General features: G+C 66.4%; 54 protein-coding genes (2 of these 54 running past the window's edge). 20 read left to right on the top strand and 34 right to left on the bottom strand.

The features are described 5' to 3' along the window. From coaE to ACP7AI_RS10390, 7 genes are all read left to right on the top strand, one after another. Positions 1 to 39, top strand: partial view of a dephospho-CoA kinase gene (coaE, locus tag ACP7AI_RS10420; RefSeq protein ID WP_426167043.1) — the end only. Its footprint begins 546 nt before the window's first position; the window shows 39 of its 585 coding nt (coding positions 547–585); the start codon falls outside the window, past its left edge; its stop codon occupies positions 37 to 39. Between the two features lie 56 nt (positions 40 to 95). Next, positions 96 to 770, top strand: a complete 675-nt coding sequence (gene dnaQ / locus ACP7AI_RS10415) for a DNA polymerase III subunit epsilon (RefSeq protein ID WP_426168300.1) — start codon at positions 96 to 98, stop codon at positions 768 to 770. A gap of 124 nt (positions 771 to 894) precedes the next feature. Beyond that, the gene (hpf, locus tag ACP7AI_RS10410; protein ID WP_426167041.1) at positions 895 to 1,515 is read left to right on the top strand and encodes a ribosome hibernation-promoting factor, HPF/YfiA family; all 621 of its coding nucleotides are present in this window, start codon (positions 895 to 897) and stop codon (positions 1,513 to 1,515) included. Further along, positions 1,512 to 1,988, top strand: coding sequence for a PTS sugar transporter subunit IIA (locus ACP7AI_RS10405; protein WP_426167039.1), 477 nt, complete (start codon positions 1,512 to 1,514; stop codon positions 1,986 to 1,988). Before hpf ends, ACP7AI_RS10405 begins: the two co-directional genes overlap by 4 nt. Before the next feature lie 2 nt (positions 1,989 to 1,990). Continuing rightward, positions 1,991 to 2,314, top strand: coding sequence for a DUF1491 family protein (locus ACP7AI_RS10400; protein WP_426167037.1), 324 nt, complete (start codon positions 1,991 to 1,993; stop codon positions 2,312 to 2,314). Between the two features lie 187 nt (positions 2,315 to 2,501). Next, positions 2,502 to 3,179, top strand: coding sequence for a cell wall hydrolase (locus ACP7AI_RS10395; RefSeq protein ID WP_426167035.1), 678 nt, complete (start codon positions 2,502 to 2,504; stop codon positions 3,177 to 3,179). A 55-nt stretch (positions 3,180 to 3,234) separates the two neighbouring features. Continuing rightward, a complete protein-coding gene (locus tag ACP7AI_RS10390; protein ID WP_426167033.1) occupies positions 3,235 to 3,714 on the top strand; it encodes an MmcB family DNA repair protein in 480 nt (159 codons plus the stop codon). Positions 3,715 to 3,736: 22 nt separating this feature from the next. Here the strand turns inward: ACP7AI_RS10390 and ACP7AI_RS10385 are convergent, their stop codons facing one another. Genes ACP7AI_RS10385 through ACP7AI_RS10375 form a run of 3 tightly spaced genes read right to left on the bottom strand, consistent with a single transcriptional unit; the run spans position 3,737 to position 6,244 of the window. Then, the gene (locus tag ACP7AI_RS10385) at positions 3,737 to 4,294 is read right to left on the bottom strand and encodes an ActR/PrrA/RegA family redox response regulator transcription factor (protein ID WP_426167031.1); all 558 of its coding nucleotides are present in this window, start codon (positions 4,292 to 4,294) and stop codon (positions 3,737 to 3,739) included. Positions 4,295 to 4,298: 4 nt separating this feature from the next. Beyond that, positions 4,299 to 5,573: an ActS/PrrB/RegB family redox-sensitive histidine kinase gene (locus ACP7AI_RS10380; protein WP_426167029.1), complete on the bottom strand. Its 1,275-nt coding sequence runs from the start codon at positions 5,571 to 5,573 to the stop codon at positions 4,299 to 4,301. 59 nt (positions 5,574 to 5,632) lie between these two features. Beyond that, complete coding sequence (locus ACP7AI_RS10375; protein ID WP_426167027.1) at positions 5,633 to 6,244, bottom strand: ankyrin repeat domain-containing protein; 612 nt, start codon at positions 6,242 to 6,244, stop codon at positions 5,633 to 5,635. A gap of 66 nt (positions 6,245 to 6,310) precedes the next feature. On the opposite strand from ACP7AI_RS10375, the gene ACP7AI_RS10370 reads away from it, so the two are divergent. The 4 genes from ACP7AI_RS10370 to ACP7AI_RS10355 are packed head-to-tail and all read left to right on the top strand — an operon-like array spanning position 6,311 to position 9,003. Further along, complete coding sequence (locus ACP7AI_RS10370) at positions 6,311 to 6,910, top strand: SCO family protein (protein WP_426167025.1); 600 nt, start codon at positions 6,311 to 6,313, stop codon at positions 6,908 to 6,910. Then, positions 6,900 to 7,337 carry a YcgN family cysteine cluster protein gene (locus ACP7AI_RS10365; RefSeq protein WP_426167023.1) on the top strand — a complete coding sequence of 146 codons (438 nt, stop codon included), beginning with the start codon at positions 6,900 to 6,902 and terminating at the stop codon, positions 7,335 to 7,337. Before ACP7AI_RS10370 ends, ACP7AI_RS10365 begins: the two co-directional genes overlap by 11 nt. A gap of 59 nt (positions 7,338 to 7,396) precedes the next feature. Next, a complete protein-coding gene (locus ACP7AI_RS10360) occupies positions 7,397 to 8,068 on the top strand; it encodes a M48 family metallopeptidase (RefSeq protein ID WP_426167021.1) in 672 nt (223 codons plus the stop codon). Further along, entirely contained in the window at positions 8,065 to 9,003 is a 939-nt protein-coding gene (locus tag ACP7AI_RS10355) for a diacylglycerol/lipid kinase family protein (protein WP_426167019.1), read from the top strand. Before ACP7AI_RS10360 ends, ACP7AI_RS10355 begins: the two co-directional genes overlap by 4 nt. A gap of 9 nt (positions 9,004 to 9,012) precedes the next feature. Here ACP7AI_RS10355 and ACP7AI_RS10350 read toward each other — a convergent pair whose 3' ends face one another. Then, positions 9,013 to 9,492 carry a PAS domain-containing protein gene (locus ACP7AI_RS10350; RefSeq protein ID WP_426167017.1) on the bottom strand — a complete coding sequence of 160 codons (480 nt, stop codon included), beginning with the start codon at positions 9,490 to 9,492 and terminating at the stop codon, positions 9,013 to 9,015. Between the two features lie 432 nt (positions 9,493 to 9,924). Here ACP7AI_RS10350 and ACP7AI_RS10345 point away from each other — a divergent pair, with 432 nt between their 5' ends. After that, positions 9,925 to 11,259: an MFS transporter gene (locus tag ACP7AI_RS10345; RefSeq protein WP_426167015.1), complete on the top strand. Its 1,335-nt coding sequence runs from the start codon at positions 9,925 to 9,927 to the stop codon at positions 11,257 to 11,259. Here ACP7AI_RS10345 and ACP7AI_RS10340 read toward each other — a convergent pair. The 6 genes from ACP7AI_RS10340 to ACP7AI_RS10315 all read right to left on the bottom strand — a co-directional run bounded on the left by ACP7AI_RS10340 (position 11,247) and on the right by ACP7AI_RS10315 (position 17,978). After that, positions 11,247 to 12,284 carry a sulfate/molybdate ABC transporter ATP-binding protein gene (locus tag ACP7AI_RS10340; RefSeq protein WP_426167013.1) on the bottom strand — a complete coding sequence of 346 codons (1,038 nt, stop codon included), beginning with the start codon at positions 12,282 to 12,284 and terminating at the stop codon, positions 11,247 to 11,249. The genes ACP7AI_RS10345 and ACP7AI_RS10340 overlap by 13 nt on opposite strands. Then, positions 12,281 to 13,123, bottom strand: a complete 843-nt coding sequence (gene cysW / locus ACP7AI_RS10335; RefSeq protein ID WP_426167011.1) for a sulfate ABC transporter permease subunit CysW — start codon at positions 13,121 to 13,123, stop codon at positions 12,281 to 12,283. Before cysW ends, ACP7AI_RS10340 begins: the two co-directional genes overlap by 4 nt. Continuing rightward, the gene (cysT, locus tag ACP7AI_RS10330) at positions 13,120 to 14,019 is read right to left on the bottom strand and encodes a sulfate ABC transporter permease subunit CysT (RefSeq protein WP_426167009.1); all 900 of its coding nucleotides are present in this window, start codon (positions 14,017 to 14,019) and stop codon (positions 13,120 to 13,122) included. Before cysT ends, cysW begins: the two co-directional genes overlap by 4 nt. Then, positions 14,019 to 16,340, bottom strand: coding sequence for a TonB-dependent receptor (locus tag ACP7AI_RS10325; protein ID WP_426167007.1), 2,322 nt, complete (start codon positions 16,338 to 16,340; stop codon positions 14,019 to 14,021). The genes cysT and ACP7AI_RS10325 overlap by 1 nt, the downstream gene beginning before the upstream one ends. A gap of 77 nt (positions 16,341 to 16,417) precedes the next feature. Then, on the bottom strand, positions 16,418 to 17,416 hold the full coding sequence (locus ACP7AI_RS10320) for a sulfate ABC transporter substrate-binding protein (protein ID WP_426167005.1): 999 nt from the start codon (positions 17,414 to 17,416) through the stop codon (positions 16,418 to 16,420). Positions 17,417 to 17,552: 136 nt separating this feature from the next. Continuing rightward, positions 17,553 to 17,978 carry an RrF2 family transcriptional regulator gene (locus tag ACP7AI_RS10315; protein ID WP_426168297.1) on the bottom strand — a complete coding sequence of 142 codons (426 nt, stop codon included), beginning with the start codon at positions 17,976 to 17,978 and terminating at the stop codon, positions 17,553 to 17,555. 269 nt (positions 17,979 to 18,247) lie between these two features. Here ACP7AI_RS10315 and ACP7AI_RS10310 point away from each other — a divergent pair, with 269 nt between their 5' ends. Beyond that, positions 18,248 to 18,580, top strand: a complete 333-nt coding sequence (locus ACP7AI_RS10310) for a UrcA family protein (RefSeq protein ID WP_426167003.1) — start codon at positions 18,248 to 18,250, stop codon at positions 18,578 to 18,580. Between the two features lie 54 nt (positions 18,581 to 18,634). On the opposite strand, the gene gyrB is transcribed toward ACP7AI_RS10310, so the two are convergent. From gyrB to ACP7AI_RS10295, 3 genes are all read right to left on the bottom strand, one after another. Next, on the bottom strand, positions 18,635 to 21,049 hold the full coding sequence (gene gyrB, locus ACP7AI_RS10305) for a DNA topoisomerase (ATP-hydrolyzing) subunit B (protein ID WP_426167001.1): 2,415 nt from the start codon (positions 21,047 to 21,049) through the stop codon (positions 18,635 to 18,637). Between the two features lie 106 nt (positions 21,050 to 21,155). After that, positions 21,156 to 22,268 carry a cellulase family glycosylhydrolase gene (locus ACP7AI_RS10300; RefSeq protein ID WP_426166999.1) on the bottom strand — a complete coding sequence of 371 codons (1,113 nt, stop codon included), beginning with the start codon at positions 22,266 to 22,268 and terminating at the stop codon, positions 21,156 to 21,158. Between the two features lie 146 nt (positions 22,269 to 22,414). Then, positions 22,415 to 22,660 (bottom strand): hypothetical protein, encoded by a 246-nt coding sequence (locus ACP7AI_RS10295; RefSeq protein ID WP_426166997.1) that lies wholly within the window; start codon positions 22,658 to 22,660, stop codon positions 22,415 to 22,417. Positions 22,661 to 22,765: 105 nt separating this feature from the next. Here ACP7AI_RS10295 and ACP7AI_RS10290 point away from each other — a divergent pair, with 105 nt between their 5' ends. Then, positions 22,766 to 23,221 (top strand): hypothetical protein, encoded by a 456-nt coding sequence (locus ACP7AI_RS10290; protein ID WP_426166995.1) that lies wholly within the window; start codon positions 22,766 to 22,768, stop codon positions 23,219 to 23,221. Here the strand turns inward: ACP7AI_RS10290 and ACP7AI_RS10285 are convergent, their stop codons facing one another. The 3 genes from ACP7AI_RS10285 to ACP7AI_RS10275 all read right to left on the bottom strand — a co-directional run bounded on the left by ACP7AI_RS10285 (position 23,222) and on the right by ACP7AI_RS10275 (position 26,742). Next, positions 23,222 to 24,004, bottom strand: coding sequence for a ceramidase domain-containing protein (locus tag ACP7AI_RS10285; RefSeq protein ID WP_426166993.1), 783 nt, complete (start codon positions 24,002 to 24,004; stop codon positions 23,222 to 23,224). 32 nt (positions 24,005 to 24,036) lie between these two features. After that, the gene (gene recF / locus ACP7AI_RS10280; protein WP_426166992.1) at positions 24,037 to 25,119 is read right to left on the bottom strand and encodes a DNA replication/repair protein RecF; all 1,083 of its coding nucleotides are present in this window, start codon (positions 25,117 to 25,119) and stop codon (positions 24,037 to 24,039) included. A gap of 81 nt (positions 25,120 to 25,200) precedes the next feature. Continuing rightward, entirely contained in the window at positions 25,201 to 26,742 is a 1,542-nt protein-coding gene (locus ACP7AI_RS10275; protein WP_426166990.1) for a cryptochrome/photolyase family protein, read from the bottom strand. A 152-nt stretch (positions 26,743 to 26,894) separates the two neighbouring features. On the opposite strand from ACP7AI_RS10275, the gene ACP7AI_RS10270 reads away from it, so the two are divergent. After that, complete coding sequence (locus tag ACP7AI_RS10270) at positions 26,895 to 28,769, top strand: CHASE3 domain-containing protein (protein ID WP_426166988.1); 1,875 nt, start codon at positions 26,895 to 26,897, stop codon at positions 28,767 to 28,769. Positions 28,770 to 28,830: 61 nt separating this feature from the next. On the opposite strand, the gene ACP7AI_RS10265 is transcribed toward ACP7AI_RS10270, so the two are convergent. Beyond that, entirely contained in the window at positions 28,831 to 29,403 is a 573-nt protein-coding gene (locus tag ACP7AI_RS10265; RefSeq protein ID WP_426166987.1) for a hypothetical protein, read from the bottom strand. 252 nt (positions 29,404 to 29,655) lie between these two features. On the opposite strand from ACP7AI_RS10265, the gene ACP7AI_RS10260 reads away from it, so the two are divergent. Further along, entirely contained in the window at positions 29,656 to 29,886 is a 231-nt protein-coding gene (locus ACP7AI_RS10260) for a hypothetical protein (RefSeq protein ID WP_426166985.1), read from the top strand. Between the two features lie 8 nt (positions 29,887 to 29,894). After that, positions 29,895 to 31,712, top strand: coding sequence for an ATP-binding protein (locus tag ACP7AI_RS10255; protein ID WP_426166983.1), 1,818 nt, complete (start codon positions 29,895 to 29,897; stop codon positions 31,710 to 31,712). Between the two features lie 78 nt (positions 31,713 to 31,790). Here ACP7AI_RS10255 and ACP7AI_RS10250 read toward each other — a convergent pair whose 3' ends face one another. The 15 genes from ACP7AI_RS10250 to ACP7AI_RS10180 all read right to left on the bottom strand — a co-directional run bounded on the left by ACP7AI_RS10250 (position 31,791) and on the right by ACP7AI_RS10180 (position 50,249). Then, positions 31,791 to 35,849 carry a multiheme c-type cytochrome gene (locus tag ACP7AI_RS10250; protein WP_426166981.1) on the bottom strand — a complete coding sequence of 1,353 codons (4,059 nt, stop codon included), beginning with the start codon at positions 35,847 to 35,849 and terminating at the stop codon, positions 31,791 to 31,793. Next, on the bottom strand, positions 35,849 to 37,642 hold the full coding sequence (locus ACP7AI_RS10245) for a hypothetical protein (RefSeq protein ID WP_426168294.1): 1,794 nt from the start codon (positions 37,640 to 37,642) through the stop codon (positions 35,849 to 35,851). The genes ACP7AI_RS10250 and ACP7AI_RS10245 overlap by 1 nt, the downstream gene beginning before the upstream one ends. Positions 37,643 to 37,694: 52 nt before the next feature. Then, positions 37,695 to 39,656, bottom strand: a complete 1,962-nt coding sequence (locus ACP7AI_RS10240) for a heme-binding protein (RefSeq protein WP_426166980.1) — start codon at positions 39,654 to 39,656, stop codon at positions 37,695 to 37,697. Further along, complete coding sequence (locus tag ACP7AI_RS10235) at positions 39,653 to 41,008, bottom strand: multiheme c-type cytochrome (protein WP_426166978.1); 1,356 nt, start codon at positions 41,006 to 41,008, stop codon at positions 39,653 to 39,655. The genes ACP7AI_RS10240 and ACP7AI_RS10235 overlap by 4 nt, the downstream gene beginning before the upstream one ends. Before the next feature lie 93 nt (positions 41,009 to 41,101). Continuing rightward, positions 41,102 to 42,310: an acyl-CoA dehydrogenase family protein gene (locus tag ACP7AI_RS10230; protein ID WP_426166976.1), complete on the bottom strand. Its 1,209-nt coding sequence runs from the start codon at positions 42,308 to 42,310 to the stop codon at positions 41,102 to 41,104. Between the two features lie 5 nt (positions 42,311 to 42,315). Beyond that, positions 42,316 to 43,059, bottom strand: coding sequence for a ThuA domain-containing protein (locus ACP7AI_RS10225; RefSeq protein WP_426166974.1), 744 nt, complete (start codon positions 43,057 to 43,059; stop codon positions 42,316 to 42,318). Between the two features lies 1 nt (position 43,060). Further along, positions 43,061 to 43,840, bottom strand: a complete 780-nt coding sequence (locus tag ACP7AI_RS10220) for a glucose 1-dehydrogenase (RefSeq protein WP_426166972.1) — start codon at positions 43,838 to 43,840, stop codon at positions 43,061 to 43,063. Positions 43,841 to 43,859: 19 nt separating this feature from the next. Further along, entirely contained in the window at positions 43,860 to 44,966 is a 1,107-nt protein-coding gene (locus tag ACP7AI_RS10215; protein WP_426166970.1) for an acyl-CoA dehydrogenase family protein, read from the bottom strand. Then, positions 44,963 to 46,201 (bottom strand): cytochrome P450, encoded by a 1,239-nt coding sequence (locus ACP7AI_RS10210; RefSeq protein WP_426166968.1) that lies wholly within the window; start codon positions 46,199 to 46,201, stop codon positions 44,963 to 44,965. Before ACP7AI_RS10210 ends, ACP7AI_RS10215 begins: the two co-directional genes overlap by 4 nt. Before the next feature lie 52 nt (positions 46,202 to 46,253). Beyond that, positions 46,254 to 46,637: a limonene-1,2-epoxide hydrolase family protein gene (locus tag ACP7AI_RS10205; RefSeq protein ID WP_426166966.1), complete on the bottom strand. Its 384-nt coding sequence runs from the start codon at positions 46,635 to 46,637 to the stop codon at positions 46,254 to 46,256. Between the two features lie 12 nt (positions 46,638 to 46,649). Further along, positions 46,650 to 47,357, bottom strand: a complete 708-nt coding sequence (locus ACP7AI_RS10200) for an SDR family NAD(P)-dependent oxidoreductase (RefSeq protein WP_426166964.1) — start codon at positions 47,355 to 47,357, stop codon at positions 46,650 to 46,652. Next, positions 47,357 to 48,367: an NADP-dependent oxidoreductase gene (locus ACP7AI_RS10195; RefSeq protein WP_426166962.1), complete on the bottom strand. Its 1,011-nt coding sequence runs from the start codon at positions 48,365 to 48,367 to the stop codon at positions 47,357 to 47,359. Before ACP7AI_RS10195 ends, ACP7AI_RS10200 begins: the two co-directional genes overlap by 1 nt. A gap of 12 nt (positions 48,368 to 48,379) precedes the next feature. Continuing rightward, positions 48,380 to 49,123 carry an SDR family NAD(P)-dependent oxidoreductase gene (locus tag ACP7AI_RS10190; RefSeq protein WP_426166960.1) on the bottom strand — a complete coding sequence of 248 codons (744 nt, stop codon included), beginning with the start codon at positions 49,121 to 49,123 and terminating at the stop codon, positions 48,380 to 48,382. After that, entirely contained in the window at positions 49,120 to 49,854 is a 735-nt protein-coding gene (locus tag ACP7AI_RS10185; RefSeq protein ID WP_426166958.1) for an SDR family NAD(P)-dependent oxidoreductase, read from the bottom strand. The genes ACP7AI_RS10190 and ACP7AI_RS10185 overlap by 4 nt, the downstream gene beginning before the upstream one ends. 74 nt (positions 49,855 to 49,928) lie before the next feature. Continuing rightward, entirely contained in the window at positions 49,929 to 50,249 is a 321-nt protein-coding gene (locus ACP7AI_RS10180; protein ID WP_426166956.1) for a Rieske (2Fe-2S) protein, read from the bottom strand. Between the two features lie 274 nt (positions 50,250 to 50,523). On the opposite strand from ACP7AI_RS10180, the gene ACP7AI_RS10175 reads away from it, so the two are divergent. Both ACP7AI_RS10175 and ACP7AI_RS10170 read left to right on the top strand, forming a co-directional pair. Next, positions 50,524 to 51,294: a helix-turn-helix domain-containing protein gene (locus ACP7AI_RS10175; RefSeq protein WP_426166954.1), complete on the top strand. Its 771-nt coding sequence runs from the start codon at positions 50,524 to 50,526 to the stop codon at positions 51,292 to 51,294. A 180-nt stretch (positions 51,295 to 51,474) separates the two neighbouring features. Then, positions 51,475 to 52,071: a LolA family protein gene (locus ACP7AI_RS10170; protein ID WP_426166952.1), complete on the top strand. Its 597-nt coding sequence runs from the start codon at positions 51,475 to 51,477 to the stop codon at positions 52,069 to 52,071. Here ACP7AI_RS10170 and ACP7AI_RS10165 read toward each other — a convergent pair. Beyond that, on the bottom strand, positions 52,068 to 53,213 hold the full coding sequence (locus tag ACP7AI_RS10165; RefSeq protein WP_426166950.1) for an acyl-CoA dehydrogenase family protein: 1,146 nt from the start codon (positions 53,211 to 53,213) through the stop codon (positions 52,068 to 52,070). The genes ACP7AI_RS10170 and ACP7AI_RS10165 overlap by 4 nt on opposite strands. Before the next feature lie 141 nt (positions 53,214 to 53,354). Between ACP7AI_RS10165 and ACP7AI_RS10160 the strand changes: the two genes are divergently transcribed. Beyond that, complete coding sequence (locus ACP7AI_RS10160; protein ID WP_426166948.1) at positions 53,355 to 54,803, top strand: AMP nucleosidase; 1,449 nt, start codon at positions 53,355 to 53,357, stop codon at positions 54,801 to 54,803. 424 nt (positions 54,804 to 55,227) lie between these two features. Here ACP7AI_RS10160 and ACP7AI_RS10155 read toward each other — a convergent pair whose 3' ends face one another. Continuing rightward, on the bottom strand, positions 55,228 to 55,753 hold the end of the coding sequence (locus tag ACP7AI_RS10155; RefSeq protein WP_426166946.1) for a M24 family metallopeptidase. It continues 839 nt past the right edge of the window; the window shows 526 of its 1,365 coding nt (coding positions 840–1,365); its start codon lies beyond the right edge, outside the window; it ends in the stop codon at positions 55,228 to 55,230.

Raw genomic sequence — 55,753 nt, 5'->3', positions numbered from 1 at the left:
GCGGTGCGCCGGATCGTCGCCGATCTGCGCCGGCGTTAGCGCGGCAGGCCCCGTCCGTCGCAGCGGGTCTTCTCATTGCCATTGCCACTCGCTACATCGCCGCCATGCGCGAAATCGTCTTCGATACCGAAACTACCGGCATCTTTCCGGGCGATGGTCATCGGATTGTCGAAATCGGCGCTGTCGAGATGATCGGCAAGGTCGTCACCGGCCGCACCTTTCACACCTACCTCGACCCCTGCCGGCCGATGCCCAAGGATGCCCAGGCGGTGCACGGCCTGTCGACCGCCTTTCTGACCGGCCAGCCGGTGTTCGAGATGGTCATCGACGATTTCCTGGCCTTCATCGGCGATGATCCGCTGATCGCCCATAACGCCGTGTTCGACATGGAATTCCTAAACTGGGAATTGAAGCGCGCCAACATGCCGGTCATCCCGCATGCCCGTGCCATCGACACGCTCGAGATCGCGCGGCGCAAGCATCCCGGCGGCAAGAATACCCTGGATGGCCTGTGCTCGCGCTATAATATCGACCTGTCGGCGCGCACCAAGCACGGCGCTTTGCTCGATGCCGAGCTCCTTGCCCAGGTTTATGTCGAATTGAGTGGCGGGCGTCAGATCGGATTTGATCTGGCATCGCAGGCGATCGTTGCCGAAGTCGTGGTCGAGCGGGTCGATTTCGTCGCTCGCGCCCATGCCGCAACCGCTGCCGAACTTGAACGCCACGGCCTATTTGTAGCCGGTCTCAAGGATCCACTCTGGCTGCATTGACGTTGTTTGTTACGGGCGCTTTGCTCTTCTAATCCCAGCATGCGTCGGGTCATTGACCGCGGGCGAGGCGAGGCATAGAGCGACCGCCCGCAAGTCGACGGACGTTGCGGCGCAGGAGACAGACATGGACATTCGCATCTCGGGGCATCAGGTCGACACCGGTGCCGCCTTCGCAACACATGTGCGGGAGCGGTTGGGCGCGATGGTCGAGAAATACTTTCCGCGCGCAATTTCGGCGCAGGTGACCCTGGCACCGGCCCCGCACGGCCATTTCGGCTGTGACATCGTCATGCACGTGATGTCGGACATCATCCTGAAGGGCAGCAACCGAGGTGCCGAGGCACATCTCGCCTTCGATGGCGCTGCCGATCGTATCGACAAGCAGTTGCGCCGCTACATGCGCCGGCTGAAGGATCGCCACGGTCCGGGCGCCGAGCGGTCTGCCGAACGCGCCGGGCTCGCCGAAATGGCGGCAGTTCTGGACAATGCCGACTACAAGATCTTTGCAGCTGCGCCCGACGAAACCGAAGTCGAGGGCGATCATCCGCTGGTCATCGCCGAAACCCGGGTCGACATCCCGGAAACCAGTGTCGGCGATGCGGTGATGATGCTCGATTTGCGCAACACCACAGCCCTTCTGTTCGTTAACAGCGCCAGTGGCGATCATAACATGGTGTATCGGCGCGATGACGGGAGCATCGGTTGGGTCGAGCCACGCCGGGCCAGCGCCAGCGCCGCCAAATGAGTGGTCATGGTGGTTTTGCCGATCTGGTCGGACCCGGCGCCATATTGATTGGGCTCAAGGTCGCATCGAAAGATGCGCTTTTCGAAGAGCTGGCGGCAGCGGCGGCGACGGTGACCGGCCTGCCGGCAACGACGATCGTCGAGCGGGTGCGCGAGCGGGAGTCCCTGGGCGCCACCGGATTTGGCCAGGGTGCGGCGATCCCGCATGCTCGCCTGGCAGGCCTCGATGCCGTGACAGCAGTGGTGGCGCACCTTGCGGCCGGCGTCGATTATGGTGCGCTCGATACCGAAGCGGTCGATGTCGTCGTGCTGTTGCTGTCACCTGAAAGCGCCGGCGCCGATCATCTGAAGGCTCTGGCGAAAGTCAGCCGCGCCTTGCGCGATCCCGATACTGTTGCCGCCATGCGCGCTGCTGGTGATGCCCAGGCCTTGCGTGCCGTCATTGGTGGGGCGCTGGTCGGCCAGCACGGCTGACCATGACGCCGCGGCTGGCGAGCAGCATCAAGGTATCGGCGCTGCTTCGCCGCGTCGACGCCGCTGGCGGCTTTGGCGCCGTGCTGGCGCGCGGGGACGCCACCGCCGGCAGCATCGCCATCGTCACGCGGGAACGCGGGGAAACCCGGCTCTTAGCCCCGATGTTGGCGATGTCGGGAGGTTATGAATGGCTGCCGGTTGTCGAGGGTGAGGCGATTCCCGCCTGGATCGATCGGGCGCGACAAAATGATCCCGACCTGTGGATCGTGGAACTGGACATCCCGGACGCCGCACGGTTCGTCGCCGAAACATTGGCGGCGAGTTGACCCCGTACTGTAATCTACGGTTCAGCTTGGTCATTGGTTGCACAGCCCTTGGGCGGGCCGTGCGAAGTCGACCGAAGCGGACCGGACCGGGCTTCAGCCCAGCCAAGGATGACGAGGCTCCCAGCGTGATTTGGGGGGCATCATCCGGAAGCGGACCCGGAAAAGGCCGTGCTCGATTGCAGTGTGAATGAATTTTGGTTTTTCCTCGATCAGCGCCCGGACACAGCGGCTGATCATCCTGAGCGCCGGTGCCATCCTGCTGATGGCAGCGGGCGTCCCGCAGACCGACACGTTCGACGGGTCGACCGGTCCGACCATCTCCGATGACATCCTTGCTCCCCTGTCGCCCGCTGAAGCCGCCGCCTCTGCTGCCGCGCTCGCCGCGACCACCCCCGCCGAGATTGCCGTTGCCGACCTCTCCGATGACAGCAACGTGACCGAGCCTGGTGTGCGCCCCGCCAAGTTGACAGCGCTGATCGCCTCGCTGGACGCCGCCGATGCGGTCGCCAGCGACAGCGAACTGCGTTGCCTTGCCACCGCCGTTTACTTCGAATCCCGCGGGGAGCCGCTGGAAGGCCAGCTGGCCGTCGCCCAGGCCATCATCAACCGCGCCGAGTCGGGCCGCTATCCCAGCAATATCTGCGGTGTGATTAACCAGCCCAAGCAGTTCAGCTATAATCGCAGCCGCGTGCCGACCGCCGGCAGTGACTGGCGCATCGCCCAGGCGATTGCCCAGATCGCCGCCAAGGACATGTGGGTCGAGGTTGCGCCCAAGGCCCTGTCGTTCCACGCTACCTATGTTGCCCCCAACTGGGCCGGCAAGACGCGCGTCGCGACGATCGGCCGTCACGTCTTCTATCGCTGAGACAGTGCCCGCTAGGGCTTTACGTTCCCAATCTGTTCTGTTTAGCATCGGCGGCATGGGTGACCTTGCCGCCGATCGCATGTTGACTGCCGTCGATGTCTGCCGCGGCGTGTCCCGCCTGCTGGTGCGCGGCGGTGTCGCCCCGTTGGCCGAGGTGTCGCTGGGCTGCGGCCGCCGGGCCGACATCATGGGTATCGACGGCCAGGGCCGGTTGACGATCGTCGAGATCAAGGTGTCGCTTGCCGATCTGCGCGGTGATCGCAAATGGGCGGAGTATCTCGACTATTGCGACCGCTTTTACTGGGCGGTACCGGCGGGTTTCCCGCTCGGCCTGTTCGACACCGCCAACTTTGCGCCGGGGCGTTGCGGGCTGATCGTTGCCGACCGCTTCGACGCCGAGGAACTGCGCCCGGCACCATGGGTGGCGCTCAATGCCACGCGTCGGAAGGTCGAAACCTTGCGCTTCGCGCGCCGTGCCGCGCACCGCATCGCCGGCATGCTGGACCCCGAGGGACTGTTTCCGGGCGACGATTGACGGCGTGGCCGCTGATGCTGCCTTACCGCGGGCTGCGCTTGGCGAGAATGCGCTGCAGCGTCCGCCGATGCATCTTCAGGCGGCGCGCGGTTTCCGACACGTTGCGCTCGCACAGTTCATAGACCCGCTGGATATGCTCCCAGCGCACGCGATCGGCCGACATCGGCTCCGGCGGCGCCTCGGGACGTTCCCCGCCTTCCGCGGAGAGCGCGCGGACGATGTCCTCGGGATCGGCAGGCTTGGCGAGATAGTCGACCGCGCCCGCCTTCACGGCCGCGACCGCGGTCGCCAGATTGCCATAGCCGGTAAGCATGACGATGCGGACATCGGGCGACATGATCCGCAGCTCCTTGACCAGGTCGAGGCCGTTGCCGTCCTCCAGTCGCATGTCGACGACGGCGTGGGTCGGCTTGACGCGGGTCGCTTCGACGCGCGCCTCGGCCAGGCTGCCGACCGCGGTGACGGCAAAGCCCTTTCGACTCAACATCGTCTGCAGGCGCTGCCGAAACGGTGCGTCGTCATCGACCAGCAGCAGCGGCTGCAGCGCCGTGCCGGGGGCAATATCTGGTGCAGTCGCCATCATGTCACTCCTGTTCGCTCGCTACGATATGGGCGCGCGGCCATCGCACGTCCACCTGCGCCCCGCCCTCGCGCCGATTGCGGAACGAGAGCCGACCGCCGGTCCGCTCGATCAACGTCGTCGCGATGAAAATGCCGAGACCGGTGCCACCTGCGCCCGAATGCGATGGACCGAGATCGGGTTCGCCGAGATGTGGCAGGACGTCGCTGGCAAAGCCGGCGCCGTCGTCGAGCACGGTGATGCTGATGTCTCCGGGCGTCGACGTGGCACGCAGTTCGACCGCCGAGCCGGCGTGGCGAACAGCGTTGGCGACGAGGTTTTGCAGCCCGTGCAGGAGCTCGGGCGAACGTCGTACCTCGGGCTGCGGTGCCGGCGCGTTGACGTGGATAGGTACGCGCGTCGGCGCCACGCTATGCGCCACCTCGTGCAGCAGTACGTCTAGCCCCAGGCGGGCGAAGGGGTCCTCGGCTTCCGCCCGCCGGGCGATGCGGATCAGGATGCCACGCGAACGGGCTGCTTCCGACTCGAGCAGTCGAACATCTTCGCCGAAATCGGGGTCGTCTCCGAGTGCTTCGGAAAGGCTGTGCGCGATCAATGTTATGGTGCCGAGCGGCCCGCCGAGCTCATGCGCGGCGGCCGCTGCCAGGCTGCCGAGTGCCGACATCTTGGCTTCGCGCGTCAGCGCTGCCTCGGTAGCGACAAGTGCCCGGGCGCGATCGCGACCCTCTGCCGAAACCAGCCAAAGGTAGATGCCGAGAAATCCGATCGCCAGTGTCAGCGATACGACGGTACCGAATTGATAGACGGTCGGGAATGTCGGTGGCGGGCCGTTCCACGGCAGCGGCTTGGCCCACATCCACAGCACGACGAGGACGGCGCCCGCCATTGTGCCGAGCGCCAACATGGCCCGGGCCGGCAGCAGCGTTGCCGCGATCGTCACCGGCACGATCAGCAGGATGGCAAACGGGTTGGCGAGACCGCCGGTCAGGAACAGCAGCACGCCGGCCTGCACCAGGTCGAACGCCAGGTGAAGCACGAGGTCGCGGCCCTGCAGCCGGGCGTTGCGGCCATAGAGAGTGATCAGGCCGATATTGAGCACCGCCGACGCCAGCACGGCTGCGATCAGCGACGGCCAGAGCAGCGGATAGCCGAGATAAAGCCCGACGAAGACCAGGGTGACGAACTGGCCGCCGATGGCGATCCAGCGCAGGTTAGCCAGTGTGCGGACGCGTACCCCGGGCCTGTCAAAGGCAGCGGCGGCGATTGATGGCCTTTCCATCGCGTCTGTCTAGGCCTCCCGGCGTGCCGCGGCCATGCGGCAACGGGTCCGCGTGCCTGTCAGATCGAGGGGCCCTGGATTGGGCGGGCCTTGCGCACCGGCACGTCTTTCAACAGCCGTGCCACGGCGGCGGCGCGCGGGTCGCTATCGGCGAGGGCGCGTGCCGACACGCCGGTGCTATCGTTGATATCAGGGCTCGCGCCGGCATCGAGCAACAGCTTGGCGATGGTGATGTCGCGATTGCGCACCGCCATTTGCAGCGCTGTTTCGCCGAGGCGGTTCTGCTGATCGACCTGGGCGCGGACCTGGACAAGCACCTGCGCGCCTTCGGCCCAACGCGCCTGGCTGGCGAGCATCAGGGCCGTGTTGCCCTCCCGATCGCGCGCGTTGACGTTGCCGCCCTTTTGCAGGACGAAGCCGACCCAGGCGACATCGGAGCGTTTGACGGCAATGTGCAACGCGGTCTCGCCGGTGTCGGCATCGCGGGTGTTGACGATCGTCGACCCGGGCTTGTCGAGGATCTCCATCGCCTTGCGGCTGTCCTTTTCGCGAACCGCCTTCAGGAAGTTATAGCTGTCGGTGAACTGCGCCAGCGCCGGCGTGGCGGCGGCAAGGGTCGCCAGCACCGTCAACGGGGTCAGCCAGCGCCGCACGTTCGAAATCCGCAACATCGACAATCGCCTGACTCCACCCTATTTCGACCGGACAATGGCATCGCATAATCCCGACAACAGCGAATGAACAGCCGCAGCCTGTGGATCGTTCTCGCGATTACTGCGGTGCTAGCCGTGGGGCTGGCGTGGATGCGCCTGTCGGCACCGCCGTCGGGCAATCTGGCCGGGTCGACGCTTGGCGGTCCGTTCGCGCTCGTCAACCAGGATGGCAAGCCGGTCAGCGATGCCGATTTCAGGGGCGAGTATCGCCTGATGTATTTCGGCTACACATCCTGTCCCGACGTCTGCCCGACCGATGTCGCGGTCATTGCGCGCGGGTTGAAGGCCTATGAGACGGCGCGGCCCGATTGCGCCGCCAAAGTCCAGCCGATGTTCATCACCGTCGATCCGGATCGCGACGATCCGGCGGCGCTGAAGGCGTTTGTGACGGCCTTCCACCCGCGCCTGATCGGGCTGACCGGCACGACGGCGCAGGTCGACGCGATGCGCAAGGCTTATGGCATCTACGCGCGCAAGGTACCGACCAGTGATCCGGCCTTTTACCTGATGGACCACTTTGCCGTGATCTACCTCTTTGGGCCCGACGGCGGTGCTGTCGCGTTCCTGCCGCATGGCGCCGCGGCAGCCGATGTCACGGCGATGCTGGAAACCTATGTCCGATAAGCCGTTCTGGGAGACTGTTCCGCTCAACCGGATGAGCCGGGAGCAATGGGAAAGCCTGTGTGACGGTTGTGGCAAATGCTGCGTCCACAAGCTCGAGGACGATGAAACGGGAAAGATCTATCCGACCAATGTCGCCTGCCGCTTGCTCGATCCGACGACCGCAAAGTGCAAGGACTATCCCAATCGCCGCGCCCATGTGCCGGAATGCGTGCGCCTGACGCCGGCCAAGCTCGATACCATCGACTGGCTGCCCGACAGCTGTGGCTATCTGCGCGTCCATCGCGGCCAGGGCCTTGCCGCCTGGCACCCGCTGCTGTCCGGTGACGCCGATTCGGTGCACCGCGCCGGCATCTCCGTACGCGGCAAGACGGTCAGCGAGGACGTTGTCGGTGATCTCGAGAGCCACATCATCGAGGGAGAGCTCTGATCCTGTTCGGGCGGGCCCGTCTGCCGGAAACGGTCGATGTCGCCGGGCGCACGCTGCCGGTGGTTGCAGAGCGGCGCCCGGGGGCACGCGGTATTCGCCTGCGCGCCGACAGTATCGATGGTGCCGTCAGATTCACCCTGCCGCCGCGTGGCGGGATCGCCGATGCGGCGACGCTGCTCGACCGGCACCAGGACTGGCTGGCGCGGCAGGTTGCCGGCTGGCCCGTGCCGCTGCCGTTCGCACCCGGCGCCATCATTCCGTTCGACGGCAGCACGCTGATGCTCGACTGGGCGGCTGCTCATCCGCGCCTGCCGCAGCGGAACGGCGACGTGCTGAGGATCGGTGGCCCGATCGACGCCCTGCCCGCCCGGGTGCTGCGCTGGTTGAAGGCGGCCGCATTGGCTGACATGGAGCCGCTGACGCGAGCGCTGGCAGCCCGGGTCGACCGCAACGTCTCCCAAGTCCGCGTCGGCGACACCCGCTCACGCTGGGGCAGTTGCGTGGGCAACGGGGCCGGGGCGGGACGTATCGCCTATAGCTGGCGGCTGATCCTGGCGCCGTCGCTGGTTCGCCGCAATGTCGTGGCGCACGAAGTCGCGCATCTGGTCCATGCCAACCACGGCCCGGGCTTTCATGCGTTACTAGCTGAGCTCGATGCCAATGGCGCAGCCAGCAAACGCTGGCTGCGCGCTCACGGCGCTGGATTGCACTGGGTAGGACGCGCCGCATGACTGACTGGACTCCCGAGGCCGCCGTGGCGCGCCGGCGCATCGCGATTGTGGTCAATGCTCATTCGCGGCGCGGGCAGATGTTATTCGATGCGGCCTGTGCCGGGTTGAAGGCGCGCGGCTTCGACATTGTCGCGTCTCATGCAGTGAAAAAGCCCAAGCAGCTTGGCGCGATCATCGGCAAACTGGTTTCCGATGGCCATGACCTGATCGCCGTCGGCGGCGGCGACGGCACGTTGGCCGGCGCCGCCGCCAAGCTGGCGCGCAAGAATGTGGTGATGGCGATCCTGCCGCTGGGCACGGCCAACAGCTTTGCGCGGACGCTCGGCATCGAACCCGAGCTCGAACCGGCACTCGACGTCATTGCCGGCGGTGATGTGGCGCAGGCCGATGTCGTGCGCATCGGCGACGGCTTCTTCATCAACTCGGCCACGATCGGCGTGCCTGCACGGATTGCGGAGGATATTCCCAGCGGGCTGAAGCGCTGGCTCGGCCGGGCCGGCTATCTCGGCTATGGCTGCTACAAGTTCCTGACCATGCAGCCGTTCGTGGCAAAGATCAGCATTGCCGGCCAGCCCGATATCATCGAGCAGGTCGTCGAGATCCGCATCGGCAACGGCGCCTTTGTCGGCGGCCTGCGCGTGATCGACGGCGCCGATCCGGAAAGCCGCGATATCGTCGTGCACCTGGTGCTCGGCCGCTATGCGGCAGCCTTGGCCGGGGTATGGGCGGCCAACCTTGCCGGCTGGCGTCCCGCCGGGACGCGGGTACGCGAGATCCGCGCGACCGAATTCGATCTTTCATGCGCCCCGCAGCAACCGATTTCGGTCGATGGGGAGACCGGGACGAGAACGCCGGTCCATGTCAGTATCGATTCAGCGGCGCTGCATGTCATCACGCCTTGTGGATCGAATGCCGATAGTCGCGCGGAATGTTGAACGCCGGCTTCAGGCGGCCATGCACTCGACAGCCAGCAACAGGCTGTCGGGTCCGCTGTTGCCGGCCAGCCCGGCATGTACCAGCAGGGCCGGCCGACCAGCGACGCTGGCGCGCAGCCTGATTTCAGGCGTCGGGCTGCCGTCGGACATGCCTTCGAAGAACATCCGCAGATGGGCACGGTCGGCGATGTGCGCTATTTCGTCGAGGGTCGTTCCGGGCAATTGACCAAGCGGGCGGCCGAACAGCCGTGCCGCCTGTTCATTGGCCATCTCGATGCGGCCATCATGATCGGTCTGCACGATACCGATCGGCAACTGCTGCAAGATGGCGCTGAGCCGGGCTTCGCACCTGCGAACTGCCGCGACTGCGTCCGTGTTCGAGATGGTGAGCACCATGTTGCGATTGCGCTCGGCGGCCAATTGCTTTCGCATCAATTCGCGATCGTAGAGTGCCCAACTGGCTCCGCAGCACGCGATGACGAGCAGCATCAATAACATCACACCCCCAACCGAACACCAACATCGGTAAACAAATGTTAAATAGTTTATTTACTATAAATCTGCAAGGGCCTCTCGCCCGCGCCAGGAAAATCGCCTGTTGATCAACCGCGCGAGCAGCGCAACGGTCGCCTCGGTCGCCGCGGTGAGACCGCGGCGGCTGACGAAACGCTCTTGTCGGATAGCCTGGTCCGGCAGCGGCGTTCGAACCGGTCTCTGTTCTGGCCAAACGCAAGGCGACTTTGCCCGGCGGTCGCCTTCGGTCATGATGACGGCAAGGCGCGCCGACAGCGTTGATTCGAACAGCCTTGGGAGGTCGCAATCAAACCGGCAACAGCGCTCGATGCTGATGGGCGTGCCCTGCTCCCGGCGGCGACGCCGGCGGTTGCCCCGCCCTCCACGCGTGCAGCACGCGCCTGGGCCTTGGCCCAAGCCACGCGTGATCCCTACGTCATTCTGGTCGCGATCTACATCTTCGCGCCCTATTTCGTCACGCGCGTGGTCGGCGATCCGGTTGCGGGCCAGACGCTGGTCGCTGCCGCCAACAAATGGGGCGGCTGGCTGGTGGTGCTGACGGCGCCGCTGCTGGGGGCCGCGATCGATCGGCTCGGCCCGCGCAAGCCCTGGCTGGCCGTGGTCGTCGGGCTGATGGCGCTGTGCAATGCGCTGCTGTGGTTTGCCCGGCCGGGCGGCGCCGGCCTGCCGATCACCGCGACCGTCGTCATCTTCGGCGCCCTGACTGTGCTGATCGCCTATCATGAGATGCTGCACAATGCGCTGCTGCTGCCCGCCGCCGGTGTTCGTGGTGCCGCGGGGGCTTCTGGCCTGGCGTTTGCCGGCGGGAATGCGTTTTCGGTGCTGATGCTGGTCGGCGTGCTGTTCGCTTTTGCGTTGCCCGGCAAGGTTGACTGGTCGTGGCTGCCGGCAGCGCCATTGCTCGGCCTCGATCCTGTATACGCGGAGCCCGATCGTTTCGTCGGGCCGCTCGTTGCCGTCGTGATGCTATTCGGCATCATCCCGCTGCTGAAACTCGTGCCCGACATGGCGCGGTCGCGAGCGACGGTGGCCGACGCCTTGCGCGCCGGCGCCGGCGACCTGGCGCAGCTGTTTCGCGAAGCCCGTGGCCACCGCGATGCCCTGACATTCCTTGTGGCGCGCATGATCTATACCGATGGGCTGACGGCCATCCTGGTTTTCGGCGGTCTCTATGCCGCCGGCGTCATGCGCTGGGCGACGTTGGAAATGCTTGGGTATGGCATCGTGTTGTCGGTTGCCGCGGTCGTCGGCGGCTTGCTGGCCGGCCGGTTAGACAATGCCATCGGGCCGCGGCTGGCTGTCAGGCTGGAGATCGGCGGGCTGATCGTGTTCCAGTCGCTGGTTCTGGGGATGGGCCGCGAAACGATCCTGTGGGCGCCTTGGACGGGGACGCCGTTCTGGGACGGCCCGATGTTCACCACCCGGCCAGAGATCATCTTCCTCGCACTGGGCTGCGGCGTCGCGGTCTGCGTCAGCTCGGCCTATGCCTCGTCGCGCACGCTGCTGACCCGTGTCGCACCGGCCGACAAGCTCGGCGTCTTTTTCGGGCTTTATGCGTTGTCGGGCAGCGCAACGATGTGGCTGGGGCCGACGCTTGTCGAATTCGCGACTCGCCAAGGTGGCACCCAGGCCTGGGGAATGGTGCCGGTCATCGGTATGCTGGCGACAGGCCTCGCCATCCTGTTCTTCGTGCGCGGCGGCAACCGGCTTCAGACCGGGTAGGCGCGGATCGCCGTCGGGACCAGCACCTGCGCCATGCCCGGCGCCAGGCCGGCAGGCGGTTCGGACAGCGTCACCTCGATGATTGCGCCGTCCCGCGTTTCGGTTTCCAGCGCGGCCTGGGCGCCGGTGCGCAGGCAGCGCCGGACCGTCACCGGGATGCCGGGCGATCCGGGCGCCGCCAGGCTGAACTCGTGCGGACGGATGAAGCCGGTGACAGGGCCGTCGTGCAGGGCCGGTGCATGATTGGGCAGCCGGATGCCACCGACGTCGATGATGCCGTCGCTGGCGATAGCGGCAACACGGTTGGCGCCGCCGAGGAAATCGCAGACGAACGCAGATGCCGGCCGGTCCCACAGCGCCTCGGGCGTATCGACTTGTTCGATGCGGCCATGGTCCATGACGACGACGCGATCGGCGAGATCGAGCGCCTCGTCCTGGTCGTGGGTGACGAAGATCGATGTCAGCCCGGTACGGTCATGGACTTCGCGCAGCCAGCGCCGCAGGTCCTTCCTGACCTTGGCATCGAGCGCGCCGAAAGGTTCGTCGAGCAGCAGGATGCGCGGCTCCACCGCCAGCGCCCGGGCTAGCGCCACCCGTTGCCGCTGGCCCCCCGACAGCTGCGCCGGATAGCGTCGGCCGAGATCGGGCAACTGCACCAGCTCGAGTAATTCGGCCACGCGCCGCGCGATCTCACGCGCCGCCGGCCGGCTGCCGCGCGGTCGCACGGTCAGGCCGAACCCGACATTGTCGGCGACGGTCATGTGCCGGAACAGCGCATATTGCTGGAAAACGAAGCCGACCCGGCGATCGCGCGCTGGACGCCCGGCCATATCCTCGCCGCCGATGTGAATCTGGCCGGCGTCGGGAAATTCGAGGCCGGCAAGGATGCGCAGCAATGTGGTCTTGCCCGACCCCGACGGGCCCAGCAGCGCCAGGAATTCGCCCTCGCGCGCCTCCACGCTGACGTTCGAAAGCGCGGTGTAGTCGCCGAATGCCTTGTGGACCCCGGTTGCCGTGACGCTCAATGCCCTCTCCCCGCTAGCTGCCCGGCAAAGCGCCATTCCAGCGCCGACTTCAACACCAGCGTGACCAGCGCCAGCCCGGCCAGCAGCGAGGCAACGGCAAAGGCGGCAGCGAAGTTATACTCGTTGTAGAGGATCTCGATATGCAGAGGCAGCGTGTTGGTCTTGCCGCGGATGTGGCCCGACACCACCGACACCGCGCCGAATTCGCCCATGGCGCGGGCATTGCACAGAAGCACGCCGTACAGCAGCCCCCAGCGTACATTCGGCAAGGTGACATGCCAGAAGGTGCTGAGCCCGGCGGCGCCGAGCGACAGCGCTGCTTCCTCCTCGTCGCGGCCTTGTTCCTCCATCAGCGGGATGAGCTCGCGGGCGACGAACGGAAAGGTGATGAAGATCGTCGCCAGCACCAGCCCGGGCACTGCAAAGATCACTTGAACGTCACGGTCGCGCAGCCACTCGCCGAACCAGCCCTGCATGCCGAAGACCAGCACATAGACGAGGCCGGACACGACCGGCGACACCGAGAACGGCAGGTCGATCAGCGTCACCAGGAACGGTTTGAAGCGGAAATCGAACTTGGCGATGGCCCAGCTTGCGGCAAGGCCGACGACGATGTTGAGCGGAACCGCGATGGCAGCGACGGTCAGCGTCAATTGCAGCGCGGACAGCGCGTCGGGCGTGCGGATGGCGTCCACATAGGCCGTGACGCCCTTGCGAAACGCCTCGGTAAACACGGCGGCGAGCGGCAGCGCCAGGTTGAGCGCCAGAAAGCCGAGCGCCACGGCGATCAGCAGCCAGCGCACCCAGCGCGGCTCGGCGGTTGCGGCGGGCACGCTCATGTCGTGCGCAACCGGCGCTGCCAGCCATGTAGCAGGTTGATGGCAAACAGCAGCGCAAAGCTGATGACCAGCATGGTCGCGGCGATCGCGGTGGCGCCGCCGGCATTATACTGTTCCAACTGGACGACGATCAGCAGCGGCGCGATCTCCGAGCGGAACGGCATGTTGCCGGCGATGAAGATGACCGAACCATATTCGCCGACCGCCCGGGCAAAGGCCAGCGCGCAGCCGGTCAGCAGTGCCGGGCTGATGGCCGGCAGGATGACATGGATGAACGTCTGCAGTCGCGAGGCTCCAAGGGTGGCGGCGGCTTCCTCGACATCGGCGCCGAGATCGGCGAGCACCGGCTCGACCGTGCGGACGACGAAGGGCAGGCCGACGAAGATCAGCGCGACCACGACGCCGCGCGGGGTAAAGCCGATATCAATGCCGAGCGGTGCCAGCCAGCGCCCGATCCAGCCATTGGGGGCATAGAGCGCCGTAAGAGCAATGCCGGCGACGGCGGTGGGCAGGGCAAACGGCAGGTCGACGAGCGCCGACACCAGCCGCTTGCCGGTAAAGTCGTAACGGACAAGAACCCAGGCGGTAATCAACCCGAACACGGCGTTGATCGCCGCCGCCGCGGCGGCGGCGCCGAAGCTCAGCCGATAGGCGGCCAGCGCCCGCCGCGAAAAGGCGGTGGCGACAAAGCCGTCCCAGCCGAGGCCCGCCGATGTGATGAACACTGCGGACAACGGGATCAGCACGATTACCGACAGGGCGAACACGGTAACGCCCATCGTCACCCCGAAACCGGGGATTATCGACCGTTGCCGCTGCAGGATCCCCAGCCTCATGCCCAAGGCTTGCCCGCTGTCGCGCGCCGACGCAACCATCGGCAGGGCGACGGATGCCATCAGAATCGTGCCTTGACCGTCAAGCCATAGGTGCGCGGGTCACCAGGCTGGCCGACGATCAGCCCGGTGCTGCCCGGTGCCGCCGTCAGGAAATCGAAATACTCGGTGTCGAAGGCGTTGCGCAGCCAGCCGAAGACCTCCCAGCCGCGATCGGTGCGATAGCCGGCGCGGACATTAGTCAGGACATAGCCTTCGACATTCTGGACGGTCGACGGCGTCGGGCTGGAGGAGAAGTCCGACCGCAGCGTGCCGTCGACGCCGATGTAGAATTCCCCGTCCGCGGCAATGAGGCTGCTCGGGATGCGATATTCGGCGCCAAAGCTGAGGGCATATTTGGACACGCCCGGCAGACGGCCGCCTGACGCATCGACGAATTGCAGGGTACCGCCCGACAGCTCGATCGGCGGCGGCGCGCCCGGAAACGACACATATTCGGCGTCGGTATAGGCGACATTGACATAGACATCGAAGCGGTCGACGGGCCGCAGCGCGACGTCGAGTTCGATGCCCTGGCTCCGAACCTTGGGCACATTCGCGAGATAGCCGCGCACCACGCCGATAGCGCCGTTGACGACCGTCGCCTGGTAATCCTCGATATCGGTACGGAAGGCGGCGAAATTGATCGTGGCGCGCTTGTCGAGAAACTGGGTCTTCAGGCCAACTTCGTAGTGGTTGACCTTTTCGGGGGCGACCGAAGCCAGCTCGGTCGCCGGCGTGACGCCGTCGGCGCGGGTCGGCAGGCCTGACAGATTGATGCCGCCCGACTTGAACGACCGTGCATAGGTGGCATAGGCGAGCACATCATCGGCGGCCTTCCACGACAGTGTGATGTCGCCCGACAGGTTCCAGTCGCTGAACTCGGCCTGGTAGTTCTGGTTTTGCAGCACGCTGTTCTTCAGTGCCTGCTGGGCCGGTGTCGGGTTCGCAAGACCGCCACTGACAGTAGCGACATAAGACCCGTCCTTCTTGTCGTAGTTGACGCGAACGCCGGGCGCGATGCTGATCCGATCCGATAGGTGCCACGTCAGCTTGGCATAAAAGGCGGCGCTGTCATTCGTGTACCGAATGTCGTTATCCGACCGCAGGCCATCAAGCAGCGCCGGATTGGCGCCGCTGACCGGCCCCAGCGTCCACAGGCTGGCGGCAGGCCCCTGCACCTGGATGCCCTGGGTATCGATCTTCTGGTGGAAATAGAACAGCCCGGCAACGTAATCGATACGGTTGTCGCCGCTCGATGTCAGGCGAAGCTCCTGGCTCCATTGTTCCTGCTGCGAGGGATTGTTGACCTGGGGCGTAATCGGCAGGCTGGTAAAGTCACGGTCGTTGCTCGGCTGCCAGTCCCATTTGCGCCAGCCGGTGATCGACGTGACGGTTGCGGGTCCGATGTCCCAGTTCGCCACCAGCGAGGCGCCGTAATTCACATTCTTCGCCGTCAGCAATGAATCGGCGTCGACCAGACGGTCGAACGGATTGGTGCTCGCCGGCGCATAATTCGACAGGCGGGCGAGGTTGGCGAACTGGCGGTTGGCAGCGCGCGCGGTCGGCACCACCTTGACATAGTTCTGTGCGAACCCTTCGGGATCCTGGCGATTATAGTCGCCATACAGCGTGACATCGAGAGCGTCGCTCGCCTGCCACAGCAGCTGTCCGCGAATGCCGAGATTGTCGATCTCGTTGACGTAACGACCGGTGGTGACGTTGAAAAGCGTGCCCTTGCGCTTGGTGAACGACGCGCTGAACCGGGCCGCCAGCTTGTCGGCAACGATCGGCCCCGAGATCGAGCCCTTGGCCTGGATGAAGTCGAGATTGCCATAGGTCAGCTCGCCCCGCGCCTCGAGGGCGAAGCTCGGCTTGCGGGTGGTGATGTTGATGGCACCGGCGGTGGTGTTCTTGCCGTACAGCGTGCCCTGGGGGCCGCGCAGGATCTCGATCCGCTCGACATCGACGAAGTCCAGCGTGGAAGCGGCGATGCGGGCGTAATAGACCTGGTCGATGTACAGGCCAACGCCCTGCTCGATGCCGTCGTTGGTCAGGCCGAACGGTGCCCCCAGACCGCGGATGTTGATTGCCGAGTTGCGGGGGTTCGACGAGAAGAACTGTACTGAGGGCTGGAGCTGGGTCAGCCGGGCGACATTGAAGCTGCCGGTGGCTTCGATCTGGGCGGCGCCGACCGCCGACACGGCGATCGGCACATCTTGCAGATTCTGCACGCGGCGTTGCGCCGTCACGATGATCTCGCTGTCGGCGGGGGCTTCGTCTGCCAGCGCGGTTGCCGGAGGCATCGTCAGTGCGGTCAGCAGGATCAAGGCGCGAAACGTCATGGCATCCTCCACGGGCGCAATTGTTCATTCGATGCCGAGGCATCGTTTCGGGTCGGGTCGAGGTGCGGCGGTACCGGTTAGCCGCCGGTGTAAATCAGGTCGAAAATGCCACCGTCGGCGAAGAATCGGGCTTGGGTCTTCTGCCAGCCGCCGAAATTGCGATCGATTTCGAACAGCTGGAGGTCGGGAAAGCGGCTGGCGTAACGGGCGGCCACCGTAGGGTCGCGCGGTCGATAGCCATCGCGTGCGATGATCTCCTGCGCTGCCGGCGTGTAGAGGTAACGCAAATAGGCTTCGGCGACGGCGCGTGTGCCGTGGCGATCGGCAACCTTGTCGATGACGGCAACAGGCGGTTCGGCCCGAATCGAGACCGACGGCACCACGATCTCGAACCGCCCGGCACCGAGTTCCCGGCTGGCCAGCAGGGCCTCGTTTTCCCAGCTGATCAGCACGTCGCCCAAGCCGCGCTCGGCAAAACTGACGGTCGCTCCCCGAGCGCCCGAATCGAGCACGGGAACGTTACGGAACAGCTTTGTGACATAGTCTTGCGCCGCTGCGGGCGTGCCGTACTTCTTCTGTGCATAGCCCCAGGCCGCGAGGAAGTTCCAGCGGGCGCCGCCGCTGGTTTTTGGGTTGGGGGTAATCACCTTGATGCCCGGCCTGACCAGGTCGTCCCAATCGCGAATGCCCTTGGGATTGCCCTTGCGCACCAGGAACACGATGGTCGAATAATAGGGGGTCGAATTGTAGGGCAGGCGCGATTGCCAGCTTTCCGGCAACAGCTTCCCGCGTTTGGCGATCTCGTCGATGTCATAGGCAAGGGCGAGGGTAACGACATCGGCCTCCAGCCCGTCGATGACCGACCGCGCCTGCTTGCCCGACCCGCCGTGAGACTGGTTGATGACGACCTCCGCCCCCGTCCGTGCCTTCCAGGCAGTGGCAAAACCGGCGTTGATGTCCTTGTAGAGTTCCCGCGTCGGATCATAGCTCGCGTTGAGAAGCGCAACCGGCGCGCCGGCGGCCAGCGCGGGGACGGCAAGGGTGACCGCTACAGCCAAGGCGATGATTCGATGCATTGACCCTCTAACGTGGCGTGGATGCGAAAAGCTTATTCCTATCGCCGCGATAGGCAATAAGATTCTGCTTGTGCCAACGAAAGGCGAGCTTTGTTGCGGCGCTGGCGCTGGCGCTGGCGCTGGCGCTGGCGGAGGCTCAGGCGGCCTGTCGATCGATCGACAGGTCAGCGAGGCTGGTATGGTCCAGGATGGCGGCAGTATTGTCGCGCACCGTCAGCATGATCTTGCGGATCACGCAGGTGGTTTCCTCAAAACAATCGGCGCAGCGTTGATAGGCGCTGACCGAGACGCAGGGCACCAGCGCCAGCGGCCCTTCGATCAGACGGATGATCTCGCCAAAACTTATCTGGCTGGCAGGCTTGGCCAGGCGATAGCCGCCCATCTTGCCGCGGAAGCTTTCGACGATGCCGCCGTTCTTCAAATCGAGCAGGATGATTTCGAGAAACTTGCGCGGCAGTTTCTGATCGGCGGCGATCACTGATATCGGCACCGGCGCGATACTGCCGGACCTGGCGATAAAAATCAGTGCCCGGAGGGCGTAGCGAGACCGCTGGGTAAGCATGGTTGGTGGCAGTCTATGCACGGCCCGTCGCAAGCGGGCAAGGGTTTGGGCAGCAGTGTCGACGGCGGCGTCATCCTATTGCTTGGCAGTTTGTACCAACATTTTGTTGTGTGTTGGCGAAGCTGCACAGCTTGCAGGCAATCCTGAATTGCTAAGCCGCTGATATTCCATGGCTGGCTGCAGGACCCTGCACTTGGCACGGGAAATGCAAAGCAGTGTATGTCGAAGGTCGGGTGGTCCGGGCTTCGCTAAATACAGGGAGAGCCACCATGTTCACCACCGACAACACCACCGGCCGCAACTTCGCTGCAGGCTTCGCCGCCATCGTATTCGCCAGCACCTGCCTGCTCGCCGCTGCCGGTCCGGTCGAGGCTGCCGAGGTCTCGGTCGCGAGCCGCGCGGTCAGCTACAGCGACCTCGATCTCGCCCATACGCCGGGTCGCACCGCACTGGAAATGCGGATCAAGTCGGCTGCCCGCACCGTCTGCGAGAGCGGTCTCGACGATGTCCGTGCCCGGGCTGCCGAAACGCGCTGCATGCGCGACGCCATCAACAGCGCCAAGCGCAACGTCGCCGCCGTCGTTCCCGCCTACCAGGGCTGATCGGCGATGCCCGACCCGGGGAGCGAGGTCACCCTCGCTCCCTTTGTCGTTTGATCAGACGTCGAGATTGGCGACGTTCAATGCATTGTCCTGGATGAAGGCGCGGCGCGGCTCGACGACATCGCCCATCAGCTTGGTGAAGATGTCATCTGCCAGATCGGCCTCATCGGCATCGACCCGCAGCAGCGTGCGCGCCGCCGGATCGAGTGTGGTTTCCCACAATTGTTCGGCATTCATCTCGCCCAGGCCCTTGTAGCGCTGGACGCTGAGGCCCTTCCGACCCGAATCGAGAATGGCCTGCAGCAGGTCCGACGGCCGGGTGATGCGGCGATCGCCGAGCATCGCCGAGCCGACATAGCTGTCAGCCTCCTGCATCGCCAGGGCATGCAGCCGCGGTGCCTCGGGAGACGCGAGGAAGCCGGCGTCGATGATGTGATGGTCGGCCACACCACGCCAGTCGCGGCGCAGGTGATAACCACCCTCTGCCGCCGGCTCGGCGGTCCAGCTCGCCTTGTCGGTATCGGCCTGGGTCAGCCAGATCGCCGTGCGCGCTGCGGCAGCGCGGGCGGCTTCGCCCGACAAGCCCGGTTCCAGCCCGCCCGACAGCGCCAGCGCTTCGATGACATGCGCCGGATAACGCTTGGGCACATAGTCCATCAACGCGCGCAGCTTGCGGGCGTGATCGACCACCGACCGCAGATCGCGCTCCGATCGCGGCCCCGATGGTGTCTGCAGGACAAGGCCGCCAAGACCGGCGTCGATCAGGTAATCCTCCAGTGCCGGATTGTCCTTGAGGTAGACTTCCGACCGGCCGCGCATAACCTTGTACAACGGCGGCTGCGCGATGAAGAGATGGCCGTTCTTGATGAGCTCGGGCATCTGCCGGTAGAAGAACGTCAGCAGCAGCGTGCGGATATGGGCGCCGTCGACATCGGCGTCGGTCATGATGACGATCTTGTGATAGCGCAGCTTTTCCAGCTTGAACTCGTCGCGGCCGATGCCGGTGCCGAGTGCCTGGATCATCGTACCGATCTCGCGGCTGCTGAGCATCCGGTCGAAGCGCGCGCGCTCGACGTTGAGGATCTTGCCCCTAAGCGGCAGGATCGCCTGGAACTGGCGGTTGCGACCCTGCTTGGCGGAGCCGCCGGCGGAATCACCCTCGACGAGAAACAGCTCCGACTTGGCCGGGTCGCGCTCCTGGCAGTCGGCAAGCTTGCCGGGCAGGCTGGCGATGTCGAGCGCACCCTTGCGCCGGGTCAGGTCGCGCGCCTTCTTGGCGGCCTCGCGGGCCGCGGCGGCGTCGATGATCTTGGCCATGATGGTGCGCGCGTGCTGGGGGTTTTCCTCCAGCCAGATCGCCAGCTTGTCGGCAATGAGAGCTTCAAGGGGTTGCCGGACTTCGGACGACACCAGCTTGTCCTTGGTCTGCGATGAAAACTTGGGGTCGGGCAGCTTCACCGACACGATCGCGGTCAGTCCCTCGCGCATGTCGTCGCCGGTCAGCGAGACTTTTTCCTTTTTCAGCGCGCCGCTGCTTTCGGCATAGTTGTTGAGCGTGCGGGTCAGCGCGGCGCGGAACGCCGCCAGATGCGTGCCGCCGTCCCGCTGCGGGATGTTGTTGGTGAAGCAGAGAACCTGCTCGTAATAGCTGTCGTTCCATTCGAGCGCGACATCGATGCCGATATCGCCCGACTGGCCATGGATGGCGACCGGCGAGGCAATCAGCGGCGTCTTCGACTTGTCGAGATATTGGACAAAGGCCGCAATGCCGCCCTCGTAATAGAGCTCGATCGTCTGGCCCTCGGCATGGCGGCCGTCGCTCAGGTGCAGGCGGACGCCCGAATTGAGGAAGGCCAACTCGCGGAAACGATGCTCGAGCTTGGCGAAATCGAACTCGATGATCTTGAAGGTAGCCGGCGACGGCAGGAACGTCACCATGGTGCCGCGCTTGCCTTCGGGCGCGGGGCCGGTGATCTTCAGCGGCGCCTCGGCATCGCCGTGGCGAAAGCGCATCCAATGCTCCTGGCCATCGCGCCAGATCGTCAGCTCCAGCCATTCGCTGAGCGCGTTGACCACCGACACGCCGACGCCATGGAGCCCGCCCGACACTTTGTAGGCGTTGGCGTCGCTGTTCTCGAACTTCCCGCCGGCGTGCAGCTGGGTCATGATGACCTCGGCAGCCGACACGCCTTCTTCGGTATGGATGCCGGTCGGAATACCGCGGCCGTTGTCGGTGACGCTGACCGAGCCATCGGGATTGAGAACGATGTTGATCAGGTCGCAATAACCGGCCAGCGCCTCGTCGATGGCGTTGTCGCTGACTTCGAAGACCATGTGATGCAGGCCCGAGCCGTCATCGGTGTCGCCGATGTACATGCCGGGGCGCTTGCGCACGGCGTCGAGGCCGCGCAGCACCTTGATGGAATCGGCATCGTAATTGGCCGGCAGCTGATTGGTTTCGTCGCTCAAGATCCGGAATCCTTCCGTCGCGGCGCGACAGGCGCGCGACACCTGCATGGCTATAGACTCTCGCGCGCGCACACGCGAGACCCGTGTTACAGCCGTGGAACCGACCCTATTCGGCGGCGATGCGCAGCGTGGCAGGCCGCGACCCTTCCGATCCGACCGAGACCAACGCCGTCAGCAATCGGATGAACTCGACTTCGGCTTCATCATGCGCGGTGCCATCGGCTTCGAATATGTCGTGGAACCACGGGCCCAACGGCCCGTCGAGATAGGGATTGGCCCAACTGTCCCACGGGAGATGGGTCTGGGTCTTGCCCCTAACCAGCCCCCAGCAGAAAGCGCCGACCCCGGCCGCCTGGGCGATCGGCAGGATCGCCTCGAACGTGCTGCCCGTCGGCCGTGCCATGAATTCGGTGCACAGCAGCGGCCGGTCGAAAGCGCGCAGCCAGTCGATGCGCTGGGCGAAATCCGCAGGGCCGCCATAGTTGTGGAACGAGATGACATCGGAGTGGGTGATCTGCATCGCCTGGATGCCCGACAGCAGGTGCGGTGACGACCAGTCCCCCAGCCAGATGCCACTGGTCAGCGGTTGCGTCGGTGCCTGCCCCCGAACCCAGCCGAATGCCGCGACCAGCAACGGGATGACCAGCGCCGCCTTGGCAGCCAGCTGCTCTGGGTTGCAGGCGGCGACATCGGGGCCATTGTCCGGCTCGTTCCAGATGTCCCAGGCCAGCACGCGGTCGTCGTCGGCGAAGCGCGCCACCACGGCCTCGGCATAGGCCTGCAGGCGCGCATGCTGGTTGGGATCGGCGAGCACGGCGGGGCCGGGCGCCTGGACCCAGCCGCTGTTGTGCACCCCCGGCAGCGGCTCCCGCTGCGGCCCGAGCACAGGCTCGTGGTGCCAGCAGCTGTCGAACAGCACGAGCATGGTGCGGATGCCATGCCCAGAGGCGACGTGCAGGAACGCATCGATACGCATCAGCAGGCCGTCGGCATCGTCGACCCACAGCAGGTCGTGCAGATAGACGCGGACAACATTCATGCCGAGGCCGGCGGCCATGCCGAGCTCTCGATCGATCGCACCCAGGTCGAAACTCGCCGCCTGCCACATCTCGATCTGGTTGATGGCGTAGGATGGCGTGAAATTGCACCCGACCAGCCAGGGCATGCGCGCGCCCCAGTCCCGCGCATGTTCGATCGTCCAGCGTGCCGTACCTGTCATATTCTCCCCCCCCCGGGCCGTATTTTCGCGCAACTTATAATTCGCAACACGAGCATGCGAGTAAAATTGCTATGGAAGGGGGCGAAATGCGACGAGTCCACGGTTGAAACCGCAGGCGAAACGAGATCGTCGTTCAGCGGTTGGCGTCAGCCAACACCTTGCCCCGGTGGATCGCTGGCAGGAAAGCTCTCGTCGACGGCCTGGTCGACTTCGTCCCAGTCCTCGGCGGGATCGTCCCCCTTCTCGGTCATCGCGTCGGGGCCTGCCGACCGGACTTTGGGGATACCGGCAACGTCGCTCGCCAGCGGCCGATCCGCATCGGGAGTCTCGTCCTCGGGTGAAACGTCGATCGGGGTTTCGTCCTCGAGCCGCTTGTTGTCGTCGTCGATCATCACTGGACTCCTTCGGACCAGCAACGATCGACACATACCACCAGTTCCGGAACCCGTGCCGTCGCCGTGCCGTTGAGTGACAGGAAGATAATGGTGGAGACGGACATGGCGGAGCAACCGAAGGACAAGGCGCAGGACGAGGATGAGGATCGGGACAATGTCATGGGCATTCGCTCTGGCGCCGGGCCGGACCAATATGGTGGCAGCTTTGCCGGCGGCCAGTCCGGCGGCGGCGCCTATGCCAATGCGCATGGCACCGGGACGGGGAAGGACAAGCCGATCCGTGGCGGCCAGTCCGAGCAGGGCTATTACGGCGGCGGCCAGGCCGGCGCCGATAGCGACAGCGGCGACGACCATCATGCCGCCAGCCGCCGCGATGCCCCCGACGACGATGCCGCAAGCTATCGCGATCATCCCAGCCAGCAGGGCGGCAAGGCCCGGGCCGATTTCGATGCCAGCATCGAGCGCGATGTGGGCAATCACGACCTGGAGGGCGAGGCGCTGGAACCGGGCGACCGCGTGCAGGGCAGCGACAGCCGGCCGGTGACCGGCAAGCCCTGATCAGGCAGGCATGATGTCCTCGCCGCGCAGATAGGCAAAGCTGCAGCCCACCGCGACGGCGCCGAGCAGGTGCCAGGCGGCATGGCCCTGCCACCAACTGTCGGCGGCGCAGACAATGAGGGCTTGATCGAGGATCCAGAGCGCAAAGGCGACGGTGTTGGCGAGCAGCCCGACGAGGAACAGCGCCGGCGCCACGCCCTGCCGGTGTGGCCTGGCCAGCCACCATTCCAAAGCGATGGCCGCGACGAGGATGATCGCGAACAGCCAGCGCCGTGTCTCGGGCGCGATCCACAACAGCAGTATGCAAAGGCCAGCGAGGGCGACATACGACGCGGCCCACACGGCGTCCGACCAGCCGATCCCGCGTCGCAATGCCCAGACAATGAGGAAGCTGCCGAACAGATACATGCCGACGACATCGGCGAACTGGCCCCATAACGTCAGCGTCGCATGCAGCAGCACGCTGCCGACGCCGATGATGATCGCGCACAGGCCCATCAGCAAAGTCGCGGCGACCCCGAGTGCGCGCCGGTGGGCGTTGACCGCGTCGAGCATGATCCAGGCACCGACGATGACGAACCCGAGGCTCGACACCGTGTTGGCCGGTTGCAGCAGCAGCGCGCCGGTGCGCGGCAACTCGCAGAAGCAGTGGGTGCCGAGGCAGGTCGCCGGCGGATAGAGGCTCCACACCGGACCCGCGGCGTGGAGGATGCCGAGCGCCAGCGCCGACCAGACGGCAGCCAGGAACAGCGCCAGCGCGGCATGGGTGGAGGGGCGAAGCACGCGTTCGCTCTGCCCGGCTTTGGCGACAGTGCCTAGGCCGAAACGACAGTCCCGGCTTCGACCTGCAATCGCGTTGCCGATGGGTCGACGGCCTCGAACAGCGCCGGATCGGTGCCGGTCATCCAGACCTGCGACCCGGTCTCCGCCAGCCGGCCGAACAGCGCGGCACGGCGGCTGGCGTCGAGATGAGCGGCGATCTCGTCGAGCAGCAGCAGCGGCGGCTGGCCCGTGCGCGCCGCCACCAGCTCGGCGTGGGCGAGGACGATCGCCACCAGCAACGCCTTTTGCTCGCCGGTCGATCCCCGCGCCGCCGGGTCGCCCTTGATGGCATGGGTGACGATCATGTCGCTGCGATGCGGCCCCGCCAGTGCCCGCCCTGCGGTGGCGTCGGCGGCGCGGCCGCGCGCCAGGGTGCGGGTGAAATCCGCGTCGATCTCGCCGCCGCCGATGGCGATCAGCGGCCGTGCGAACGGCCCCGGCGGCGCCGCCGTCAGCTGCACGGCAAGCGCTGCCAGCGTGTCGGCGCGCGCCGCCGCCACCGCAGCGCCATGTTCGGCCATCGCGAGTTCCAGCGCCGCCAGCCAGTGCGGATCGGCCGGCGTTTCCGCCGTCAACAGCCGCGTTCGGGCGCGCATCGCCGCTTCGTAGCGGACGCTTTCATGGGCGTGGCCGGGGTGGAGCGCCAACACCAGCCGATCGAGAAAGCGCCGGCGGGCGGCCGGTGTGTCGGCAAAGATGCGGTCCATCGCCGGTGTCAACCAGACCAGCGCCAGCCATTCGCCGATCGCCGTCGCGGTGCCGGCGGCGCCGTTGATGCGGACGATCCGGCGCTCCGGCGCCTGAGGGCTGATACCGGTGCCGATCTCGATATTGCCGCCGGGCGCGACGAGCGTTGCGGCGATGCTCCAGCCGCCAGCGCCGGCGACCCGGGCCGCGTCGGACAATGCCGCGCCGCGCAGGCCCCGCCCCGGCCCCAACAACGACAGCGCATCGAGGATGTTGGTCTTGCCCGCGCCATTGTCGCCGGTGATGACGACCGCGCCCGGCGCGGCGCCGATCTCGGCGCCGGCATAGGAACGGAAATCGGTCAACGACAGGCGGGTGACAGCAGCCATTGCGCCGGGTGTAGCGGATTTGGTGGGAGTGTCATCATTGCTACGGCCATCCCGGCCTTCGCCGGGATGGCACGACACCACCTAATACCCTTCCGCCTTCCCCGGCAGCGCCGCCATGAACTCTGCCGCCTGCGCCCGGATCGCCCCCTGCTCGGCGGCGTCGAAACGGTCCCAGCCGTCGTACATGCGCAGCAGCCGGTTGTTGCGCCCCAGCGTGTCGCGGTGCCGCGCCAGGAAATCCCAGTACAGGCTGTTGAACGGGCAGGCGTCGGGGCCGGTGCGCTGCTTCACATTGTACCGGCAGCGCCCGCAATAATCGGACATGCGGTTGATGTAGGCGCCGCCGCCGGCATAGGGCTTCGATCCCATCAGGCCGCCGTCGGCGAATTGGCTCATGCCGATGACGTTGGGCGCCTCCACCCATTCATAGGCGTCGTCATAGACGGCGAGGAACCAGACATGGATCTGCACCGGGTCGGTGCCGATCAGCATGGCGAAATTGCCCAGCACCATCAGCCGCTGGATATGATGGGCATGGGCATGGCGGCTGGTGGCGCCGACCGATTCGGCCAGGCAGCGCATGTCGGTCTCGCCGGTCCAGTAGAAGGCCGGCAGGTCGCGCGTTGCCCCGAAGTGATTGCGCGCCGTGTAGTCCGGCCCCGCGATCCAGTGGATGCCGCGGACATATTCGCGCCAGCCGAGGATCTGCCGGATGAATCCCTCCACCGCATTGATCGGCACGGTGCCGGCGCGGTACGCCGCCTCGGCCGCCTGGCAGACCTCCAGCGGCAACAGCAGCCCGCAGTTCATCGCCGACGACAGCTGGCTGTGAAACAGATGATCCTCGCCGGCAACCATGGCATCCTGGTAATCGCCGAAGCGCGGCAGCCGGTGCCGGATGAAGTCGTCGAGCGCGACCAGCGCCTGGTCCCGGGTGACAGCATGCGAGAACGGCAGCAGCTCACCGAAGTTGTTGCCGAAGCGCGCCGCGACCAGGTCCAGCACCGCCGCGGTGATCGCATCGGGGGCAAAGGCCGGCAGCGGCGGATAGGTCATGCCTTTCCTGGGTGGCTTGCGATTCTCGATGTCGAAGTTCCACTGCCCGCCGGCCGGCGCGATGCCGTCCATCAGGATGCCGGTGTGACGCCGCATCAGCCGGTAGAAATCCTCCATCACCAGTCGCTTGCGGTTGTGCGCCCAGTCGGCGAAATCGGTGCGGCTGAACAGGAAGCGATCGTCGGGCAGGATCGTGCAGGGCAGCCCGGTCAGCGCGCCCCAGCGCTGCTGGGCATCGATCACCCGCCACTCGCCGGCCTCCACCGTGACGATGCTGGTGGCGCCATGCCGGGCGACGGCGCGGACGACCTCGCTGTCGAAATCCTGGCCGTTGGCGAGGTCGTCGAGCGCCACATAGTCGACCGTCCAGCCGGCATCGCGCAGTTCGGCAGCGAAGTGCCGCATCGCGCTGAACAGGAACGCGATCTTCTTGCGGTGGTGCGGCACATAGCTTGCCTCGGCCGCGACCTCCATCATCAGGACGATCGTGTCGGCCTTGTCGGCTTCGCGCAGCGCGGCGAGGCCGGGCGAGAGCTGGTCACCGAGCAGAGGGACAAGGCAGGTCATCCCCCGCTGTCGCTGCCGGGCAGGCGCGGGTCAACGCGCGGCTTCGTCGCGGGGCGCAACTTGCAAATATCCTGAAACCCCATAGTTTGCCGCGTCTTCAGTTTACAGCCGTTCCCGGGCCGGGCGGCGAGGTCGAATACCGGGGGAATGACGTGCCCGAACGCAGCAACCGTATCGCCTTGCGCTCGATCGTGATCGGTCCCGCCGTCGTCGTCACCGCCGCCATCGTCGGCATCTGGCTGACCCAGGCACAGCGCGACGCCGGCCGCTGGGTCAGCCATTCGATCAGCGTGCAGCTGGGCGTTGCCAGGTTCGAAAAGTCGCTGTCGCAATATGAATCGGCCTATCGCGGCTATCTGATCCGGCCGCTGCCGTCGCTGCTGTCCGACATGGACCGGGCGCGGCGCGACCTGCAGGACGGGATGGCGACGCTGCAGATGGAGACCGCCGACAACCCGGCCCAGCGTCGGCATGTCGAGGACCTGAAACAGCCGCTCGCCGAAAAGATCGAGCTGGGTGATCGCTGGGTCGCCGCACAAAAGCAGGGGCAGCTCGACGCGGCCCTCGCCCAGTTCCGCAGCGAGCGGGGCCGCGACCTGACGCGGTTGATCGAGGCCAAGGCGGCGCTGGTCACCGCGGAAGAGGATCGGCTGCTCGGCCAGCGCCAGGCCATGGTGCAGCGCCTGTCGGAGCTTGTCATCCTGGGCCTGGTGCTCGCCATCCTGGCGATCGTCGTCACCGCCATCTACCTGGTTCGCGATGCGCGCGCGCGGATCGTGGAGGCGGTGGCCGCGCGCGACGCAGCCGTACAGGCGCGTGAGCAGGTGATCGAGGAGGTCCGCCGCCGGGAAGCCGCCGAAGGCCAGGTGCGGCAGATGCAGAAGATGGAATCGGTCGGCCAGCTGACCGGCGGCATCGCGCATGATTTCAACAATATGCTCGCCATCATCATCGGCAGCCTCGATCTGGCCATCCGGCGCTTTTCCGATCCCGCCCGGGTGAAGAAATCCATCGCCGCGGCGCGCGAGGGCGCCGAGCGGGCGGCGGTGCTGACGGCGCGGCTGCTGGCGTTTTCACGGCAGCAGCCGCTGGCGCCGGTGGCGGTGGAGGTCAACCGGCTGGTGTCGGGCATGTCGGAACTGCTGATCCGCACGCTGGGCGAGCAGATCCATGTCGAAACGGTGCTCGCCGGCGGGCTGTGGCCGACCTTTGTCGACCAGCCGCAGCTGGAAAGCGCGCTGCTCAACCTTGCCGTCAATGCTCGCGACGCGATGGCGGAGCAGGATGGCGGCAAGCTGACCATCGAGACGATGAACGCGCACCTCGATGAGGATTATGCGCGCACCCGGGCGGAGGTGGAGCCCGGGCAATATGTGCTGATCTGCGTGTCGGATACCGGCGCCGGCATGCCGCCCGAGGTCGTCGCGCGCGCCTTCGACCCGTTTTTTACAACCAAGGAGGTTGGAAAGGGCACGGGGCTTGGCCTGTCGCAGGTGTTCGGTTTCGTCAAGCAATCGGGCGGGCACGTCGCCATCTATTCGGAGCCCGGGCAGGGCACGACGATCAAGCTGTACCTGCCCCGCTACATGGGGGCCGCGATCGTGCCCGGGGCGGTGATGACGCCCGATGCCATGCCGCCGGGCCGCCGCGAGGAGGTCGTGCTGGTGGTGGAGGACGAGGCCCGCATGCGCGAGCTGTCGTCGGAGGCGCTGTCGGAACTGGGCTATACCGTGCTGTCCGCCGCCGGGCCGCTGGAGGCGCTGGCCATGCTGCGCGACAATCCGGGCATCACGCTGCTGTTCACCGATGTCGTGATGCCCGACATGTCGGGGCGCAAGCTGGCCGACGAGGCGCTGCAACTGTGCCCCGATCTGAAGGTCGTGTTCACCACCGGCTATACCCGCAATGCGGTGGTGCATAACGGCATGCTCGACGCCGGCGTGGCGTTCCTGCCCAAGCCATTCACCATCGCGCAACTGGCGTCGAAGGTGCGGGCCGTGCTGGACGGCGGCGGGCAGAACCGGTAGTCAAGCCGTTGGATATTGCAGGCGAATTACCTCAACAATATCAACGTTGTCACGCTTAAGGCTACACTAAGGCTACACCATTGACGGTGGTGACAATCCGCCCGTTTGCCGGGCGCAGGCGCGGCGGGCGCGGAGCCCGTGGCGGCGGGGGCGGCGGCAGCAGGGCGAGCGCGTCCATGTGGCCGGCGATGGCGTCGCTGCGCTTGTCCTCGATGTCGTCGACGCTGCGGAGCTTGGCGGCCTTGGGGTCGGCTTCATGGCGCAGATGGTTGAGCAGGTTCATCAGCAGCCGGTCGTTGTACACCCGCTTCATGCCGATCAGCCCGCCGTCCTTCCACACCTGCTGCAGCGTGCCCTCGAGCGCGCGCTCCATGGCCTCGTCACGCAACCGGGCATAGGCCATGCGCCGCGCCGCATCCCAGGCCGCGGCAAAGGCCGGCTCCTTCGCGCGCAGGCGATAGGCCGTGGTGACATGGCGATCGACGTTGCGCGCCGCCCGCCGCACACTGCCGGTCTCGATCAGGTGGATGATGAACATCTCCATGACATCGGGCGTCCACCCCTCCTCCCGCGCTCGACTGCGGGCATGGAGGCGGGCGAGCATGGCGGGGTCGATGTCGGGCTGTGTATCCATAGGGACGCATATAACCTATATGGATGTATTCTGCAAGAGCTTTTGAACTGCACTGGCACCAATTGCTACGGCCTTGCCCAATTGCACCCGCAATATGCGCAAGCCTTCCGTGTCCACGATCAAAATTCCACATGCATATACGCTCGATACTGTGCGCTGTGGACGCCAGGAAGAGCCGCGCAGTATTGCGCGGATACTGCACTGCTGGTATGAATAAAGCGAATCAGCGTAACGACAATCTGGAGCCAAACGATGGAAGTTGCCGGCAAGAAACGAGATAAGTTTCGGGAATTAGCATCAAATCGGACGGACAAGGCGCTCGAAGCGATTGAAAGGATAGGAAACTTATCGAATAAGCAGCTCTATGAGTGGGATAGTGGCGAAGTTCGCAAGATCATTAAGGCGCTCCGGGATGAGATTTCCAAAGTGGAAGCGCGCTTTGAGACACCAAGCGCTCGCCGGCGTGACCGCTTTAGCCTGTGAGATCTGACATGTTACAAGACAGTGCGGTTTCTGCGCTTCGGGTTGACGATCAGGATTTTCTGGTCCGCAGTACCATCGACCGTTGTCCTAAAGTTATGATGATCAGGGAGTTGTTCAAAAACGCCTTGGAGTCGGCCCAACAAGCAGCCGATGGGCGGGTTATCTTCTCAGTTTCCATTGAAAGCGCCCCAAAGCTGGCGATTTGGAACAACGGTCCAGGTATGGACGATGAAGAACTGGGACGGATGACCAATCTTGCGGCGTCGATTGGCAAAGTTAAGGGGCTCGACAAAAACTTTGGAATGGGAGCTAAAGTTGCCTCTCTACCGTCCAATCGACGCGGAATTCGGTATCGTTCATGCAAATCTGGACGCGTTCATGAAACAATTCTTTGCGAACGGGACGGTGTGTATGGCCGCCTGAGACGCTTTGACTCGACCGGGGCAACTTTGGGAGACGTCATAGACGTTACACAGACCTTGACCGCCGAAGGTGGCCATTCGTTGGAGCAAGATTGGACCGAGGTTGTCCTGCTTGGCAACAGCGCTGAACAGAACACGGTAGTAGACCCGTACGATTCAGATCCGCCGCAGAAGATTTTTTGGTTGGCAACGTACCTCTATCACCGCTTCTACAGACTGCCTGAAAACGTCGAAGTAAGGCTGATGGAGGGTACTCATGCACGTAAGTCTGGATCACGTCGCTTCGAAACAATATCGATGCGCCGCGAAAAGGGGGTTTTTTCACAGCATGAAACGATAGAACTCGGCAGCGGAATTAAAATTCACTATATTTATGACGAAGCTATGAGTGGTTCTGGACACAATCGGTCGGTCAGCGGCTCCATAGCTTCTGATCTAAGCACTTGTGCGGTGGTGTTTCAGGGAGAAATGTACAGTGTGCTCAACGGCCGTTCTTGGACAATTGACGCTCCCACCTTTGGCATCCCGTTCGGGGCTCGTCACATTTCCATTCACATCGAACTTCCTGACCATTATCCGGTGCTGCCGGAAGGATATCGACAATTTCTTCGTTACGGGAATGGTGAGCAAGACCAAGTTGAAGCAAAGCAATTTGCTTTGCAGGTCTTGGAGAACCGACCCGAGTGGATGATTGATCTGATCCATTCGATGGCTCCTAATTCCGGTGATTCAAGTGATGAAATTCGGTCCCGCCTTCAAGATCTGCTCAACAGACTTAGAATTCGGGCGATTACTCCTCGTGTGCATAGCGAGGGAGATCTTGACGTGGAACAAGGTACAGGCCGAGCCGCATCGGATGGTGGCTCAGGGCGGGGCGGCGGCGGCAACCGCGGACAGCACAAGCCTGATGACCTGACGGTGGTTCAAACCGGAGCTCAGATGGCACGAATGGCTCAGAATCTTGAGCGGGCGCCGAGGCTGATTCCATTAGATGACGCCGCTGATATTGAGGAGAAACAGATCGTGGGCAGGGCCGCACGCTACTATGCCGGATCAGGGGAGCTATTTATAAATATGACCTATCCGGCCGTGCCGCTCATGCATGAGCAGCTTGGGCGAGAGTATTCACAAGCGCCAGATCCCGAGCTCATGCAGCAAATGGCTCGAGGACTGTCTCGCAATTCAATGATCAACCGAGTTGGTCTCGCCGTAGTTTTCGCACTGGCAAAGCGCATTAACAAGGAGTGGGACGAGGGGGCGATGGCGAAGGCTCTCGAGCCAGAGAGCCTTAGTCTTGCTGCCGATAACTATTACGAGTCCCTTCAAGACGCTCGCAGAACGCTAGGCAAAGCAATGAAGATGAATCGGACAGAAGCGGACGACGACGAGACTGTAGCCGTCTAAGGGGCAGCTTTGCATAATGTCGACTTGGGTCTGGGGCCTAAGGCCCCAGCCGCCGGAGGCCCTTCCCTACCCCAAACATCACCGCCGCGGGGACCAGTCCGCCATGTTGACGCGGTCTTCGACGAACCAGGGTTCGCCGTTGGCGCCGATGAAGAGTTTTTCCATTTCGGGGCGGGTGAAGGGGCGGGAGCCGAGGCGGCCCATGACGGCGATCTGGTGGCCGGTTTCGTCGACGGCGCGGTCGCGGTCCAGGCCCTTGGACATGGCCAGCGCCGGCTGTCTGGTCCGCGCCCAGGCGATGAGTTCGGGCATGGGTTTGGGGGAAAAGCCGTAGAAGTTGGGCTGGCTGGCGGGGGACATGAGCTGGAGGACCTTCATGCCGTTCGCGCCATCGGCGACATAGGCGAACAGAGACGCGTTGGTGCTGCCGATGACGACATCCTCCGCATCGTTCAGTTTTCCGTCGGCGGTGTAGCGCTGGTAGATGGTGGGGGCGGTGGGGCGCTTGACGTCGATGATGACCAGGCCGTCACGCTTGGCGGCGACATAGGCATAGGTGCGGGCGACATAGACGCGGCGGGCGTCGGCGATCGGCACGGTGGCGGCGGGGATGGGCCGCGGCCGGTCGAGCCGGGTCACATCGAGCACTTCGAGGCCGCGGGCGGTCGTCACCCACAGATAGCGGAATTGCAGGGCGGAGGCGCGGGGATCGGCCATGGCGACGCTGGCGGCGAGGCGCGGGTGGAGGGGATCGTCGAGATCGACGACGACCAGCGCGCGGGGGGTGGCGACATAGGCGAAATGGCCGGCCAGCGTGATGTGGCGGGCGCCGGTGAGGACGCTATCGGGATTCCAGGCGCTATCGTTGTCTGCGACGCGGGCGCGCTTCAGGAAATTGTTGCGCGGCTCCCCATCGTTCAGCGTGTCGATGTCGGTGAGGATCAGGCCTTCCTCCGCATCGGTGATGACGGCGTAGCGATAGAGGGGGTGCATCGCCTGTTCCTGGTTCATGCCGCCCAAGGGATCGGCGGGGATCTTGCCGGCGGCGCGTTGCGCCTGTTCGGCGATCATGCGGTCGTTGCGGCCGACGGCGATCGGCTGAGTCGTTGCCAGCGCCATGCAGGTGGCGTTCTTCGACGCGATGCGGGTGTTCTGGCCCAATGGCGAGAAGGGGGCGGTGACGATCTTGTCCGACACGCCCTTGTTGGCGATGCTGGCGATGTCATAGGCGCGGAAGCCGCCTTTGCCTTCTGCAACGTACAGATATTCACCGCGGGCCTGGAGGCAGCGGGCGGCGCCGCCGGCGCGCTGGCGGACGTTGCCGATGGACTCGCTGGGGTCGGTTTCGCCCGAAGCTTGTCTGTCGAAGATCTTGCCGCGGACCCAGTCGATGAGTTCGCGGCCGTTGCGCTCGACGTGCTGGCGCCAGTAATCGGGATAGGCGTATTTCTGCAGGTAGGAGCCGAACACGGCCTGGGGTTCGCTGTATTCGGTGACGCGCACGGCCTCGATCCCGCCGTCGAGGCCGACCCCGGTTCCTACCCAAGCTTGCGCGCCGATGAAATTGACGAAATTGGTGCCGGTCAGCAGCAGCTGGGCCATGATGGCGTTGTTGTCGCCGGATTTGGCGAGGTGGCAATCGGTGCAGGTCTTGGTTTCCTCCCGCCGTTCGGTGTGCGGGTAATGGGGGGCAAAGGCCTGGGACGAATAGCCGGCGGCGGAGATCGGCGGCTGCTGCACATAGATGCGTTCACGGTTGATGTTGGTGCTGCTCAGCATCAGCGCCGAGGAGGAGCGAACGGGGGCGATGATGTTGCCCTTGGTGGTCTGGTGGCGGCCCAACTGGAACATGTCGTCGCGGGCGACCTGGGGATTGTAGGTCGCGAAGTTGCGGGTTTCCTGGTCCTCGTATTTCTGCGTCGGGGATTTCCAGTTGGCCTCGATGGGCAGGTGGCAGCCGCCGCAGCTCGTCGTCCACGACAGGTGGCAGGTGTAGCAGGCCATGTTGTCGTCGCCATGGGCGCGATCGGCGGCGGGCACGCCGGGGCCGAAGCTGCGGTAATCGGTGCGGCTGATCAGCTTGGCGCGGGCGGCCTTTTCGTTGAAATCGGGGTTGCCGCGGGTGACGGAATCCCTGGTCAGGTGGATGCGCCATTCGAGTTTCGGGTCGCTGGCGGAGCGTTGCAGCAGGACCTCGCGGCCATTTTGGGTGACCCATTCGAAGCGCGGGCGGCCATCGGGGTTGCGGATGAGGGTGAGATCGGTGCCGCCGGGGCGAGCGTTGACGTTGGAGGTTTTCAGGCTCGGGTAGGCGTCGGCGGTGCCGTGGCAATCCTTGCACGAGACCTCGACGGCGTTGGCGACCTCGCCATGGATATAGCCGTTGTCATGGCCGTCCTGGGCGAAATGGCAATCGGCGCATTGCATGCCGACCTCGGCATGGATGGACATCATGTGGACGGCCTTGCCACCCTGTGCACCACCATTTGCGGCGCCCGGCGTGGCGGCGGGTTGCGGGAATTGCGCGACGCCGGCGCGGCGCCATTTCTGGGGGTCGTTGTTGGCGATGATATGGGCGGTGTCGGTGCCGTATGTCGCCATGTTGCCGCCGGCGTCGAGGAGGTTGCCCTCGCGATCGCGCTTGTAGACGGCGCGGAAGTTCCAGCCATGGCCGTGATAGTCGGCGAATTGCGTGTCGGTGTTGGCGGGGTTGCGGTCGGCGACAGTGCGCAGGAACTCGGGGTCGGCCCACAGCCCGCGGGCGGCGGCAGCTTCGGGGTTGCGCTCGTTGATTTCGCGGGTTTCGGCGGCGGTGGGGTGGCGTTGTTTCGCGGGCCACATGCGGGGGGCGTCGGCCTCGTAATCCCACATGGTGGTGCCGTAATAGCTGTTCAGGAACATGTTGGGCTGGTGCATGTGGCAGTTCATGCATTGCGCGCTGGGGATGGCGCGGGTGAAGGCGTGGCGGATCGGGTGGCCGGGTTCGCCGCGGGGGATGGTGGGGTCGGCGGTCTGGGTGGTGCCGTCGCGGCCGGCGGCGGCATAGGTACTCGAATGCACCGGGTCGCGGTCGTTGGCATAGACGACGTGGCAGGACGCGCAGCCCGAGGTGCGATAATCGCCGGGCTGGTCGTTGGTGCCCATGAACCAGGTGAAGGGGTCGTTGAGCCGGGTCTTGTGGATGTTGATGACGGGGACGGCGACGCGGAGGCCCGTGCCGGGGCCGCGGTTGGACTGGCGGATGTCGGGGCGGCCGGGCTCTTCGAGCCGCTGGAACAGCCCGGTGGCGCCGGGGTTGCCGATTTCGGGGAAGATCGGATTGATGTTGCGGCCGCCGCGTTCGAAGACGCGGAAGATGTCGCCGGGCGGCAGCACCTGCCAGGCGGGCAGGGGCACGAGGAACGGCAGGGCGCCGCGGCTGCGCTCGGCCTCGGTGAGGACGCCGGCGGGGCGGCCGGATGTGCCGGGGGAGAAGGTGACGGCGCCGATGCTGTCGGCATGGTGGGACAGGATGCCGGTCGCTGCGCCGCGCCGGGTGTAGCTTTCGCCGAAGATGTAGTTTTTGTACGGCGCGATGCCGTTGTTGTAGCTGGCGCCGCCGAACAGCATGGCGCCGGTGGCCATCAACGAGCGTTCGGCGGCCTCGATGACCGGCAGGTGGCAGGCGCCGCAGCTGTCGCGGGCGACGCGATAGTCCGACGGATTGACGAAGCGGATGAATTCGGGCGCTTCCTTGTTGAGCAAGGTGTAGCTGCGTTTCGGATTGGCCGATGACGGGAAATGCCAGGCCTGCGGATAGCGCGGCAGCACATGGGCCTGATCGCGGAAGCGGGCATAGGCGGGATCGGCCTTGTCCAGCCCCGCCGGAGCTGCGACCGCTGTGTTGCCGCCGTGACAATCGGTGCAGCCGAGCACGACGGCCTTGGGCGCGTGCATCGTCCATTCGTCGCTGGCGGTGTGGCACGACAGGCAGCCGATGCTCTTGGCATCGGCGGCGGCTTGCGTCTGCGATCGCGGTGCCGGCGGGGTGGTGACCAGCGCATAGTCGCGCGCCACCGGCTTTTCGCCTTCGGACGCGGGGGCGACCGCTGCGAGCAGCGCCAGCGCGGCGGCGATCCAGAGTGCGGGCCGGGCCATCAGTAGGACAGCACGGCGTTGAACAACACGCTGTAGTAGCGGCTGTCGCGCGGCGAATTGGCGAACAGGTCCTTGAAGCCGGCGGCCGGCGCCAGCACCGCGCCCGACAGGCGGAACACCAGGTTCTGGTTGAATTTCGGCCGCAGCGTTGCCGCCAGCGACAGGTCGGTGCCGATGCCGCGCGGGATGGAGCCCTCGACGCGCAGCGCCTGCAGCACCTCGGTGGTGGCGAACCACAGCTGGTTGGCATTGGCGGCGATGCGCAGTTGCGGCGTCAGGTCGAAATCGGCGCCGATGCCGGCGAGGATGGTGCCGGGGTTGTCGAAATTGCTCTGGCCCTGTTCTTTCGACGACCTGAGGCTGTTGAGCACGCCGTTGCGGCCGTTCAGCCCGACGGCGCGGCCGCCGCCGGCGAAGGGGATGGTCTGGCGGATCCAGTAGCTGGTGTCGGCGCCGGCGAACTGCGGGTTCTCGAAGATCGCGTCGAAGCCGGTTTCGCGGTCGTCATAGGGGTCGGAGTCGCCCGAGGCGTACAGGCCCGAGGCGCGGATGCGGATCCAGTCGAAGTCCAGCGACGGCTCGGCGGCGAGGAAAAAGGCGCGGATTTTCGCGGGCCGGCTGGTGAAGAAGCTGTTGCGGTCCTCGCCGAGGGCGACGGTGGCGCTGGCGGTCAGGTTGAGCCGGCCAATGTGGCCGTCGGCGTTGTAGCCCAGATAAACGACGTCATATTCGCGCGGCCGCAAGTCGCCGAGCAGCGCCGGGCGCACGGGGAAGCCGTTGGTGTCGACCTCTACCCGGTCGCGTTCGCGGTTGCGGTTGTAGATGACGCTCAATTGCGAGGTCAGCCCCGGCACCGGCAGGTCCTGGCGATAGACGTTGGCGGCGAACACCCAGTCGCGGCGGATGGCGCGGGTGATGGCGTTCAGCCCGGAATTGGTGTCCTTTTCCAGCCGGGCGAAGGCGGCGAGATTGTACTGGAAGCGGTTGTTGTCGCGGGTGCCGAAGACGCGGATGCCAAGCTGGTTATCCTGGAACAGGAACCCGCGGAAGTCCGAAGAAAACGGCTGGATGCCGATGCGGACCGAATCGAAATCATAGCGGTCCGACGTGTTGCGCAGGTGATAGTCGAAGAAGAGTTCCTGCACGCCGATGAAGGCATCGGTGCGATAGCTGGGGCGCGTCGGCCGCACGTCGAGGATGCGCCGTTCGCCGACATCGACATGGTTGACCTGGAAGGCGATGGCGGTGCGCAGCTCCCATTCGGGCGGCTTGAACGCCGTCGAGCCCCGGGTCAGTGCGGCGCCGAGGATGAAGGTCTGCACGAACACCGCCGAATGCTGGCGGCCGAAGACATCGTTGCTGCCCGGTCTTTCGGTGGTCTGCACGCCGACCGGCTGGGGGAAGCTGCGCGGTTCGGCGACCGTGTCGCTGACGGCGGACAGTTCGAGGAAGATGTCATGGGTGCCGCACAGCGGGCGATCGCCCTTCAGCGTGTTCTGGGTGTACGGGTCCTGCCAGCGCGACCTGACGAGGCCGAGGGTTTCGACCAGCCGCCAGCGGTCCGAGATGCCGATATGGTCGCGCGGGAAATCGCCGGGTTGCGGCGGAGCGAGCGCGCCGGGGTTCACTTGCGTGACGGGGGCGGCAAGGCGAGGATCGGTGAGGCCCGGCAGGCGGCGACCCCGCAGCGGCGCCAGCGCCGGATCGGCGGTTGGCGCGCCTGCCTCGGGCGCGGCGGCGCGGTCCTTGCCGGGTTCGAGCCTGTCATAGCAGTCGAAATATTTCGAGAACATGCCGGCATTGGCCGGGGCGGCCCCCGCCAGCAACAGCGCGGTGGCGGACAAGCTAAAGCCCCTGGCAGGCATTTTGCTCGGCCGTGTCGACGAAGGGCGCGAACGGGCAGCCGACGAAGCGCAGCCGCACGCCGGCGGTACCGGCCAGCGGCACGATGACCTGGTCGCTGCGGATGCTGGCGGGCGGCAGGCCGATGCCGCCGATGCGGATGCCGGCGTTGGCGGTGCCGAGGAAGGCGATCATGTCGTCCTGGTCGATGCCGTCGCCCGACACCCCGACGGCGCCGACGAGCGTGCTGCCGCGATAGACCGGCACGCCGCCCGGGAAGATCTGCAGGCCGTTGGCCAGCCGGTTGCCGCCATCGGGGGTGGCGGCGATGAAGGTGCAGCGCGCCGGATTGCCGCCGCCGAGCACCTGCACCAGGCTGGGCGTGACCAGCGCCGATTGCAGCCCGGTCGAAAACGCCGAGAATTGCGATATGGGCCGGGACAGCGGCCCGTTGGGTCGCGCCACCTCGCCGTCGGGAAAATAGGGGCGGGCGAGATTGCCGATGGCGCGGTTCGACACGGCGATCCGGCCCGACAGCAGGTCGCCGCTGCCTGTGAAGGCGGTGATGCGCGGCCCGAAATCGCGCACATTGGCGTCGGGGCTGCCGTCGGCGCGGGTCGCGGCCGCCAGGTCGGACGCGGCGAAGCGGCCGGAGAAAAACGCAACGCTGCGCGCCTTTTGCAGCGCCACATCGATCCCGAAGACGGGGGCATCGGGGGAGCGCACGATCCCCAGCGCCGCGCCGCGGGTATCCACGACCGAGATCGATACCTGGGCGCGGCTGTCGAGTGGCCGGCGGATCTGGGCGCGGGCGCGCGCCATGATCTTGAAGGCTTCCTCGAGCAGCGTGCGGACCTCGGTGGCGCTGAGCGGCGTGCCGGCCTCGGCAGCGTCGGTGCCGGCGCGGACGGGGAAGCGGTTGTTGCCGGCGCCGTCGCTGAGCACAAAGGCGTCGGGATGGTTGAATTCGGTGGTGCCGGAGGCCGGGCGGATGCCGCTCGCCTCGCTGCCATAGGCGCTGCCGGCAACGATGCTGCCGGCGAAGAAGCCTGCGACCGGCGCCAGGGTGCCGGCACTGCCGCTGATCGTGGCATAGCCGGGGGCGGAGGCGGGCACCGATTTCAGCGCCGCGGCATCGATGTCCGCATAGCGCAGCGTGGTGCCGTCGACAGAGATGCGGTTGGCGCGGATCGCCTCGGGTGCCTCGAAGCCTGTGCTGGCGGCGATGGCGATGGCTTCCTCGTCGTCCCGGTCGATGTCGACGACCTCCGGGTCGAAGCCGTAATCGCCATCGGCCATGATGCCGACGCCGCCGATGACGGCGCCGTTGCGGTAGAGCGGAAAGCCGCCCGGATCGGCGGCGAGGCCCAGCGGCGCGCGTTTCGGCCCGATCATCGGCGCGCCGGTGCCGACGCGCGTGTTGAGGTCCGAACACGGCAGCTGCGAGAATTGCACGCCCGACAATGGCCCCGATTCAAGGCCGATGCTGTTCGCGGACGGCGGGAAATGCTGCTGGACGATCATCGAGGCGGTGCGGGTGGAGAACGCGTTGCCGCCCGACGACAGATAGGCGCCGGTCAGCGCCTTGGAGATCGCCGCCAGCGCCGCCGGCACGGTGACGCCCTGCAGGTCGGTGTTGCCCTGGCTGCCCGGGCGCAGCTTGGCGGTGGCCGGCGCGCCGGTCATGCTGAACACCGCCAGCACATTGCCGACGCGATCGACGACGGCGATCACGCCCGGCCGGTTGCGGGCCCGCGCCTCGGCTACCGCGCGGGCGATCACGGTTTCGACATCGGCGGTGGTCAGCGCCTCCGCGGCGGGGCGGGCAAAGACGCTGGCGGGTTGCGCCGGGGTCGATGGTGTGCCGCCCGGACTGCCGCCGCTGGACCCGCCGGCCGGCGTGCCGCCGCCGCCACAACCGACGAGCAGCAGGACCAGGCCCAGCGTGGCGGCGCGTGGGATCACTGCAGCGCCCTGACGCGGGTGGCGACACCCGCCAGCGCGCTGCGGAACACGGCCGGCTGCCAGCGATTGGCGTCGCGCGCCGCGGCATAGGCGCGATCGAGATCGGGTCGAATGGCATCGGCGGCGGCGCGATCGATGTGGCGGCCGCTGACCAGCGCCGACAACAGGGTGTCGGCGGCCATCACCGCCTGGGCGCCGCCCTGGTAATCGGTATAGGCGCCGGCGCTGCCGACCAGCACGGCATCGAGCATGGCGAGGGTCTGCGCCTTGTCGAAGCGGCTCGTTTCGAACGCTGCTGCGAGGGCGGCGGCAGTGCGGCCGAGATCGGCGGCGGCGCGCAGGGCACCGGCGCGGTCACCGGCGAGGCTGGCGTGGAAGGCGCGCGAGCGGCTGTCGAGCTGGCGGGCGAGCGCCGGCGCCGCGACGCGGGCGGCGGCCTGCAGGGTGATCAGGCTCTCATCGTTCCACACCGGCTGGCCGGGCGGGATCGGCCGGCCGGGGTTGCTGCGCGCCAGCAGCGGCACGGCGGGGTCGTCGCTGAAGGTCCGGTGGCACGACCGGCAATCGAAGAAGGTGAATTCGGGAAAGCTGCCGGCCGACCGTGCCGGGTATAGCGCCAGCGCGCGGCCGACGGCGAGGGCCTGGCCGACCGCCCAGACCCTGACGCCGCCGGCGACGGGCTTGCGGGCGGCATAGTCGGCATCCTCGTCGTGGTGCGATTGCAGGCTGGTGAACAGGTCGAGCTCGAAGGCGAGGCGCGGGTGGCCGGCGGCCATGATGCGGTGGCCGACGAACTGGCCGGTGTTCGACGAGCCGAAATGGCAGTCGAGACAGAGGTTGGCGCGGACGGCGGGGCGGTCGATGGCCCAGAGGCCGCGCGCGACATTGGCGGTGTGCGTCGCGCCGACCGCGGCGTGGCTGGCGAGCCAGCCGGCGCTGGTGCTTCCGGCACCGCCGTGACAGGCCTCGCAGCCGACGCCATCCGCCTGGCGCCACTGCGGCCCGCGGCGCGGGGCCGGGTCGCCATGGCAGGCGGTGCATTCAGGGCTGTGCGCGACATCGGCGATGCCGAGCCGGGCGCCGATGGCACGGGCGCGGGGTTGCTGCAGTACCTTCCAGGCGCGGGCATGGGCGCCGGCGAGGCTGGCCGGGTCCTGCCAGGTCAGCAGCTCGTTCTGGCGCACCCGCGGGCCGGTGGCTTCCTGTCGGCCGTGGCAGGTACTGCCGCCGCAGCTGACGACACCCTGATGAACGTTCTCGTGGATGGCGGGATCGGGAGCAGCCGCGATCAGCAGCAGCGCGACGAGCGCGAACAGCGATTGCCGAATGAACTGGTTGTCGGCACCCGCCATCGTTCCCCCCGGCGAGGACGGTAGCAAAGCGCACAGGCCTTGGAAATGTAGGAACGGTACAAACGACTTGCCCCATTGCGGGGAGTGCGTCGGCTACAGGCCCAGCACCGTCTTGGCGATGATGTTCTTCTGCACCTCGTTGGAGCCGCCGAAGATCGTCCAGGCGCGGCTGTTGAGATAGGTCGGCATGGCGAGTTGCGCCGGCTTCGATCCGATCGGCTCGGGGCTTTCATTGCCATAGAGCGGGCGTTCGGTGGCGAGCTGCAGCCCGTCATAGCCGAACATCTCGACCGCCAGCTCGTCGATATGCTGGCGCAGGCTGGAGGCGACGAGCTTGACGAGGCTGGTCTGCGGCCCGGGCTTGCGACCCTGCGCGAGTTCGCCGAGGACGCGCAATTCGGTCATCTCGAGCGCCTCGGCCTCCAGCTTGAGCCGCGCCATGCGGCGGCCGAATTCGGTGTCATGGCCGAGGGCACCGTTGATGCCGGAGGGTTGCGACATCGACAGCCGCTCCATGCGGTCGAGCTCGGCGATCAGGCGCGGGGCGGCGCAGCTGCCGCCGCGTTCGTTTTCAAGCAGGAACTTGGCGATGGTCCAGCCCTGGCCCTCCTCGCCGATGCGGTTTTCGACCAGCGCCTCGACGTCGTCGAGGAAGACCTGGTTGACCTCGTGGTCGCCGGCCATGCCGATGATCGGCCGGATGGTGATGCCCGGCTGCTTCATGTTTATGAGCAGGAAGGAGATGCCGGCCTGGGGTTTCACATCGGGGTCGGTGCGGGCGAGGCAGAACATCCAGTCGGCGTAATGGGCGTGGGTCGTCCAGATCTTGGTGCCGTTGACGATATATCTGTCGCCGTCGCGGACCGCGCGCGTCTTCAGGCTGGCAAGGTCGCTGCCGGAGCCGGGCTCGGAATAGCCCTGGCACCACAGGTCCTCGCCGGTGAGGATGCGGTCGAGGAAGCGCGATTTCTGCGCCGGCGTGCCGTAATGCGCGATGACCGGGCCGACGAGTTTCAGCCCCAGCACCGACAGCGACGGCGCATCGGCGAGGGCGCATTCCTTTTCGAAGATGTAGCGCTGGACGGGCGTCCAGCCGGTGCCGCCATGTTCGACCGGCCATTGATAGGCGAGCCAGCCCTTGCTGTGCAGGATGCGCTGCCATTCGAGGCCGATCTCGGGTTCGACGAACACCGATGGCGTGCCGTTCATGCCGTCGCGCAGGTGCTGCGGCAGCTCGGCGGCCAGGAACGCGCGCACCTCGTCGCGAAAGCTGAGGTCGGCGGCGTTGAAGCTCATGTCCATACAGGCTATTCCAGTTCGCCGGACGCCCATTTCAGGCAGCGCCGCAGCAGTTCGTGATAGATCGGATAATTCCAGGCGCAGCGTTCGGGATGCGGCCAGAACGGCGTGAACACCGCGACATCGTAATGGCCGCGACAATGGCCGAGCGTGCAATAGACAATTTCGCCGCGCCCCTGCGTGCGGCGATAGAGGATCGGCACCTCCGCATCCTGCCACTGGCTGGCGGTGAAGCCGGTCGCCTCGCCGGTGAAGCGGGTCAGCATCAGCGTCTCGATCTCGGCGGTGGTGCGCGACAGGTAGAGCTCGTCGACGACCTCGAAATCGCTCATGCCGCGGGTCAGCGGGTCGCCGGTGTCGGGCACCTCAACGGTGAACGGCCCGATCGGCGGGTGCGCGACGAACTGGGTGCCGAGCATCTCCATCACCTCGGGCGCCTCGTTCGGGGCGTCGACCACGCCGGATTCGAGGAAGCGCAGGATGGAATTGGTGCCGTGCAGCGCCAGCCAGCGGCCGCCCCGGTCGAGAAACGCCCTCAGCGCCGCGACTTCGGCCGGCGCCGGCATCACGTCGCAGGTATAGGTGATGAGGAAGTCGCAGGCGGCGAGGCGTTCGGTGTTGGCATAGTCCATCGCCACGGTCGCCCGGATGCGGGGTTCCTCGGCCATGAGTTTCAACAGCTCGAGCCGGGCGTAATCGATGTCGTGATATTTGCCGGCGGCGATGAAATGCGCCTGGATTGGGCCGCTCATGTCAATGCTCCCGAATGAAGCCACCGCCGTCGACGGTGAGCTCGGTGCCGGTGGTGAAGCTGGCCTCGTCCGACGCAAGGAAGAGGCAGGCGGCGGCGATTTCCTCGGGCTTGCCGCAGCGGCCCATCGGATGGCTGGCGGCAAAGCCGGCATAGGCCTGTTCGCGGCTCAATTCGGGGTTCATTGCGAGGTAGCGTTCGAGCATCGGCGTCTCGATGGCGCCGGGGTGGACGCTGTTGGCGCGGATCGGCCAGGCTTTTGCGGCGCATTCGAGCGCCGTGCATTTGGTCAGCATGGCGACGGCGGCCTTGGACGCGCAATAGGCGGCGAAGATCGCGCCGGGGCGCAGCGCCAGCATCGAGGACAGGTTGACGATCGACCCCGATTCGCCTGCCGCCACCATCGCCGGCAGCGCCGCCTGGGTGCCGTGGAAGACGCCGTCGAGGTTGATGCGCATGGTCCGCGCCCAGGCGTCCTTCGACACTTCCGACACGGTACCGGGTTCGGAAATGCCGGCGTTGTTGACGAGGATGTTGAGCTTGCCGAAGCTGCGCAGCGTGGCTTCGACGGCGGCGTCCCAGCTGTCGGGAAGTGTCACGTCGAGCAGGATCGCATCGGCCGCCTCGCCCAGTTCACGCGCCAGCGCCTTGGCCTTGTCGAGCTGGATGTCGCCGAGCATGACCCGGGCGCCTTCGCGCACAAAGGCGCGCGCCGTCGCCGCGCCCAGCCCCTCGGCGCCGCCCGAGATTAATGCCACCTTGCCCGCCAGCCTGCCGGTCATCTGCGTGGTACCCCTGTTGTCATGCCGCGCGGCGATAATCGTCGAGCGCGGCGGTGGCGTCGCCGAAGGTCAGCGCCAGTACGCGGATGCGCTTCAGGGCATGGCCGATGACGAGTTCGTCGGTGATGCCCATGCCGCCGTGCATCTGGACGGCGGTGTGCGCGACGGTCAGCGCCGCTTCGGCGACAAAGGCCTTGGCCCCGGCCGCGGCGCGGGCGAAGTCTTCCGCCGGCGTCAGCGCAGCGCGGACGACCTGGGAGCGTGCCTGTTCGACCAGCACATAGGCGTCGGTCATGCGGTGCTGGATGACCTGGAAGCTGCCGAGCGACTGGCCGAACTGGGTGCGGGTCTTCACAAAGGACAGCGTATTGTCGAACAGCAGCGTCATCAGGCCGAGCATCTCGGCGGCGGCGGCGAGGCGGGCGGTTGCGACAGCCGGTGTCAAAGTGTCCAGCCCCTCGGCGAGTTGCGCTGAAGCTGCGACTTCGACGCCCCGAAGCGCGATCTCTGCGGCCACCGAACCGTCGGCCAACCGATAGCTGCGGCGATCGACGCCTGGAGCGTTCGCGGGCACCTGAAAAAAGCCGATGCCATCGCGGTCGCGGGTCCCGCCCGACAGCCGCGCCGACACGATCAGCACATCGGCGGTGCCGCCGGCGAGCACTGCCGACTTGATGCCGTCGATGACGACCTTGTCGCCTTTCGCCCTGGCCGTGGTGCCGACATGGGCGAGATTGTAGCGCGCCTCGCGCTCGGCATGGGCCAGCGCCACCAGCGTCGTGCCGGCCATCAGCGGATCGAGTGGCGCAGTCGCGCCGGCGCCATCGAGCAGCTTGCCGGGAATGATCGCGGCGTCGAGCACCGGTTCCGCCACCAGCCCGCGGCCCAGCGCCTCCATGCACGCCGCCAGCTCGACGCGGCCACCCCCCAGCCCGCCGTTTGCCGCCGACACCGGCAGCGCCAGGATGCCGCTTTCGGCGAGGCGCGCCCAATTCGCCGTCGAGAAACCCGCCGGGGTGATCCGTGCCGCGCGCCGCGCCTCGAGATCGCCGCCATAGCTATCCGAAACGAAGCGCTCGACCGCCGCCTTCAGCAGTGCCTGGTCTTCGGTCAGGTCGAAATTCATGCGCGTGTCACTTCGATATCGAGCCGGCGCAGGCCGCGCAGCAGCATGTTGGGAACGTGCGCGAGATCGGCGTCGGCGGCGAGCCGGAAGCCGCTGATCCGTGCCAGCAGAACCTCGAACGCCACCGCCAGTTCCTTGCGGCTGAGCATGTTGCCGACGCACATGTGGATGCCGCGGCCGAAGGCGAGATGGCTGCGGGCGTTCTTGCGGGTGACCTCAAAGGCATCGGGGTTCTCGAACCTGGCCGGGTCGCGGTTGGCGGCGGCGAAGCGCAGCATCATCATCGATCCGCCGGGCACGGTGACCCCGCCCAGCTCGGCATCCTGCTTGACGACGCGCCACAGCCCGGCGGTTGGGCTTTCGAGGCGCAGCATTTCCTCGACCATGTTGGGGATGAGTTTCGGGTCGGCGCGGACCTTGGCCTCCTCCGCCGGATTCTCGATGAGCAGCAGCACGCCGCCGGCGAGCGTCGAGGTTGTGGTCTCGTTGCCGGCGACCATCAGCTGCTGGAGGATCGACAGGATCTCGGCGTCGTCGAGCGGCTGTTCACCCTCGATCCGGGCATGGACGAGATCGGACAACAGGTCTTCGCGCGGGGTGGCGCGGCGGGCGTCGATCTGCACCTTCATGGCGTGCTGGAACTCGACGACCTCGCGGGCGCATTCGAGCTCGCGTTCCTTCGAAATCATGCCGCCGAGGCGATCGGCAAAGGCATCCGACCAGCGTTTGACGGTGAGCACGTCGGTGTCGGCGATGCCGATCTGGCCGGCGATGACGGCGACCGGCAGCGGCACGGCGAAATCCCGAACGAAATCGATGCGGCCATCCGCCGGGAAGGCATCGACGAGCCGGTTCACGATGGCGCGGATATCGGCCTCGATGGCGTCGACGCGCTTCATCGAAAAGGCGAGATTGACCAGCTTCCTGAAGCGGGTGTGGACCGGCGGGTCGGCGGTCAGCAACGTGTTGCGCTGGGGCCAGCCTTTGTCGAGCTCGGCGGTGACATCGGGGTCGGCGGCGCGCTGGCCGGCAAGGAGGGCGCTGAAGTCGTTGGAAAACTCGTCGATCCGCCCGGTCGCCTCGGCGAGCAGGTCGTAGGAGCTGACGAGGGTGATGTTGGTGCCGGGCAGCACCATGACCGGGCGTTCGGCGATGGCGGCCTGGTAGTAGGGGAACGGGTTTTCGAGCACCTGCGGCTCGAACAAGCTCGTCCGGTCAAGGTCGATCTTTGTCATGGCGGCAAGCTAAGGCGCTTCGCGGACTTTGCGCGACGGTGATTTATATTAGCTACGGCTTTGGCGGAGCATCCTGGGCGGGCATCTGCGCCATGAATTGCCCGAGATCGAAATAGTCGCGCCACACGGCGATCTTGCCGCCGCGGATTTCAAAGGCGCCCATGACGCGGATCGACACGTCCTGGCCGCCGAAGCGCAGCATGTCGGTGCGTTCGGTCAGCACGACGTTGCCGGCGGCGGCGATATGGTGGATCTCGAACCGGGTCGCCGACGGCGGCATGGCGGCGAAGAAGGCCTTGAAGCCGGCAAGGCCGCTGATCGGTTCCATCGGAATGTTGTGATAGTGGATGTCGTCGCTGAGATGCGCATGGATCGCCGGCCAGTCGAGGCGATCCCAGGCGGCGCAGAAATCGATGACGATCTGTTCGGGGGTCATGCCGGGGGTCCTTCAGGGATGCGCCATCGCGCCACCGTCGACGGCGATGCCATGGCCGGAAACGAAGCGCGCGTCGTCACTGGCAAGGAAGGCGATGACCGCGGCGACATCGTCGGGGGTGCCGATGCGCTTCAGCGGCGCCTTGTCGCGCCAGAAGCTTTCGAATTCGGGCATGGCGGCAAAGGTCGGCGCGGTGATGCCGGTCATGATCGCGCCCGGCATGACGCAGTTGACGGTGATACCGACGGGGCCGAGCTCGGTCGCCAGCGACCGGGTCAGGCCGAGGACGCCGTGCTTGGACACGGCATAGGCAGCCATGCCGGCATCGCCATAACGCGACATGACCGAACCGATGGTGACGATGCGGCCCTGGCGGCTCGCCTTCAGCACCGGGGCGGCGGCGCGGCAGAGCTTGAAGACCGCGGTCAGGTTGATGGCGATGGTGTCGTCCCAGAAGGCATCGGGGTGGCCATCGAGGGGCATGAAGCCGCTGATGCCGGCGTTGCAGACGAGGATGTCGAGGCCGCCGAGCACGGTGGTGGCAGCGGCGACGATGGCTTTGGCGGCGCCCGGGGCAGCAACATCGATGGTGAGGTCGGTGTCGCCGGCGCGATCGACGGTGAAGACCCGGGCGCCGTCGTCCTGCAGGCGCTGGACCGTGGCGAGCCCGATGCCCGAGGCGGCGCCGGTGACGACGGCGGACAGGCCGGCGAGTCGCATCAGAACTTCAGGATCAGCTTGCCGTCGTTGCCGCCCGAAAACAGCGTCATGAAGGCGGCAAAGGCGTTGTCGATGCCGTCGACGATGTCTTCGTCGAAGACCAGTTTTCCCTCGGCGAGCCAGCCCGCCATGACCGCGGCGCCCTCGCCGAAGCGCGGTACGAAATCGCGGACGAGCAGCCCGTTGATGGAGGCGGAATGGACGATCAGCTGCCACAGGTTGCGGACGCCGACGGGGGCCGGGGCGTTGTATTCGGAAATGAGCCCGCACAGCGCGACGCGGGCCCCGTCGCGCAGGTTCATCAGCCCGGCGTCGAGGATGATGCCGCCGACATTTTCGAAGATGACATCGACGCCGTCGGGGGCGGCGGCGGCGATCGCGGCGACCAGGGCCGCTTCGTCCTTGCCGCGGTAATCGATGGCGGCGTCATAGCCGTAGCGTTCAATCAGGCGGGTGCATTTGGCCGGGCCGCCGGCGATGCCGATGACGCGGCAGCCCTGGAGCCTGGCGATCTGGCCGACGAGGCTGCCGACCGCGCCGGCGGCGCCTGTCACCAGCACGGTTTCGCCGGCGCGGGGTTTGCCGACTTCGAGCAGGCCGAAATAGGCAGTCAGGCCGACGGCGCCGAAGACCGAGAGGTAGTTGGTGACGGCGGGAACGGCGCCGGGGTCGATTTTCTGGGTGAAGCCGCCGGGGACGGCGACCGAATAATCCTCGATGGCGTTGAGGCCGAGCACCCAGTCGCCGATGGCGAAATCGGGGTTGGCGCTGGCAGCGACGGTGCCGACGGTGGTGGCGCGCACCGGGTCGCCGAGGGGGACCGGCGGCATGTAGCTCGGCGCGTCGTCGAGCCAGCCGCGGATGGCGGGATCGAGCGAGGCATAGATGTTACGGACGAGGACTGCGCCGGGGGCGAGGGTCGGCGTCGGCGCGGTCTGCAGCGCGAAATCATCCGGCACCGGCGTGCCGTCGGGGCGGCGGACGAGGACGAAGCGGCGGTTGTCGGGCATGAGCTTTCCCTTTCAATCGGCGCCGCGGCCGCCATCGACGGTCATCGCCGTCCCGGTGACGAAGCGCGAGCGCGGTCCGGCGAGGAAGCTGGCGGCAGACGCGATGTCATCGGCAAGGCCGACGCGCTGCAGGGCATTGCCGTCCATGACGAAATCGCGGACTTCGGGCGAGTCGCCATAGGCGTTGGTGATCATCTCGGTCAGGATCACGCCGGGGTTGAGGCTGTTGACCCGGCACGGCGGGGTGAGGTCGCCGGCCTCCACCGCCGCGATCTTGGAAAAATGCGTGACGGCGGCCTTGGCGGCGCAATAGGCAGCGCAATCCTCCAGGCCGATGACGCCGGCCAGCGACGAGATGTTGACGATCGAGCCGGCGGTGGCGGTGTCGCGCATTGCCCGCAGCGCCCATTTGGTGCCCATGACGACCGATTCGACATCGGCCTCCCACAGCGCACGGAATTCGGCCAGGCTGGTGTCGGGCAGGGGCTTGGAAAAGAAGGCGCCGGCGGAGTTGATGACGGCATCGAGGCGGCCGTAGCGGGCAGCGATATCCTTGGTCACCCGCTCCCAATCGGCCTCGACGGTGGTGTCGAACGCGATGAAGTCGGCGCTGCGGCAGAGGGCGACGGTGGCGGCGCCGCGTTCGGTATTGCGACCGGCGGCGACGACATGAAAGCCGTCGGCCGACAGGCGCGCCGCGACGGCGCGACCGATCCCCGAAGTGGCGCCGGTGACAAGAGCGACACGATATGTCATGCCGTCAGAACCCAGCCGCCGTCGACGATGTGGTGCGCGGCCGTGATAAAGCTGGCATCGTCAGAGGCGAGGAACGCCACCTGCTCGGCGATGTCGTCAGGCCGGGCATAATCCTTCAGCGGCAGCTTGGCGAAGCTGTCGGCGGCGTCCCAATAGGCGGGACCGCCGAACATCTCCTCGGTCATCGCGGTGCGGGTGCCGCCGGGGCAGACGGCGTTGACGCGGATGAAGTCGCCTTTGCGCCCGAGCTCGACGCCGATGGCGCGGCACATGTTGATCTGCGCCGCCTTGGCGGTGCCATAGGTCGTCGTCTGCATGATCGGCTTCAGTCCCGCGATCGAGGCGATGACGATGATGCTGCCGTGGGCCGGCGACCCCTGCTTGCGCATTTGGGCGACGGCGGCGCGGATGCCGAGAAAGGCACCTTCGACATGGACGCGCGACTGCTGGCGCAGTTTCGCCATGTCCATGTCGATGATCGAGCCGAAATCGGCGGTGCCGGCGTTGGAAACCAGGATGTCGAGCCGGGCATGGCGGGCGACGCATTCGGCGACGGCGGCGTCCCAGTCGGCCTCGCTGGTCACGTCATGGGCGAACTGGCCCGGCTGCGGGCGGATGTCGGTGCCGAGCACCCGGGCGCCCCGGGCCTCCAGCAGTGTCGCACACGCGGCGCCGATGCCCGAGGCTGCGCCGGTGACCAGGGCCACCTTGCCGGAGAGATCGTCGCTCATGGCGGGAGTTTGACGGAGCGGGGGGGGTGCCGCCAGCCCCGCGAAATGGTGAGGCAGGCTTTCCTCCCGCGAATCTACAGCAGCACCTCCACCCGGTCGCCCACCACTCGCACCGGCCAGGTGGCGATGCCGGTCCACGCCGGCGGGCCGAGGTGGCGGCCGGTCTTGAGGTCGAAGCGGGCGCCGTGATGCGGGCACATGATTGCGGAGCCGCGCACCCGACCGCCCTCCAGCGACAGTGCGGCGTGGCTGCAATCGGGCGCCATGGCGAACCAGCTGCCGGCAGCGTCGCGGACGATCAGCACCCTGGCGGCGCCGACCATCCGGCATTGCAGCGCGGCCGGGGCGAGATCGGCGAGTCCGGCGTCCTGCCAGTTCTCAGGCGGGTCCGACATGATGCTCCGCGGCCGTTTGGCGCTGCCGCGGGATGCCACCCGGGCCCGGCGATTCGCGCCGGATCTGCAGCCCAAAGCGGCAGGTGGAGCAATATTCATCGACCATCGGTGCACACCTTCGACGCGAGCGGCATTGCAGCGGCCGCCCGCCCGTTCTATTCTTGCGTCGCAACGTGCAGTCTAGGCCCGTCAGAGGCCAGCGCGACACCGCTCATTTGTGGGAAGTCGCGGAACGGCGAAAAGCCGATGGCACGGCCACTGGGGAGTAGACGCGATGGACCTTGCTGCCGATCTCGCCGCCGTTTCCGTTCGCAGCCTCGCCGATGTGCGCGGCGCCGCCGAGGCCTTGCGTGACATCGCATTGCGGCTTGGCGAATTCCGGGTGGCCGTTTGCGACAATATCGCGTCGAAACAGACGATGCTCGATGCCGATGGCAATGTGCTGGCATCGGAAGTGTTCGGCTGGACCGGCGAGAACGAGCGCTGGTGGGCCGATTCGCGGCTGGCGCTGTCGTCGCCGATTCCCCGCGCCTGCCGGTACGAATCCGAACCCTTCTGGGTCAATGCGCAGGGCTTTCGCACCCGCCAGCCGAATCGCTATCTCGATCAGATCGGGCTGGACAACTTCGAGAAGCGCGCGTTGACCAAGGTGGCGATCGTCATCCCGATCCATCTGCCGTTCGGCCAGATCGGCGCGGTCAGCTACAACTGCAAGGACAAGCTGCGCGAGGATTTGTCGACCGAGTATGAAGCGCATGCGGATTACCTCGGGATCGTCACCCACCGCTTCGTCGCCGGTTATGTGAAGGCCCACCGCACCCGCCAGTGGCTGCCGAGCGACTGCCAGCTGACCAAGCGTGAAGTCGAATGCCTGCGCTGGGCCAGCATCGGCAAGACCGACAAGGAAATCAGCCTGATCCTGTCACGCAGCCATGCGACGGTGCGTTTCCACATCCAGAATGCCGGGGAAAAGCTGGACGCGGTGAATCGCAGCCAGACGATCTTCAAGGCGGCACAGCTGGGGTATCTGGGGGCGGCGGCGTAGCGCGCCCGAACGCAGCGACGCCGGCCGTGCCGGTTAGCTGGGCGCGGAGACGCGCAAGCCCGGCCGGCGGGGCGGCGGGGCTTTCCCCGCCGAACCCGTCCGACGCCAGCACGGGCCTTGCCCGTGCCCTGCCTGCCCTCATTCATTGCAGCGCAACCCGCCGGCGCGCATTGAAGCGCCATGAAAACGCTCCTCATCGCCCTTGCCCCCGTGCTCGCCCTCGCTGCCCCCGCCACCGCGGCGCCGCTCGACGATGTCGCGGCCTCGTTGAAGGCGACGACCAGCCTTGGCGCCACTTTCACCCAGACCGGCGCCGATGGCCGGGTGCTGACCGGCAAGATGATCCTGGCCCGGCCCGGCAAGATCCGTTTCCAGTACGACACGGCCAAGCTGCTGATCGTCGGCAACGGGCGGACGCTGACCTTTGTCGACTACAAGGTGAACCAGGTCTCGCAGTGGCCGGTGAAATCGACGCCGCTCGGCATCCTGCTGTCGTCGGAGCCCGATCTGTCGCGGGTGGCGACCGTCACCGAATCGAACGCCACCCGCGTTATCGTGGAAGCGCGCGACCCGAAGCGGCCGGAGTTCGGCACGCTGTCGATCGCCTTTGTCCGCGATTCGGCCGCACCCGGCGGGCTGGCGCTGAAGGGCTGGACCGCGCGCGATGCGCAGGGCGGAACGAGCACGGTCCAGCTGTCGGCGGCGACCTATAATGCCGACCTGTCGAAGGCGGATTTCGGCTTTCGGGACCCGCGCCGCCCGGTAACGCGGGGCTAGTTCACCGCGCGCAGCAGCTCCCGCGCGGTGATCATCCGCATGATCTCGTTGGTGCCTTCGAGGATCTGGTGGACGCGCAGGTCGCGGAAGATGCGTTCGACCGGGAAATCCATCAGATAGCCATAGCCGCCGTGCAGCTGCAGCGCGCGGTCCGCCACCGCCATGCCGGTGTCGGTCGCCAGCCGCTTGGCCATGGCGGCAAAGCGGGTCTTGTCGGGGGCATTGGCGCTGACCTTGGCGGCGGCCTGGTAGAGCAGCGCGCGGGCGGCGGCGAGCTCGGTTTCCATGTCGGCGAGCTTGAACTGGGTCGCCTGGAAATCGGTGATGGCCTTGCCGAACTGGATGCGTTGCCGGGCATAGCCGATGGCTTCGTCGAGCGCGCGCTGGCCGCCGCCGAGGCTGCAGGCGCCGATGTTGAGGCGGCCGCCGTCGAGGCCGGCCATGGCGATGGCAAAGCCCTGGCCCTCGGCGCCGACGATGTTCGCCGCCGGCACGCGGACATTGTCGAAGTTCACCTGCGCCGTCGGCTGCGAATGCCAGCCCAGTTTGCGTTCCGGCGCGCCGAAGCTGACTCCGGCCATGTCCTTTTCGATGACCAGGCACGAAATGCCCTTGGGGCCATCCTCGCCGGTGCGGACCATGGTGACATAGATGTCGTTGACGCCGCCGCCGGAGATGAAGGCCTTTGACCCCGTGACGATGTAATCGTCGCCGTCGCGGACGGCGCGGGTCTTCAAAGCGGCGGCGTCGGAACCGGAGCCGGGCTCGGTCAGGCAATAGCTGGCGATGGTGTCCATCGTCACCAGCGACGGCAGGTACTTGGCCTGCACCGGCGCCGCGCCATAGGCGTCGATCATCCAGGCCGCCATGTTGTGGATGGAGATGAAGGCGCTGGTCGACGGGCAGCCATAGGCCATCGCCTCCATGATCAGCGCCGCCTCCAGCCGGCCGAGGCCGATGCCGCCGTTGGCCTCGCTGACATAGATGGCGGCAAAGCCCAACTCGGCCGCGGCCTGGATCGTCACCTTGGGATAGATGTGCTTTTCATCCCATTCCGCCGCGTGGGGCGTGATGCGGTCGGCGGTGAAACGGCGTGCGGCCTCCTGGATGGCGCGCTGGTCGTCGGTCAGGTCGAATTGCATGGGTGCGCTCCTGCTATCCCGGGCTTGACCCGGGACCCAGCTAACTTTGCGCCCCTAATACAGGCTTGTGTCGCGGAAGGAAGCTGGGTCCCGGGTCAAGCCCGGGATGACAGGCGGCGAAGTTTCGGGCATTGGCTGGCGATGACAGCCCAATTCACCGCATCCGAACTCGTCGACCAGCTCGTCGCCATCCACGCCGAATCGACCGCTGCCTTGCGCGCCGCGCTCAAGGCCTATCTCGACGACGGCACCACTCCCGATCCCGCGGCGCGCGTGCGCGGCGACTGGGCCTATCCCGAACTGCGGCTGAGCTATTCGGGGGGGCATACCCGCACCCGCCCGGTGCGTGCCTTTGCCCGGCTCAACCGCCCCGGCAGCTATGCGACGACGGTGACGCGGCCCGAAATGTACCGCGCCTTCCTGATCGAGCAGCTGGAGCTGATCACCGAGGATTACGAGGTCACCCTGTCGACCGGCCGGTCGGAGGTGGAGATCCCCTACCCCTATGTCCTCGATGGTGCGCCCGACCTGCGGCTCGACACCGCTGCCGCGGCCGAACTGGCACGCTGGTTCCCGACGACGGAGCTGTCGCAGATCGGCGACGAGCTGGCCGATGGGCTGTGGGACGACGCCCTGTCTGAAAACCGGCCGCTGGCGCTGTTCGACGGCCCGCGCACCGATTTCTCGCTGGCCCGGCTGAAGCATTACACCGGGACGGCGCCCGAGGATTTCCAGCACTACATCCTCCTCACCAACTATCACCGCTATGTCGATGAATTCGTGCGCTGGGCGTGCGGGGAGATCGGCAAGGACGGCTATGACCGGCTGGCTTGCCCGGGCGGCCTCGACATCTATGCCGATGATCCGTCGCCCGAACGCGCCGCCGCCGACGTCGCGTGGCGCAAGCACCAGATGCCGGCCTGGCACCTGACCAAGCCGGGGCGCGTCGGCATCACCCTGGTCAACATCGGCGTCGGCCCGGCGAATGCCAAGACGATCTGCGACCATCTCGCCGTGCTGCGGCCCGAAGCCTGGCTGATGATCGGCCATTGCGGCGGGCTGCGGCCGAGCCAGGCCATTGGCGACTATGTGCTGGCGCATGCCTATCTGCGTGACGACCATGTGCTCGACGACGTGTTGCCGCCGGAAATTCCGATTCCGGCGTTGTCGGAGGTGCAGAAGGCGCTGCAGCAGGCGGCCGAATCGGTTACCGGCGCGGCGGGCGAGGCGCTGAAGCCTCGCTTGCGCACCGGCACGGTGGTGACGACCGACGACCGCAACTGGGAATTGCGGTTCAGCCGCTCGGCGCTGCGCTTCAACCAGTCGCGCGCGGTCGCCGTCGACATGGAGTCGGCGACGATCGCGGCGCAGGGCTATCGGTTCCGGGTGCCGTACGGGACGTTGCTCTGCGTGTCGGACAAGCCGCTGCATGGCGAGATCAAGCTGCCGGGGCAGGCGAACCGGTTCTACGAGGGTGCGATTTCGGAGCATCTCCACATCGGGATCGAGGCGGTGAAGCTGCTGCGCGATGCGGGGCCGGGGTTGCACAGCCGCAAGCTGCGGGCGTTCGACGAGCCGCCGTTCCGCTGAAGCGCGGCCGAGCGCAGCGAGAGGATTGCGCAGCAATCGTCGAACAGCGCACGGACACGCGCGAGGCCGGCCAGCGGGGCGGTCGGCCTTGCCGACCGAACCCGTCTGACGTCAGCACAGGCTTTGCCCGTGCCCCTCGCTGAAGCGCGGCCGCAAGTAGCGAGAGGATTGCGCAGCAATCGTCGAACAGCGCGCGGACACGCGCGAGGCCGGCCAGCGGGGCGGTCGGCCTTACCGACCGAACCCGTCTGACGTCAGCACGGGCTTTGCCCGTGCCCCTTGCTGAAGCGCGGCCGCGAGCAGCGGGCGATTTGCGCAGCAAATCCCTGCTGCGCGCGGACACGCGCGAGGCCGGCCAGCAGGGCGGTCGGCCTTGCCGACCGAACCCGTCTGACGTCAGCACGGGCTTTGCCCGTGCCCCTACTCACTTGTCGACACACCCCACCACAGGCGCCCCCACCTGCGGGATCAGGTGCAGCCGCGTCTGCCGCCCGTCGATATACTGCACCGTCTTGCCATCGAAGTACGCGTCCTCTTCCGACTTGAAGCCCACGACCTGCCCGCCCCATTCGGGCACCTTGAACCGCGCCTGCAGCTCGATCGACCAGGCGGTGTCGGCGGCGACCGGGGCCTCGCCCTCGTCACGGGCGTTCTGGTCGTCCCACATGCCGATCGGGGTGCCGGCGGCGTGGCCGTGATAGCCGATGGGGTGCGAATAGATGACCGGGTCGAGACCTGCGGCGATCGCCTTGGCACGCGCCGCCGCCAGCACGGCATTGCCCGACTGGCCGGTCCGGAACGACGCGGTCAGCGCATCCTGCACGCCGTTGTTGGCCGCCATCCCGGCCTTAAGACCCGCCGGCGCGTCGGTTTCGCCGGGTTTCAGCACATAGCCCAGGTGCTGGGTATCGGTGTTGAGCCCGAGATAGGTGATGCCGAAATCGGTCCAC

The organism is Sandarakinorhabdus sp. DWP1-3-1 (genome assembly GCF_049896705.1).
Taxonomy (GTDB): Bacteria; Pseudomonadota; Alphaproteobacteria; order Sphingomonadales; family Sphingomonadaceae; genus Sandarakinorhabdus.
Note: the sequence above shows the minus strand (reverse complement) of the source record. Positions and strands in the feature narration are given on the sequence as shown.

Coding starts and splice junctions, on each gene's coding strand:
- cysT (WP_426167009.1), bottom strand. CDS start 14,019: ATGGCATCCGTCGCCCTGCCGATGGTTGCGTCGGCGCGCGACAGCGGG.
- ACP7AI_RS10160 (WP_426166948.1), top strand. CDS start 53,355: ATGACAGCCCAATTCACCGCATCCGAACTCGTCGACCAGCTCGTCGCC.
- ACP7AI_RS10205 (WP_426166966.1), bottom strand. CDS start 46,637: ATGACCCCCGAACAGATCGTCATCGATTTCTGCGCCGCCTGGGATCGC.
- ACP7AI_RS10230 (WP_426166976.1), bottom strand. CDS start 42,310: ATGGACATGAGCTTCAACGCCGCCGACCTCAGCTTTCGCGACGAGGTG.
- ACP7AI_RS10250 (WP_426166981.1), bottom strand. CDS start 35,849: ATGGCCCGGCCCGCACTCTGGATCGCCGCCGCGCTGGCGCTGCTCGCA.
- ACP7AI_RS10395 (WP_426167035.1), top strand. CDS start 2,502: ATGAATTTTGGTTTTTCCTCGATCAGCGCCCGGACACAGCGGCTGATC.
- ACP7AI_RS10245 (WP_426168294.1), bottom strand. CDS start 37,642: ATGTTCTCGAAATATTTCGACTGCTATGACAGGCTCGAACCCGGCAAG.
- ACP7AI_RS10225 (WP_426166974.1), bottom strand. CDS start 43,059: ATGAGCGGCCCAATCCAGGCGCATTTCATCGCCGCCGGCAAATATCAC.
- ACP7AI_RS10175 (WP_426166954.1), top strand. CDS start 50,524: ATGGACCTTGCTGCCGATCTCGCCGCCGTTTCCGTTCGCAGCCTCGCC.
- ACP7AI_RS10290 (WP_426166995.1), top strand. CDS start 22,766: ATGGCGGAGCAACCGAAGGACAAGGCGCAGGACGAGGATGAGGATCGG.
- ACP7AI_RS10215 (WP_426166970.1), bottom strand. CDS start 44,966: ATGAATTTCGACCTGACCGAAGACCAGGCACTGCTGAAGGCGGCGGTC.
- ACP7AI_RS10275 (WP_426166990.1), bottom strand. CDS start 26,742: ATGACCTGCCTTGTCCCTCTGCTCGGTGACCAGCTCTCGCCCGGCCTC.
- ACP7AI_RS10370 (WP_426167025.1), top strand. CDS start 6,311: ATGAACAGCCGCAGCCTGTGGATCGTTCTCGCGATTACTGCGGTGCTA.
- ACP7AI_RS10300 (WP_426166999.1), bottom strand. CDS start 22,268: ATGACAGGTACGGCACGCTGGACGATCGAACATGCGCGGGACTGGGGC.
- ACP7AI_RS10310 (WP_426167003.1), top strand. CDS start 18,248: ATGTTCACCACCGACAACACCACCGGCCGCAACTTCGCTGCAGGCTTC.
- ACP7AI_RS10315 (WP_426168297.1), bottom strand. CDS start 17,978: ATGCTTACCCAGCGGTCTCGCTACGCCCTCCGGGCACTGATTTTTATC.
- ACP7AI_RS10220 (WP_426166972.1), bottom strand. CDS start 43,840: ATGACCGGCAGGCTGGCGGGCAAGGTGGCATTAATCTCGGGCGGCGCC.
- ACP7AI_RS10295 (WP_426166997.1), bottom strand. CDS start 22,660: ATGATCGACGACGACAACAAGCGGCTCGAGGACGAAACCCCGATCGAC.
- ACP7AI_RS10265 (WP_426166987.1), bottom strand. CDS start 29,403: ATGGATACACAGCCCGACATCGACCCCGCCATGCTCGCCCGCCTCCAT.
- ACP7AI_RS10185 (WP_426166958.1), bottom strand. CDS start 49,854: ATGAGCGACGATCTCTCCGGCAAGGTGGCCCTGGTCACCGGCGCAGCC.
- ACP7AI_RS10255 (WP_426166983.1), top strand. CDS start 29,895: ATGTTACAAGACAGTGCGGTTTCTGCGCTTCGGGTTGACGATCAGGAT.
- ACP7AI_RS10235 (WP_426166978.1), bottom strand. CDS start 41,008: ATGGCGGGTGCCGACAACCAGTTCATTCGGCAATCGCTGTTCGCGCTC.
- ACP7AI_RS10400 (WP_426167037.1), top strand. CDS start 1,991: ATGACGCCGCGGCTGGCGAGCAGCATCAAGGTATCGGCGCTGCTTCGC.
- ACP7AI_RS10170 (WP_426166952.1), top strand. CDS start 51,475: ATGAAAACGCTCCTCATCGCCCTTGCCCCCGTGCTCGCCCTCGCTGCC.
- ACP7AI_RS10195 (WP_426166962.1), bottom strand. CDS start 48,367: ATGCCCGACAACCGCCGCTTCGTCCTCGTCCGCCGCCCCGACGGCACG.
- ACP7AI_RS10165 (WP_426166950.1), bottom strand. CDS start 53,213: ATGCAATTCGACCTGACCGACGACCAGCGCGCCATCCAGGAGGCCGCA.
- ACP7AI_RS10380 (WP_426167029.1), bottom strand. CDS start 5,573: ATGGAAAGGCCATCAATCGCCGCCGCTGCCTTTGACAGGCCCGGGGTA.
- ACP7AI_RS10390 (WP_426167033.1), top strand. CDS start 3,235: ATGGGTGACCTTGCCGCCGATCGCATGTTGACTGCCGTCGATGTCTGC.
- recF (WP_426166992.1), bottom strand. CDS start 25,119: ATGGCTGCTGTCACCCGCCTGTCGTTGACCGATTTCCGTTCCTATGCC.
- ACP7AI_RS10320 (WP_426167005.1), bottom strand. CDS start 17,416: ATGCATCGAATCATCGCCTTGGCTGTAGCGGTCACCCTTGCCGTCCCC.
- hpf (WP_426167041.1), top strand. CDS start 895: ATGGACATTCGCATCTCGGGGCATCAGGTCGACACCGGTGCCGCCTTC.
- ACP7AI_RS10200 (WP_426166964.1), bottom strand. CDS start 47,357: ATGCGACTCGCCGGCCTGTCCGCCGTCGTCACCGGCGCCGCCTCGGGC.
- ACP7AI_RS10325 (WP_426167007.1), bottom strand. CDS start 16,340: ATGACGTTTCGCGCCTTGATCCTGCTGACCGCACTGACGATGCCTCCG.
- cysW (WP_426167011.1), bottom strand. CDS start 13,123: ATGAGCGTGCCCGCCGCAACCGCCGAGCCGCGCTGGGTGCGCTGGCTG.
- ACP7AI_RS10355 (WP_426167019.1), top strand. CDS start 8,065: ATGACTGACTGGACTCCCGAGGCCGCCGTGGCGCGCCGGCGCATCGCG.
- ACP7AI_RS10260 (WP_426166985.1), top strand. CDS start 29,656: ATGGAAGTTGCCGGCAAGAAACGAGATAAGTTTCGGGAATTAGCATCA.
- ACP7AI_RS10350 (WP_426167017.1), bottom strand. CDS start 9,492: ATGCTGCTCGTCATCGCGTGCTGCGGAGCCAGTTGGGCACTCTACGAT.
- ACP7AI_RS10210 (WP_426166968.1), bottom strand. CDS start 46,201: ATGACAAAGATCGACCTTGACCGGACGAGCTTGTTCGAGCCGCAGGTG.
- ACP7AI_RS10385 (WP_426167031.1), bottom strand. CDS start 4,294: ATGGCGACTGCACCAGATATTGCCCCCGGCACGGCGCTGCAGCCGCTG.
- ACP7AI_RS10405 (WP_426167039.1), top strand. CDS start 1,512: ATGAGTGGTCATGGTGGTTTTGCCGATCTGGTCGGACCCGGCGCCATA.
- ACP7AI_RS10365 (WP_426167023.1), top strand. CDS start 6,900: ATGTCCGATAAGCCGTTCTGGGAGACTGTTCCGCTCAACCGGATGAGC.
- ACP7AI_RS10190 (WP_426166960.1), bottom strand. CDS start 49,123: ATGACATATCGTGTCGCTCTTGTCACCGGCGCCACTTCGGGGATCGGT.
- ACP7AI_RS10180 (WP_426166956.1), bottom strand. CDS start 50,249: ATGTCGGACCCGCCTGAGAACTGGCAGGACGCCGGACTCGCCGATCTC.
- ACP7AI_RS10375 (WP_426167027.1), bottom strand. CDS start 6,244: ATGTTGCGGATTTCGAACGTGCGGCGCTGGCTGACCCCGTTGACGGTG.